The organism is Dyella silvae, assembly GCF_026421305.1.
GTDB classification, from domain to species: Bacteria; Pseudomonadota; Gammaproteobacteria; order Xanthomonadales; family Rhodanobacteraceae; genus Dyella; species Dyella silvae.
In genome coordinates this window covers 56068-113738 of sequence record NZ_JAPJBQ010000002.1, presented here as the reverse complement: position 1 = coordinate 113738, position 57671 = coordinate 56068, and the positions used below count along the sequence as shown (strand labels likewise).

General features: G+C 62.9%; 42 protein-coding genes (2 of these 42 only partly in view). 13 read left to right on the top strand and 29 right to left on the bottom strand.

Annotation, left to right across the window (positions count from 1 at the left end; genetic code table 11):
• Positions 1-231: the beginning of a quinone oxidoreductase family protein gene (locus OQE56_RS04710; RefSeq protein ID WP_267222088.1), read on the bottom strand. It extends 732 nt beyond the left edge of the window; 231 of the gene's 963 nt are visible here — the first part of the coding sequence; the start codon lies at positions 229-231; the stop codon falls past the left edge of the window.
• A 79-nt stretch (positions 232-310) separates the two neighbouring features.
• Positions 311-1633: an aspartyl/asparaginyl beta-hydroxylase domain-containing protein gene (locus tag OQE56_RS04705; RefSeq protein WP_267222086.1), complete on the bottom strand. Its 1323-nt coding sequence runs from the start codon at positions 1631-1633 to the stop codon at positions 311-313.
• A 157-nt stretch (positions 1634-1790) separates the two neighbouring features.
• Between OQE56_RS04705 and OQE56_RS04700 the strand changes: the two genes are divergently transcribed.
• Both OQE56_RS04700 and OQE56_RS04695 read left to right on the top strand, forming a co-directional pair.
• Positions 1791-3365 (top strand): tetratricopeptide repeat-containing sulfotransferase family protein, encoded by a 1575-nt coding sequence (locus tag OQE56_RS04700; RefSeq protein WP_267222084.1) that lies wholly within the window; start codon positions 1791-1793, stop codon positions 3363-3365.
• 29 nt (positions 3366-3394) lie between these two features.
• Complete coding sequence (locus OQE56_RS04695) at positions 3395-5014, top strand: tetratricopeptide repeat-containing sulfotransferase family protein (RefSeq protein WP_267222082.1); 1620 nt, start codon at positions 3395-3397, stop codon at positions 5012-5014.
• A 37-nt stretch (positions 5015-5051) separates the two neighbouring features.
• Here OQE56_RS04695 and OQE56_RS04690 read toward each other — a convergent pair whose 3' ends face one another.
• From OQE56_RS04690 to OQE56_RS04680, 3 genes are all read right to left on the bottom strand, one after another.
• A complete protein-coding gene (locus tag OQE56_RS04690; RefSeq protein ID WP_267223359.1) occupies positions 5052-6878 on the bottom strand; it encodes a tetratricopeptide repeat-containing sulfotransferase family protein in 1827 nt (608 codons plus the stop codon).
• Between the two features lie 64 nt (positions 6879-6942).
• A complete protein-coding gene (locus tag OQE56_RS04685; RefSeq protein WP_267222080.1) occupies positions 6943-9903 on the bottom strand; it encodes a TonB-dependent receptor domain-containing protein in 2961 nt (986 codons plus the stop codon).
• A gap of 346 nt (positions 9904-10249) precedes the next feature.
• Positions 10250-11041 (bottom strand): AMP nucleosidase, encoded by a 792-nt coding sequence (locus OQE56_RS04680; RefSeq protein WP_267222078.1) that lies wholly within the window; start codon positions 11039-11041, stop codon positions 10250-10252.
• Between the two features lie 416 nt (positions 11042-11457).
• On the opposite strand from OQE56_RS04680, the gene OQE56_RS04675 reads away from it, so the two are divergent.
• Both OQE56_RS04675 and OQE56_RS04670 read left to right on the top strand, forming a co-directional pair.
• The gene (locus tag OQE56_RS04675; RefSeq protein ID WP_267222077.1) at positions 11458-12402 is read left to right on the top strand and encodes a DegV family protein; all 945 of its coding nucleotides are present in this window, start codon (positions 11458-11460) and stop codon (positions 12400-12402) included.
• A gap of 29 nt (positions 12403-12431) precedes the next feature.
• Positions 12432-13076 carry a DUF4124 domain-containing protein gene (locus tag OQE56_RS04670; protein WP_267222075.1) on the top strand — a complete coding sequence of 215 codons (645 nt, stop codon included), beginning with the start codon at positions 12432-12434 and terminating at the stop codon, positions 13074-13076.
• Positions 13077-13168: 92 nt separating this feature from the next.
• Here OQE56_RS04670 and OQE56_RS04665 read toward each other — a convergent pair whose 3' ends face one another.
• Both OQE56_RS04665 and OQE56_RS04660 read right to left on the bottom strand, forming a co-directional pair.
• Positions 13169-17131 (bottom strand): ATP-binding protein, encoded by a 3963-nt coding sequence (locus OQE56_RS04665; protein WP_267222074.1) that lies wholly within the window; start codon positions 17129-17131, stop codon positions 13169-13171.
• 318 nt (positions 17132-17449) lie between these two features.
• Positions 17450-18232 carry an SDR family oxidoreductase gene (locus OQE56_RS04660; protein ID WP_267222072.1) on the bottom strand — a complete coding sequence of 261 codons (783 nt, stop codon included), beginning with the start codon at positions 18230-18232 and terminating at the stop codon, positions 17450-17452.
• 93 nt (positions 18233-18325) lie between these two features.
• Here OQE56_RS04660 and OQE56_RS04655 point away from each other — a divergent pair, with 93 nt between their 5' ends.
• A complete protein-coding gene (locus tag OQE56_RS04655; protein WP_267222071.1) occupies positions 18326-18544 on the top strand; it encodes a hypothetical protein in 219 nt (72 codons plus the stop codon).
• Between the two features lie 138 nt (positions 18545-18682).
• Here OQE56_RS04655 and sppA read toward each other — a convergent pair whose 3' ends face one another.
• Together sppA and OQE56_RS04645 are read right to left on the bottom strand one after the other, a co-directional pair.
• Positions 18683-20548, bottom strand: a complete 1866-nt coding sequence (sppA, locus tag OQE56_RS04650) for a signal peptide peptidase SppA (protein WP_267222068.1) — start codon at positions 20546-20548, stop codon at positions 18683-18685.
• 165 nt (positions 20549-20713) lie between these two features.
• Positions 20714-22078, bottom strand: coding sequence for an MATE family efflux transporter (locus tag OQE56_RS04645; RefSeq protein ID WP_267222066.1), 1365 nt, complete (start codon positions 22076-22078; stop codon positions 20714-20716).
• Between the two features lie 136 nt (positions 22079-22214).
• Between OQE56_RS04645 and OQE56_RS04640 the strand changes: the two genes are divergently transcribed.
• From OQE56_RS04640 to tal, 4 genes are all read left to right on the top strand, one after another.
• Positions 22215-23339 (top strand): DUF3667 domain-containing protein, encoded by a 1125-nt coding sequence (locus tag OQE56_RS04640; protein WP_267222064.1) that lies wholly within the window; start codon positions 22215-22217, stop codon positions 23337-23339.
• A 741-nt stretch (positions 23340-24080) separates the two neighbouring features.
• On the top strand, positions 24081-26249 hold the full coding sequence (locus OQE56_RS04635) for a primosomal protein N' (protein WP_267222062.1): 2169 nt from the start codon (positions 24081-24083) through the stop codon (positions 26247-26249).
• A 53-nt stretch (positions 26250-26302) separates the two neighbouring features.
• Complete coding sequence (locus tag OQE56_RS04630; protein WP_267222060.1) at positions 26303-27610, top strand: NAD(P)/FAD-dependent oxidoreductase; 1308 nt, start codon at positions 26303-26305, stop codon at positions 27608-27610.
• A 35-nt stretch (positions 27611-27645) separates the two neighbouring features.
• Positions 27646-28599, top strand: coding sequence for a transaldolase (gene tal / locus OQE56_RS04625; RefSeq protein WP_267222058.1), 954 nt, complete (start codon positions 27646-27648; stop codon positions 28597-28599).
• A gap of 1060 nt (positions 28600-29659) precedes the next feature.
• Here the strand turns inward: tal and OQE56_RS04620 are convergent.
• From OQE56_RS04620 to OQE56_RS04570, 11 genes are all read right to left on the bottom strand, one after another.
• Positions 29660-31300, bottom strand: a complete 1641-nt coding sequence (locus tag OQE56_RS04620; RefSeq protein WP_267222056.1) for an efflux transporter outer membrane subunit — start codon at positions 31298-31300, stop codon at positions 29660-29662.
• A 76-nt stretch (positions 31301-31376) separates the two neighbouring features.
• Positions 31377-32579 (bottom strand): efflux RND transporter periplasmic adaptor subunit, encoded by a 1203-nt coding sequence (locus tag OQE56_RS04615; RefSeq protein ID WP_267222054.1) that lies wholly within the window; start codon positions 32577-32579, stop codon positions 31377-31379.
• On the bottom strand, positions 32572-35775 hold the full coding sequence (locus OQE56_RS04610; RefSeq protein WP_267222052.1) for an efflux RND transporter permease subunit: 3204 nt from the start codon (positions 35773-35775) through the stop codon (positions 32572-32574). Before OQE56_RS04610 ends, OQE56_RS04615 begins: the two co-directional genes overlap by 8 nt.
• Before the next feature lie 113 nt (positions 35776-35888).
• Positions 35889-37319 carry a sensor histidine kinase gene (locus OQE56_RS04605; RefSeq protein WP_267222050.1) on the bottom strand — a complete coding sequence of 477 codons (1431 nt, stop codon included), beginning with the start codon at positions 37317-37319 and terminating at the stop codon, positions 35889-35891.
• Positions 37316-38014, bottom strand: coding sequence for a response regulator transcription factor (locus OQE56_RS04600; RefSeq protein ID WP_267222048.1), 699 nt, complete (start codon positions 38012-38014; stop codon positions 37316-37318). The genes OQE56_RS04605 and OQE56_RS04600 overlap by 4 nt, the downstream gene beginning before the upstream one ends.
• A gap of 109 nt (positions 38015-38123) precedes the next feature.
• A complete protein-coding gene (gene rpoH / locus OQE56_RS04595) occupies positions 38124-38981 on the bottom strand; it encodes an RNA polymerase sigma factor RpoH (protein ID WP_267222047.1) in 858 nt (285 codons plus the stop codon).
• Positions 38982-39167: 186 nt separating this feature from the next.
• Positions 39168-39869: a uracil-DNA glycosylase gene (gene ung / locus OQE56_RS04590; protein ID WP_267222045.1), complete on the bottom strand. Its 702-nt coding sequence runs from the start codon at positions 39867-39869 to the stop codon at positions 39168-39170.
• On the bottom strand, positions 39866-40708 hold the full coding sequence (locus tag OQE56_RS04585) for a response regulator (protein WP_267222043.1): 843 nt from the start codon (positions 40706-40708) through the stop codon (positions 39866-39868). Before OQE56_RS04585 ends, ung begins: the two co-directional genes overlap by 4 nt.
• A gap of 149 nt (positions 40709-40857) precedes the next feature.
• Positions 40858-41844, bottom strand: coding sequence for a permease-like cell division protein FtsX (gene ftsX, locus OQE56_RS04580; RefSeq protein WP_267222041.1), 987 nt, complete (start codon positions 41842-41844; stop codon positions 40858-40860).
• Entirely contained in the window at positions 41841-42518 is a 678-nt protein-coding gene (ftsE, locus tag OQE56_RS04575; protein ID WP_267222039.1) for a cell division ATP-binding protein FtsE, read from the bottom strand. The genes ftsX and ftsE overlap by 4 nt, the downstream gene beginning before the upstream one ends.
• A 122-nt stretch (positions 42519-42640) precedes the next feature.
• Entirely contained in the window at positions 42641-44362 is a 1722-nt protein-coding gene (locus OQE56_RS04570) for a DEAD/DEAH box helicase (RefSeq protein WP_267222037.1), read from the bottom strand.
• Between the two features lie 455 nt (positions 44363-44817).
• On the opposite strand from OQE56_RS04570, the gene trxA reads away from it, so the two are divergent.
• The 4 genes from trxA (at position 44818) to OQE56_RS04550 (ending at position 49488) form a co-directional block, all read left to right on the top strand.
• Positions 44818-45144: a thioredoxin TrxA gene (gene trxA, locus OQE56_RS04565; RefSeq protein ID WP_267222035.1), complete on the top strand. Its 327-nt coding sequence runs from the start codon at positions 44818-44820 to the stop codon at positions 45142-45144.
• Between the two features lie 154 nt (positions 45145-45298).
• Positions 45299-47065 (top strand): transcription termination factor Rho, encoded by a 1767-nt coding sequence (gene rho, locus OQE56_RS04560; protein ID WP_267222033.1) that lies wholly within the window; start codon positions 45299-45301, stop codon positions 47063-47065.
• A gap of 70 nt (positions 47066-47135) precedes the next feature.
• The gene (locus tag OQE56_RS04555) at positions 47136-48215 is read left to right on the top strand and encodes an acyltransferase family protein (RefSeq protein ID WP_267222031.1); all 1080 of its coding nucleotides are present in this window, start codon (positions 47136-47138) and stop codon (positions 48213-48215) included.
• A gap of 493 nt (positions 48216-48708) precedes the next feature.
• Entirely contained in the window at positions 48709-49488 is a 780-nt protein-coding gene (locus tag OQE56_RS04550; protein WP_267222029.1) for a hypothetical protein, read from the top strand.
• A 65-nt stretch (positions 49489-49553) separates the two neighbouring features.
• On the opposite strand, the gene OQE56_RS04545 is transcribed toward OQE56_RS04550, so the two are convergent.
• The 9 genes from OQE56_RS04545 to OQE56_RS04505 form a co-directional block, all read right to left on the bottom strand.
• Positions 49554-50135, bottom strand: coding sequence for an OmpA family protein (locus tag OQE56_RS04545; protein WP_267222027.1), 582 nt, complete (start codon positions 50133-50135; stop codon positions 49554-49556).
• Between the two features lie 237 nt (positions 50136-50372).
• Positions 50373-50618: a hypothetical protein gene (locus OQE56_RS04540; protein WP_267222026.1), complete on the bottom strand. Its 246-nt coding sequence runs from the start codon at positions 50616-50618 to the stop codon at positions 50373-50375.
• An 89-nt stretch (positions 50619-50707) separates the two neighbouring features.
• Complete coding sequence (locus tag OQE56_RS04535) at positions 50708-52384, bottom strand: methyl-accepting chemotaxis protein (protein WP_267222025.1); 1677 nt, start codon at positions 52382-52384, stop codon at positions 50708-50710.
• Positions 52385-52562: 178 nt separating this feature from the next.
• Entirely contained in the window at positions 52563-52958 is a 396-nt protein-coding gene (locus tag OQE56_RS04530; protein ID WP_267222023.1) for a GFA family protein, read from the bottom strand.
• Complete coding sequence (locus OQE56_RS04525) at positions 52955-53503, bottom strand: GNAT family N-acetyltransferase (protein WP_267222022.1); 549 nt, start codon at positions 53501-53503, stop codon at positions 52955-52957. Before OQE56_RS04525 ends, OQE56_RS04530 begins: the two co-directional genes overlap by 4 nt.
• Positions 53504-53621: 118 nt before the next feature.
• Positions 53622-54407: a GTPase RsgA gene (gene rsgA / locus OQE56_RS04520; protein WP_267222021.1), complete on the bottom strand. Its 786-nt coding sequence runs from the start codon at positions 54405-54407 to the stop codon at positions 53622-53624.
• A 407-nt stretch (positions 54408-54814) separates the two neighbouring features.
• Positions 54815-55786, bottom strand: coding sequence for an ATP-grasp domain-containing protein (locus OQE56_RS04515; protein ID WP_267222019.1), 972 nt, complete (start codon positions 55784-55786; stop codon positions 54815-54817).
• 7 nt (positions 55787-55793) lie between these two features.
• A complete protein-coding gene (locus OQE56_RS04510) occupies positions 55794-56504 on the bottom strand; it encodes a hypothetical protein (protein WP_267222018.1) in 711 nt (236 codons plus the stop codon).
• A 5-nt stretch (positions 56505-56509) separates the two neighbouring features.
• Positions 56510-57671: the 3' portion of a Kelch repeat-containing protein gene (locus OQE56_RS04505; protein ID WP_267222016.1), read on the bottom strand. It continues 605 nt past the right edge of the window; 1162 of the gene's 1767 nt are visible here — the last part of the coding sequence; its start codon lies off the right edge, out of view; its stop codon occupies positions 56510-56512.

Below are 57671 nucleotides of genomic sequence, written 5' to 3'. Positions count from 1 at the left end.
GCTGTCGCCTGCGATGGCACGCTCGACAACGCCAGCCCCTTCATAACCCAGCACCCAGGGCGCCGAGCCGCTGAGATGGTAGTTGCCATTGCGGCGGTAGACGTCGGCGAAATTCAGACCGACGCTCTTCATGCGCACCAGCACCTGGCCCGGTCCGGGCACCGGGTCCGGTTGTTCGGTCCAACGCAGCACGTCGGCGGATCCAAAGCGATCGAAAGTCAACGCATGCATGGGTTTGTCCTTAGAACCTGGATGACCAGACACATGACCGGAGGGGACGGCTAATCACCGCCCCTTGGCCACGACCGAATCAAGCGCCCGGTACCGGAACCTCGCTGGCGCGATTGAAGTCGCCAATCGCCTCGACCAGATCGGTAACAGCCGCGCGTTCCGCCTCGGTGAGGTCGGGGTTCCAGCTGTCGAGGATCATCACCACGCGCGTGGTATCGCTGCGATTCCACGCTTCATGCTCGAAGGTGTCATCGAACGTCACGCAACGCCCTTCCTGCCATTCGTGGATTTCGCCGCCGACGTTGATGGCGCAGTCCTTCGGCACGATCAGAGGCAGATGCGTCACCAGCCGCGTATTGGTCACGCCACGATGCGGCAGGATGTGCGTGCCTGGACGCAGCACGGAGAACAAGGTTTCCGGCGCGTGGTCGCGAATGCGCACCAGCGGAATCGTATCGAGCAAAGCCGAGGTGCGCGGGCAACGCGCGCAATTCTCGTCGAAGCGCTCGCCATGGCGATAGAAGAAGTACCCGTCCCATGCCGCGGGCTGTTGACCGGAGGAACGCAGGTGCCCCTTTAGTTCCTCTGCCGACTGATCGCCGAGGAACGGCAGCAACGGCTGGTTCTCTGCCAGTACCGCCAGCAGTTCCTCGCGAATCACATCCGTGGCCGCTTCAAGGTCGGCCTGCCACGGGAAACGACTCGTCGGGTAATAAGGCTGGCTGGGGATACCCGGGAAATAAAGGAACTTGGGCCGCTGCCGCGGATCGGGCAGACTGGCCGGCTGCTCATCCAGGTACATCGCCAGGCACTGCTCCACGCGTGCGAGTTCGGAGCGGCCATAACGCTGGCGCAAGGGCTCCAGTACCGCATCGAACGTTTGCCGACGTCCCGCTTCGATGACGCTGATCGCATGCTTTACCGCGTCCTGAAGTCCAGGCGCCGTGGTGTCATCACTCATCCAGCGCCCGTGCGCCTGGGCGGTGTTGACCGCTCCGAAATAGGCAAGCACGGCACCCTGCATGTCACCCAGTTGTTCGAGGGCCATGCCCAGGCGCAGACGGGCCACGAACATGCCGTGCTCCATCGCCACGCACCGGCGAAGGCTATCCACCGCACCCGGCAAGTCGCCCACCGCCATCTGCACCGTGCCCAACTGATGCAGGATGCCTGGATTGTGAGGCTCCAGCTGACTCGCCGTAATGAGCATGGCCAGGGCGCGTACCGCATCGCCTCGCACCAGATGGCGGCTGGCTAAAAACTGCAGCGCCTCGAGATGGTTGGGGTCCACTTGCAACAAGCGGGCGAAATACTGTTCGGCCTGCATCACATCGCCGTTCCGCAGCCCGTTGACGGCCAGCTCGCGCAAGGCCACGGCGCCCGCATCCATACCACTTGTCATTCGATCCCCGCCCTCATAAAACGTTACCCTCCCCGGGAATGCCGCGGGCTTTGCCGCGGCGCGTCTGGGCATAATAGTGCCGTTTCGAGCAGCCGCGGGCAGTTTCGGGCATTCGCAAAACCGTGCGCTGCCAAGAGGCGCCGGATCAGGGATATCAATGAACCAGAGATTGCAGGGGCTGAGCCCCGCTGCCACCCAACAGGTGATGATGGCCGGCCAGGCCCTCGACGCGGGGCGGGTGGACGAAGCGGACCGGCAATTGGCCGGTGTCCTGACCGCTTACCCGGATCACCCCGAAGTCCTGCGCATGAAGGCGGGCATCTACAGCCTGCGCGGCGAGCACCCCGACGCCATCCGGGTCATGCAGCGCGCCTTGGCGCAGCGGCCGCAGGATGCCGCCTACCACAACACCATGGGCTCGCTGCTGGGGTCCGCAGGCGAGTACGAGGCCGCCATTGCGGCCTTGCGGCGCACCTGCGAATTGCTGCCCAGTCTCGCACTGGGCTGGTACAACCTGGGCGTAGCGCTCACCAAATGCGTCCGCAACGAAGAGGCTGTAGAGGCCCTTCAGCGCGCCGTTTCACTGGCGCCTGACCAGGCTGGCGCACGCGCCTTGCTCGCGGACCTGCTGCGCACGCGCGGCAAGGTCGATGAAGCCGCCGCGGAATACCGCCGCCTGCTGGCCAGCTACCCGACGGCGGGCCTTGCATGGTGGGGGCTGGCCGATCTCAGAACGCAGAACTTTACCGACGACGACATCGCGCGCATGCGCGCCGCCTGGCAGCGCGCCGACGCCAGCGAACCTGACCGCGTGGCCATTGGCTTTGCGCTGGCCAAGGCGATGGATAACGCTGGCCGCTATGGCGAATCGCTGCAATGGCTGGAGCAGGCCAACACCGTCGCCAGGCGCACTTATGGCTGGGACGCGGCGATGTTTTCCAACAGCGTGTCGTCCATCAACGCGGCATTCGAACACGCGACCGCTGGCGCTGACGGGCAGCTGGGCCACGAGGTGATTTTCATCGTCAGCCTGCCGCGCTCCGGTTCCACCCTGGTCGAGCAGATTCTTGCCTCGCATCCCTCGGTGGAAGGTGCTGGCGAGTTGCCCGACATGCCCCAGGTGCTGGCCGAGGAGTCGCACCGCCGTGGGAAACCCTTCCCGCAGTGGGTTGGCGATATGCAGCCGGCCGACTGGCAACGCCTGGGCAAGCGCTATCTCGAACGTACCGCGCACTGGCGGCGCAAGCGCCCCGTGTTCACCGACAAACTGCCCAACAACTGGATCTACATCGGCGCCATTCGCGCGATGTTGCCTGGCGCGCGCGTGGTGGTGTGCCGCCGCGATCCGCTTGAGACATGTTTCTCGTGCTATCGCCAGCATCTGGATACCAGCAACGGCTATACGCGCACGTTCAACGATCTGGCCAGCTTCTGGCGCGATTTCGATGCCAGCGCGAAATATTGGTCGTCGCGGTTCCCATCGCATGTGATCGAGCATAGCTACGAAGCACTCGTCGCCGAGCCGGAAACGCAGATCCGCGAATTGCTCGATGCCTGCGGGCTGCCGTTCGATGACGCTTGCCTGCATTTCCACGAAAACACGCGCGACGTGCGTTCTCCCAGCGCCACCCAGGTGCGCCAACCCTTGCAGAGCAACACGGCGCGCACGGCCCGCTACGGCAACCTGCTCGATCCGTTGCGCAAGGCACTTGGCCTGCCGCTTTGGCAATGATGAGCGAACCGGCGAACGGCTCGTTGTCCATGTACGGTGACGTCCAGCAACTGCTGGCCGCCTACGCGCAACGCGCTGCCGATGGCGCCGCCGAGGCCGCCCGGCGGATGCTGGTAGACGCGCTGGCACAGGCGAGCGAAGACGACGTGCTGAGCTGCGGTCGCTCACTGGTACTCAGGGGTGACCTTACGGCTGCGATGGATGTCTTTGACGCAGGCGCCAACCGCATGCCCGACTCTGGCGATCTTCATGTCGGGTTGGCGGGTCTGCACTGGCAGATGCAGCAAACGGCGCAAGCTGAAAAGGTGCTGCAAGCGTGGTTGCAGCGGCACCCTGACCATGCGCCCGCTACATTCCTGCTCGCTCGCCTCTTGCGCGAACAGGGCCGCATGCAAGCGGCAGCCGATGCCGTGTGCCAGCTGTTCGCCCAGGGTGCACAGGATGCGGATACGGTGATCCAGGCCGTCGAGCTGCTTGACGACTACCTGCGTCCCGCCGACGCCGCTGCCATTTGCGAAGCGGCGATCGCTGCCGGGTCCAACGATCCACGCATCCATGCCTACGCGGGCATGCTCGCTATCCAGCTGGGCAACTTTGATCGGGTGCGGGAGCGTTACACCTATGCGCTCGGCCACGAGCCGCAGGCGATCGAGTGGAATATCCCCATCGGTTTGTCCGGCCTGCAACGCTACCGCGACGCCGGCCACCCGGATTTCGCGCTGTTCGAGGACGTGATCGGACGAAAGGACGTCAGCGACGGGACGCGCACAACGACGCTGTTTGCGCTTGGCAAGGCCTATGACGACATCGGTGACTTTGCAAAAGCCGCAAGCTACCTGCGCGAGGCGAATGCACGCGCACATGCCGGAAGCACCTGGTCGCGCAAACAGTGGAAGCGATTGATCGAGTCGCGCCTGGCGGCAGCGGCTTATTCCGAATCACTGCAGTCAACCACCGGCTGGACACCCGTGTTCATCGTCGGCGTTCCACGCTCGGGCACGACCCTGCTCGCCGAGTTGCTCGCTCGCCATCCGGGAGTCTGCAACCGGGGTGAGCTGGGCTGGCTGTCGGTGATAGCACAGCGGCTTTCCATGGCCAGCCACACCGATCGTTCGTCGCTTGAAGAAGCGGCCGGCCTCTATGCGGCGCAGCTCAGGCAAGACGATTCGCAGGCCCAGTGGTTTATCGACAAGCAACCACTCAACCTGCTGCACGTCGATCTGATCATGGCGCTGTGGCCCAACGCTCGCATCATCTATTGCCATCGCGATGCGCGCGACACCGCGCTCTCGCTTTGGTCGCAATCGTTCCACGATCGGGCGCACGACTACGCTTACGATTTCCAGGATATCGCCGCCGTGATTCAGGGCTGCCAGCGCTTGATGGCGCACTGGCAGGAACGCTACCCGGCGTCGATCCTTACCGTGCCCTACGAATCGCTGGTGGCCGCACCTGACGCGCACGTCGCCACGCTCGCTGAGTGGCTCGGTTTGCCGTCATCGCCACGCGACGCTCAGGCTCAACCGGATCGCGGTATCAGCACGGCCAGCGCATGGCAGGCGCGTCAACCGGTCTACACCCGCTCCGCCGGACGCTGGCACCACTACGCCCCGTATCTGCCCGATCTGCTGAAAATCCCGGAACACTGAGGCAGCCCGCATCGCAGGCTGCCATTCGGTCCGACGACTAGGACGCCACCTCGGTGGCATAACCCCAGTGCTGCAGCATGGGTTCCAGAATCGGCAACACCGGCTCGAAGTGCCGGCGATAGTTCTGCCAACGCCCAAGACCCTTTCGATTCACCGGCTCAATGACCTGCGAATAGCTGGGCGTTCCGATGAAGGCCTTGTTGCGAGCATGCTGATCGAAGCTCAGCATGGCAGACGCATCGTCAAGCTCCAGGAAGCTCGCGATGCGGGCGACCTGTTGCGGGAAGTTTGCCACCAGGTCTTCATAGCGCGACACCATCACCGCCGGCTTGAAATACTCGACCTCCGCCAACCAGTTCTGCATGGTTTCCACGTAGGCGTGTGCCAGCCGCTCAAGCGAGCCGCAAGCGGCTGCCAATGAACTGGCACGGAAGCTCTGCATGTAACAGCTGAGGATCACATCGCAGGGATGGCGCACAGCGAGAATGTACTTCGCTGCCGGGAACAAGCGATGGATCATCCCCAGCCACTGCATGTTCAAGGGATTCTTATCCACAAGACGCGTGTCCGGCCGGCGCTCAATGCGCTCTCCCACCATGGTGTGATACAGCTTGCGCAGCTCATCGCAGTCGTACTGCCGTAGCACGCTCAAGTCTTCCAGGATGCGTGGATCGTGCCTGCGCAGTACATCGGACAGCGTGTTGAAGAACGGATTCTCGTCCATCGACTGCAGACCCGGATGCGCGTCCAGCATCTGCTCCAGCAACGTCGTGCCTGATCGCGGAAAACCCACCACGAAGATGGGCGAATCTTTGGTATCCGGCGCGATCAGTTGAGGCCAGCGGTGATACTGCTCGGCCGATACGCGTGGCGCCGCCACGTGGAGTGCCGGCGCATCCGGCGTGAAGAACTCCGGCGAATCGAAATGTCTTTCAACCGCCTCCAGACGATGCGCGACCTTGAACGCCTGCATCGCCGCCTCAGCGTCGCCCGTCTTGTCGCAGACCGTGCCAAGCGCGAAAAAGTGCGCGTAATCGTCGTCGCCCTGCGGTCCGCAGCGTTCCAGGATGTCCCGCGCGCCTTTGGGGTCTTTCCTGCGCAGCATGAGCGTGGCCAGCAGGTGGTCCACCTCATTGCGCTGAACATCGGTGACGTCAGCCGTGTTTACTACGGACTCCGCCAGGGTCTGGGCATCGGCCAGCCGGTTGGAGCGCTCATAGGCGGTGGCCAGCAACACTTTGGCCTCGAGATGGCCAGGCTGGCGAACCGCAAAGTCCTCCAATAGCTCGGTTGCTTCGGGAACATCCCCCTTCAGCACAAGTACCTGAGCCAGATCCAGCTGAAGTGCGTCGTTATTGAGCGGCAACCAGCTGCGCCAGGGCTTGAGCATCTCGTCTGCACCACCGAGATCTTGGCAAGCGCAGCAGGCCCTGGCCGCCTGTATGCGTGCCCAGACCGACGATTTGTCCAGCGCCACCGCATCCAGCAGTGCATTCCGCGCCGCCAGGTAGTCGCGGCGTTCGAGCAACAGGAGCCCCTGGCGCACCCGCGAGATGGGGTTGCGCGGGTCCAGATGGATGGCTTTCAGATAGGCCTTTTCGGCTTCGCCGAGGTCGCCGACAGACGCAAGAACAACCCCATAGTTAAGCCAGTGCACGCTGTTAAGGGGATGGAGGCGCGCGAGATCGGCGAGGATCGCCATCGCTTCGGGCAGGCGCTGCTGTTGCTGCAAGCAGGTGGCGAGCAACACCAGCAGATTTTCGTCATCAGGGACTTCAGCCAAAGCCATTCGGCATTGCTGCTCCGCCTGGAGAACCTGGCCGGCCTGAATGGCCTCGACAATCGTAGAAAGTGTGTTGGTCATCATGAGCAAAAAAAGGGCCGCGTGAAGATCACGCGGCCCGTCAAGATTAACTTAAAACAGTAACTTAGAACTTGACCGTGACACGGGCGTAGTAGTAGCGGCCCATCAGGTCGAAGTCAGCCGGATCGGTATTGGCGTTCAACGTATTGTTCGCGTAGAGCAGCGGCGGCTGCTTGTCGAACACGTTGTTGATACCGAAGTCCACACGCGTGTTGATCGGAGCGATGTTGTAACCGACCGACATGTCGTTGTAGACGGTGGCGCCGTACTTCAGCTCCGTACCGGCCGGGGTGTTGGCACCCATCGGCTTCGTTGCATCCGGCGAACCAGCCGGCGCACCGTTCTGGAAGCGGCCGATGTAACGCATGCGCCACTGAGCACTCCAGTTGTCGAACTGGTAGTCCACGTAGCCCTGTGCACGCCAGCGCGGGAACAAGCAGCCACCGATCGCATCCGGGCAAGCTGCTTCCTGCGGCGAACCGTTCGGCAGGAAGTGACCGGCATTGTGATAGGTCACGCTACCCGGCTGGCCCGGGGCCGTCGTCTGGTTGAAGTGCTTCAGGTAGGTCGAGTTGACGCCCACGTTGAACTGACCGAACGAGAACTGCGGCAACTTGTAGTTGACCGACCAGTCGATACCGCTCGTGTCCAGACGGCCCAGGTTGCCCGTGGGTTCGACCGTGCTGATGCCGATCTGGCCAGCGGTCTGACCGCTCTGAACGCGGTGGATGAACTGGCAGTTCTCAACCAGGCCGGCGGCGCAGGTATCCAGCAACGTCTGCAGACCGATCTGGGTAATGGTGTTATCCAGATAGACGTGCCAGAAGTCCAACGTGGTGGACAGGCCCGGCACATACGACGGGCTATACACCAGACCCGTGTCGAACGACTTGCCGTGCTCCGGCTTGATCGGCAGCCCAGCCAGGTAAGCGCCCTGCGTCAGGGTCGTCGCCTGGTTCTGCGCCTTCACGTTGGTGTTCTTGAACGAGCCATCGGTCGGCACGCCCTGGCAAGCCAGAGCCAGCGACGAACCCGCCGGTGCACCGGTATAGCCATCGCACGGATCGTTGGTGAGGTACGGAGCGTCAGAACCGGACGCCAGCAACTCGGTCACCGCCGGCGCACGGAACACTTCTTCCATGGTGCCGCGGAGCAACAGGTCGTCGATCGGCTTGTACTCGAGCGCGAACTTGAAGTTGTTCGTGGTGCCGAACGGACCGACGTCGGAGTAGCGGTCACCGATGGTCAGGTTCAGCGACTGCACGCCCGTCATGCCAGCGAGAATCGGAATGAACGCTTCGGCGTACACGTCCTTGTTGGTGTAACCGCCCTGGAAGCCGGCCAGACACTGGCTACCCAGTACGCAGGAGCCGGTCTTCGGATTGACGATCAGCGAGGTGTCCGGAATGGAGCGGTTGTACTCCTTGCGCCACTCGTAACCCACGGCCAGCTGCACGGCACCGGCCGGCAGGCTGAACAGTTCGCCGCTCAGACCAGCGTGCCAGGTCTTCTCGATCAGGTACTGATTGCTCGAAGCAGTAACCAGCGCGGCGTGCAAGGCATCCTTGTTAGCCGGGGCGTTGATGTTGAACGGGTTGAACTGACAGGCAACCGCGCTGACGCCGCCCGGACACGTCGCCGTGCCGTCAGCATTCAGGGTGGACGGACCGGTGTACAGGAGCGTCTGATTGACCAGACCAGCGGTCGTGGTGTTGATGCTCTCGTGGCCGTAGTTCAGGCCGACGTCCCAGTTCCAGTTCTTTTCCCAAACCGTGAAGTCACCCTTGAAGCCGGTGTTCAACTGGGTGTCCGTGCGGCCGGTGAAGGCCTGGCGGAAACCAGCCGTGGTCAGGCGGGTACGGAACGAGGAGTTGCTCGAGGTGAGCGTCTGGTGGGTCGGGTTGAACGCGTTGGCGCCATTGATCGACGCACCCGTCGAGTCGGTGCCATAGACCGCCGGTGCCAACTGGAAGTTGGCCGAGGTCTTTTCATAGATGGCATCCATGTACGCGGTGACATGGTCGGTGAGATGGTAATCACCGAAGATGAAGGCACCCGTACGCTCCTGCGGGGTCATGATCAGGTTGACCGCGGCGTAGTTGTACTTGTCCGACTGCTGGAAGCAGTGGTAGTTGGCCGGGGTCAGCTTCGTGCTGTCACCGCCCGCATTGAGCGCCACGTAACCAGCGAACGAACCGGTGCCGCAATTGCCGTTCGGGAAGCCCGTAACGCCAGTCGGCAGCAACAGGAAGGTGTGGTCGGTCGAGGTCGAACCGCCGATCTTCACGCCCTTCGTGGTGAGCGTCAGCGCGTTCTTGGAGAAGTCGCGGTTAGCCGACTCGACACCATCCTGCTTGTTGTAGGTGATGCCGGCCATGATGTTGCCCTTATCGGACGTCTGGCCGAAGGTAAACGTATAGCCGCTCTGCTCACCGTCGTTGCGGTCGGACTGGCCGACCTGGGCGGAGAACGTAGCACCCTGGTAGTTCTTACGCAGGATGAAGTTGACAACACCGCCGATGGCGTCCGAACCGTAGGTGGCCGACGCACCGGTCGGCAGCACTTCGATGCGCTCGATGGCATCGACCGGAATGGCGTTCGGGTCCTTGCTGAGCAGACGCTGGCCGTCGACCAGGATCAGCGTGCGCTTGGAGCCCAGACCACGCAGGTTGATGGACGACGAACCCGTACCACCACCGTTGTTGATCTGCGGGTTGACGTTACCGCCGGTCATGGCCGGCAGCTGCTGGACGAGGTCGCCGAGCGTCTGCTTGCCGGTGGCCTGGATCTGGGCGCGGTCAATGGTAACAACCGGGCTGGACGTCTCGACGTCCACACGGCGGATCAGCGAGCCGGTCACGGTAACGGTTTCGAGCGTCTTGCTCTTGGCCTGATCCGGCGGCGGCGTAGTGGACTGCTGTGCGTCCTGTGCAAAAGCTGTGGTGCCGTAGGCGCTTGCTGCGAGCACACCCAGCGACAGAGCCAGGCGCACCGACGTGCACAGTTTATTTTCCCCAAACTTCATGAGAACACCCTCCCGATATTTATTTATGACTGGGTTTGAAAGTTTTTCCCCGCTTCAAACCCGCGCCCTAGCCAACAAAAGATGTAGGGGTAGGCCTGGGACCTACAGCGCAGCGCATTTATCACGCTTTACTTACAGATAGTCAATAAATTCTATACGGCAAGAAATTACATTTTCCGGGCTTTATCGCATTTTCTTGCGGATTATCTCGTTACCTGAAAACGCGTCCGCAGCCTCCGGTGCTTGCTGCGATGCAGTGACCTTCGTTGGAGTCCGGTGAAGCCGTGGTGAAAATGGCCTGACCCGGGGCCGAGTGGCCGGGCCAGGCCGCTGATTTGACGGGAGTTCAGTCCGACAGGGCGTCGTCTTCGAAACGCAAGTGCTTAACGCTGCGGCCCTTGCGGCGCACAAGCTTGAGCGCTTCTATACCAATGCGTATGTGGCGTTCAACAAATTGCGTCGTCACGCTCCTATCACTTAATTCCGTCTTAACGCCCTCCGGAATCATTGGCTGATCGGAGACCAGCAGCAGGGCTCCACACGGAATCTTGTTGGCAAAGCCGGCCGCGAAGATGGTCGCCGTCTCCATATCTATAGCCATGCAGCGGGTCCGGCGCAGATAGTCCTTGAAGCGCTCGTCATGTTCCCAGACCCGGCGGTTGGTGGTGTACACCGTGCCGGTCCAGTAGTCGTAGCCCAGGTCGCGGATCATGGTGGAAACGCCGCGCTGCAACTGGAACGCCGGCAGTGCCGGCACCTCTGGCAACAGATAGTCGTTGGAGGTGCCTTCGCCGCGAATGGCCGCGATGGGCAATACCAGGTCGCCGATGGCGTTCTTCTTCTTCAGACCGCCGCACTTGCCAAGAAACAGCGCGGCCTTGGGCTCGATGGCACTGAGCAAATCCATCACGGTAGCCGCGTTGGGGCTGCCCATGCCGAAGTTGATCAACGTGATGCCGTCGGCGGTGGCATTAGGCATGGGTCTGTCGCGCCCCTGCACTTCCACGCCATGCCATTCGGCGAACAGGTCGACGTAATGGCCAAAATTGGTCAGCAAAATATGCTGGCCGAACTGCTCCAGCGACGTGCCGGTATAGCGCGGCAGCCAGTTGGAGACGATCTCCTGCTTGTCCTTCATTGAGACCCCATGAGGTCGGCGCAACGGTGCTTCCGCTGCGCGTTACCGGCGACGCCACACCGGCAAGATGCCAAATCAGTGCGCGCATGTTAGCGGTTGCGGGCCGTTGCCGGTACCCGGGCGCTCCGCATTTTTTGTTCAAGGCACTTCGCTTTGCTATCCAAGAGGTCCGGCGTCCGCTGCCCTCTCGCAGGCTCGAGCGGAAGCACATCGGCATCGTGTACGAACCTCATCAAGGCACCCGATGGCGTTACCAGCCATCTCTTATATATGGACTGCTATTTGCCACGGCATTGGTTGCATCTGTAAGTACGCCATGGCGCAGATCGGGCCGGGCGCATGGCCCAGGGGGCAGGCTCGGCAGCCAAGGGCACGCGTGTTATGTTGGCCGCGAGTTTGAAATGGGGAGTAAAACGATGCGGATGGGACTGGCCATCGATGCGTCCTGCGATGTGTCGCAGGCGTTCTTGCAAAAGCACAACATCGCAGTCATGCCGATCACCGTCCGCATCGACGATGAGATCTTCCTGGACAACCGCAATCCAGTCGAGCTGCATCGCTTCCTCGACCGCAACCTCGGCAACCGCAGCCACTCGGCAGAGACCATACCTTGCTCGGTTGAAGATGTTCAGAAGCTGTTTCTGGAGAAGCTGGTGCTGGAGGAGGACTGCGTGTTCTGCCTCACCATCACCGCTACCCGCAGCGGCATCAACGAGAACGTCATCAAGGCGAGCTTCGCTGTATTGAAGAACTACCGGGAGGCGCGCGAGAAGTGCGGCCTCACCGGGCCGTTTCTGATGCGCGTCATCGACACCCGCAGCCTGTTCGCCGGCTCGGCCCCCGCCATCGTCGAGGCGGCCCGGCTGATCGAGGCCGGCGAAGCGCCGGCGGCCATCCGCGAACGCCTCACTTATGTCGCCAACAACTCGTATGGCTACATGCTGCCGCGCGATCTCTACTACCTTCGGGCCCGTGCCAAGAAGAAGGGCGACCGCAGCGTCGGTCTGGTCAGTGCCATGCTCGGCTCGGCGCTCGATATCAAGCCGCTGCTGCGTGGTTATCGTGGTGAAACCGGCCCGGTCGGCAAGGTACGAGGCTTCGAGCATGGCGCCGAAACGCTGTTCAACTATGTCGCCAAACGCGTGCACGCCGGCTTGCTGGTTCCCGCTGTCTGCGTAAGCTATGGCGGTGACGTCTCCGAGCTGTCCAAGCTGCCGGGGTACGATGGCCTGCGTTCCGCCTGCCAGGAATGCGGCGTCGAACTGATGGAAGCGCCCATGAGCATCACCGGCATGGTCAATGTGGGTGAAGGCGCGGTAACCCTGGGCTTTGCTGCCGAGGAGCATGTCGCCGAGTTCTGAGTGAGTCTGGCACTCACGGGAGGCTTCGCATGATCCGCCTGTGTATTCTCGCCTTGCTCTGCCTGATCTGCGTGCCGGCCCTCGCAGGCACTGCCTATCAGTGCACAGCCGCCAGCGGCCGGGTGTCGTACCAGGACAAGCCGTGTCCTGGAAACCAGCGCCAGCAAGTGCTTCAGCTCGACGATTCCGCGCCGGAGATGCAACCGCCTCCGCCAGCGCCACCGCCGCCGGTCAGCGCCGCGACGGCGCCCGAACCGCCCCTCCCTGCCCAGGTGGCCACCCCAGCCGAACCCTTGCCCGTGATGTATGCCTGCGTCCGCGCCACGGATGGCAAGACCTACCTGAGTGAAAACGGCGAGCCCGCGCCGTATCAGGTGCCGTTCGGGATTCTGGGCGCGGGCTCGCTGCCGCTGTCACAGGTTTACGGACCACCCAACAGCGCCGGAGCCTCGGCACCGGAACTCAACCGTGGCCGTGTTTCACCGGCACTGGTCGGCAACTACTTTGTGTGGGTGCAGGATCAATGCCACGAGCTCACGCCCAGCGAAACCTGCCGTGCACTGCGCGACGAATACGACGACAACGCAACCAAGCTTCGGCGCGCCTTCAAAAGCGACCAGCCGCCGCTGGAAAAACGCGAGCAAGAATTGCTCGCGCAGCTGCGGAACTGCTGAACCGGAGCCCGTCGGCGTGGCGCGCACACTGATCCTTCATCGTGTGCTTGAGGCATCGCCATCAACGACACCTCAACCTGGCTACGCCACGGCTAGCCTTCGACGTTGAGTCGGTCGACCAGGGCGCCGACGGTATCCAGGTGATGGACGATGACATCGCGGCGCCGTGCGGGCGTGGCGTTGGAGTCCGCCTCATCCAGAGGCAGGCCGCCAAGAAGCCGCAATGATCCCAGCAGACGATGCAGCAGCTCGCGCTGCTGCTGGACGTCGCCGGCTTGCAATGCTTTGTCCAGCGCCTTTACGTCCGCACGGCTGCTCTCGAGCAACTCCGTCAGCATGTCACGTACTTTCTCTCTGGTTCCGAACACGTCCGTGAGAAAGGCAAGCAGCTCGTGATCAGTCCCGTTCTGTTGACTGGCTTGCTGCTCCGTGTGATCGCCGCCAAGCAGTGCGTCGATCTTGGCCTTGAGGTCATCCAGTTGCATGGGCTTGGCAAGAAAGTCGTCCATGCCCGCATCGATACACTGATGTACATGCTCCGGCATCGCGCTGGCTGAAATGCCGACGATGGGCAGGTGGCGCATGCCATCGCCGCCATGCGCTTCCGACGCCCTGATGCGCTGTGCCAGCGCGTACCCGTCGAGCACAGGCATATGGCAATCCGTGACCAGCAGGTCGTAGTGCGAAGAAGTCAGGGCGTCCCAGGCCTTCTGGCCGTTATCCACGATGGTGTGCGCAAAGCCGAGGCGATCGAGCTGCCGTTCGATCACGGCCTGGTTTATCGGGTGATCCTCCGCCACGAGAATGCGCGCTCCCATGACCGGGGCTTTCGGAGCCGTGACGGCTTTCTTCGCCTCCGCCCGGACACCCAGCGCCGTGCAGCAAGCATCCACCGCGGAGCGCCAAAGGAGTGGGTTGCCGCATAGCAGGACGTTTCCATCATCGACGTACATGCCCTGATGATCACCCGAAGACACCACGCGTACGGCAGCCACCTGCGCCGAAACCAGTTCCGGTACCGAAAGGTCGGCGTCGATCAGGTAAATGTCGCCATCGCTTCCTGACAACTCCGCGAGATCTTCGACATCCACCTCGGTAACGTTGAAGCCCATGGCCGACACCGCATTGGACAGCTCCCTTTCGAGCATGGCATCGCGAGAGCAGACCAATGCTTTCTTGCCACTCACTTCCGGGATAGGCATGAGCTCCCGTACCGCGGGCAAGGTGACCTCGAAGTTGGCGTGGGTGCCGAGCCCAACCTTGCTATTCAACTGAACGGTGCCGCCCATCAAGTGGGCGAGACGCCGGCAAATGGTCAGCCCAAGCCCGGTGCCGCCATAACGGCGTGTCGTAGAAGCTTCTGCCTGAGTGAAGGGCTGGAACAGGCGGCTCAACTGCTCTTGGGATATGCCAATGCCCGTGTCGGTCACGGAGATCCTCAGGCTCTGGCCTTCGTTGGTTTCACCAAGCCGATCGATACGCAAGGCCACGTAACCTTGCTGGGTGAACTTCAACGCATTGCTCAACAGGTTATTGATGATCTGGCGAATGCGGTTGGCATCTCCCATGTACTCCGCGGCCAGCCGCCAATCGAGACTCAGGTGAAGCCGAATGCCCTTCTCCCTGGCACGCGCTGCCAGAATACCCATGACGCCATCGGCCAATGCACGCAGGTCGAAAGCTGCGGGCGCCAGACTCAGGCGCTCGGCTTCAATCCTCGAGAAATCCAGAATGTCGTCCAGGATCTGCAGCAACGACTCCGCCGAGTCCTGCACCATGCCCACCATGCGAGCCTGCTCCCCATCGAGCGGCATCTTCGAGAGCAGCTCAATCAGGCCGAGCACGCCGGCCATCGGCGTGCGGATTTCGTGGCTCATCATGGCCAGGAACGCGCTCTTGGCCCTTACGGCCGCCTCGGCCGCGGCTTTCGCATCGGTCAATGCCTGCGCCTGCTCTTTCTCGTCGGTAGCGTCCTTGCAGTAGGCGCTCCAGGTGAGACCACCATCGGGTGTTGGCCGAGGCTCGCCACCGAGCGCACGAATCCATCGGATCTTTCCGTCGACCACAATGCGGAACTCGACCGACTCCGAAACCTTCTCGTTTATAGATTTGGCGACGGCCGCCTGGACCGCTGGCAGGTCTTCGTCGACAGCACTATCAAAGGGGCTCGCGTGGCCGGACAGGATGTCTTCGCGAGGGACACCAAACAACTTGAACGCCTGCCCGCTGACATGGTCGTAAGTTCGTGAACCATCGGGCGAAATGCGGTACGTGAGAATGACCCCTGGCAAGCTATCGTTGATATCGATGAGCCGGCGTTCGGACGCACGTGCACGCGATTCCGCATTACGCAACCGCCTGTAGGCAAGGCCGATGGCAGCGACCACTAGCGCGCCGATCGCCAACCCGCCGAACACCCATCGCCACGGCGCGCCATATTGATACTCAACGCGCAGCCAACGGCTGCGAATGGCCTGCCGATCGCTGTCCTTGACGTTGACCAGCACTTTGTCGATCAATGCGGCGAGTCGTGCATGATCGGGGATCACCCCAAAAGCAATGTCCTGATCCACGCCCACGGATGCAATGACACGCAGACTACCCGCATGACGGTCGCGAATAAGCGCGTCGATAGCGGGAAGCGTGCCTACATAGGCCGCCACTTCGCCGGACTCCAGCTTATCCAGTCCTGCCTCATTGCTCGTGACGGGCACGAGCTCACTCCTGGGAAGCAGCAACTTGAGGCTGTTCTTGAGACCGGCCTCATCGCGCATGGCCACTTTCTTGCCAGCCAGATCTCCCTGCCCCGCAATGATGGGCCCGTTGGTCCTGGCAACGATCACTTCAGGAAAATGTTCGTAGGGCCGACTGAAAACCATGTCCGCCGTATTGAAATCGGTCGGCATGACGGCGGCGACAAGATCGACTTCCTTGGCCCGCACGCGGCGTTGCAGTTCATCCCAGTCGCGCGCGGGAACAAGCTCAATCCGCAGGCCAAGCTCCTTCTTGAGCAACGCAACATAGTCGGCCGCAAGGCCGTCCAGCTTCCTATCCTTGTCTATGAAGCTATAGGGGAACCGGTCGGTTTCGAAACCCAGTCGAAGCGGCCCCAGGCTAGAAAGCCAGCGTTTATCGCTTTCCGTAAGTGCGCGAATGTCCGGCACTGGCGCTCCGTCTTTGGCAGGGATCCACCAACGAGAGCGCAGAACCGCCAGTTCATCCGGTACGACGGTCATCTCGGCCTTGTGCAGTAACTCCGCAAGCATCGCCTTGTCTTTAGGCACGGCAAGCGAAACCGGGATAGGTTCGATGCCGGCAATGGGGGAGAGCAGACTCAGATCATTATGTTCGCGCTCAGACAAGAGCCAGCGGGTGCGAGCCGCTCCACCAATGTAGGCATCCGCAATACCTGAGGCCACCATATCCAAGGCCTGCTGCCCATTGTCGCCATAGACAAAGGTGGCGCCGGGAAACCGCGCTTTATACCTCGCAATAAACGGCGTGAACCCGCGCTCGATGGCAATGCGTGCGCGGGTCAGGTCATTCTCATCACGTATGACCTGATCACCTTTGCGGGCTACCAGTACAAATTCCGCGGCGGTGTAGGGGCGCAAATAGATGAATCGGTTGTTGGCACCCGTTCGCTGCGCAACCAGGAGGTCAAACGGACCCGATGTGCTTCCATCGCCATAGGCGACATCCTGCCAGTCGGAGAACGGGCGGAACTGCGGCCTCAAACCCAGGCGGCCCAGCAGCAACTTGGTGTAATCCACGCCCAGGCCCTGAGGCACACCAGCGACCCAACTTTCTGCCGGGAGATGGTCGCCGGTATAGATCCCGACTTCGACGACCGGATGCGCGACGACCCAGTCCTGCTCCGTTTGAGTCAGCGCAACGCTGGACCCGCCTGCGGCCTGCGCCACACCTGCCAACGGCATAACGGCCAGGAGCACGGCAACACAGAACACCAGGATCCGCCTCACCAACCCCACACGCAAAGACGTATGACCGGACTTTCCAGCATAAGCATCCCAGCTGGTGGCGTGATCATTCATAGGGAGCCCCAGAACCGCGATCCAAAATGGAGAATCTAGAAACCGCCGCCTACCCGTTCTATAAGAATCCTCTGAGATTCCACGGGGAGCTTCCCTAACCCGTCGCGAATGAGCAGCCGGTCACCGTTCGCGGTTCAACGACGCATAGTTCTCGCCAACCTGCGCGAAAAAAGCGTGAAGCCGAAGGGTGAGGGGAAACGGACCATTAAGTGCGCGTACGCAGGCTGCGCCCATCGGGCGAATCAGCCTCCCGGCACCACACATCCGCGCAGTGACTCAGCACGATGCAGGCCTTTGGGATGACGGCTGCGCGACGGGTCAGAAACCGTAATTCAGAAACCCGCCATCAACGGCCAACACCTGACCCGTGATGTAGCTCGCCGCCGGCAGGCACAGAAATGCGATGGCCGCAGCCACCTCCTCCGGCTCACCGATGCGGCGCAGCGGTGTGCGGTCGAGTACTTCGTCGAGGTACTCGTCGTTGGCCAACGCCGGCTCCGAACGCTGCGTGCGGATGTACCAAGGCGCCACTGCGTTGACCCGGATGCCGTCGGCCGCCCATTCCACCGCAAGATTGCGGGTGAGCTGATGCAGCGCTGCTTTGGTCATGCCATAGGGCGAACCGGTGCGTACATGGGTGACGCCGGACACGGAGCCCACATTCACGATCGCCGCGTTGGCGTGCTGCACCAGCTGCGGGTGCGCCAACCGGCACATCTCGAACGCCGAGAAAAGGTTCTGTTCGAAAATCGCGCGGTACTCGTCCTCGCGATAGTTCAATGTCGGTGCCGGCTGGTTGCCGCCCGCATTGTTGATCAGCAAGGAAAGCGGCGCCCCGAGATCGGCCACCCAGTCAAAAACGGCCAGCCGTTCTTCCTGCTCGCTCAGGTCGGCACCGAAAGCCAGCACATCAATACCCGGAAAATCGTCGAGCAGCTCGACGCGCACCTGCTCCAGGTAGTCGGCATCGCGTGCCACCAGCAGCAAATTGGCGCCAAGGCCGGCGAGCTCGCGCGCGGCGGCGTAGCCTATCCCCTTGCTGGCACCGGTGATCAATGCGGTATGGCCTTGAAGCTGCCAGGCGTCAATGCGTGCGTTCATGCCCGGAGCTTAGAACCAGTGCGCTATCGACGCCAAGCTTGCCCGTTACGATGCCACACGAAACACTGTTGCTGCCCTATACAAGGATTGCCCATGAAACGGCTGATTCCACTGCTGTGCCTGTTCGCCCTGACCGCCTGCTCCGGCAAACCGCCCGCACCGGCCTCGACACCCGCAGCCGCCAGCACCGCCCGGGTGGCCACACCCTGGGACGACCTGAAGAAGGACGAACAGCGCGCCCGCGATGTGCAGAAAACGGTTGACGAACAGGCGGAAAAACAACGGCAGCAGATCGACGACGCCAGCCATTGATCGACGGCGGAGAAAGTACGGCCAGCGCCTGGCAAATAGACGGCTGAAATCGAGGAGTGAGTTAAGAGGAGTGAGAAACGAGAGAAAGCAAAGCTGCAGCTCTTCTCTCACTTCTCACTCCTGTCTGTTCTCGCGCTTTCAGCGCGGCGAGCAGAAGCAATACGCGTAGACGTTGGTCCGGCCCGACTGCGCATTGCGCAGCAGCTTCCATTCCGGCGCCATCGCGTCGATATGCGCCACCCAGGTTGGCAAACGTACGCCGTAGGCCTGACCCATCTGCACCATGGCGTTTTCGTTGATGCCGATCAGGAACTGCTCAAAACCACCGAGCGGCTCTTCCACGTAACGCACGGGGTACTGCTTGCCCAGCTTCGCACGCTGCGCGGCGTCGGCCACTGCTTCGCCAAGACCGCCGACCTGGTCCACCAGTCCACGCTCCAGCGCTTGCTGACCTGTCCACACGCGGCCCTGCGCAATGGCGTCGACGGCGTCGTAGGGCTTGCCACGTGCCTTGGCCACCTGCCCCACGAAATCGCGATAGCCCTTCTCGATGGTCGCCTGGATCACCGTACCGACCTTAGGATCCAGCGGACGCGTGATGTCGAAGCCGCCGGCCAGCGGGCTGGTGCCCACGCCATCGCTCTTCACGCCCAGTTTGTCCAGCGTACCCGGCACGGTGAGCACCATGCCAAAGATGCCGATGGAGCCGGTGATGGTGTTGGGCTCGGCATAGATGCGATCGGCATTCATCGAGATCCAGTAACCACCACTGGCCGCGACATTACCCATCGACACCACGACAGGGATACCTGCCTCGCGCGTCAGCGCCACTTCGCGACGGATCTGCTCGGCCGCGTAGACTTCGCCGCCCGGCGAGTTGACGCGCAACACCAGCGCCTTGGTGCGTTTGTCTTCACGTGCCGAGCGAATCAACGCCGCCGTGGAATCGCCACCCACCTCACCCTGCGGCTGCTTGCCGCCGGAGATCTCGCCCTCGGCCACCACCACCGATACGCCCGGCGTGAGCGAATTGGTGGTGTCGGGCAGGTTGGCGCTGTAGCGGTCAAACGACACCTGGCGGAAGCCTTCGCCCTTCTTGCCGGCAGGCACGCCTTCCTTGCGCATCATCGCTTCCAGCTCGGACGGCGTGGCAACGCCGTCGACCAGATGCTGCTGCAGCGAGAGCTGTCCCAGGTCGCCGCGTGCACCGGCGATTTTCTCGGGCAACGTGTTGATGTCGGCACGCAGTGTCGCCGGATCGAGCTTGCGCAGCTTCGCAACCTCGTCGATGTAGATGTCCCACAGCCCGCCCATCCAGAAGCTGTCGGCTTCCTTCGCCTCGGGCGACGCATGGTCGAGGATGTACGGCTCGGCCGCGCTCTTGAACTGACCGACGCGGAACAGGTGCACGTCCACACCGAGCTTGTCGAGCAGATCCTTGTAGAACAGGCGGTAGTTGGCGAGGCCGGTGATCATCACGCCGCCCTGCGGATCGATCAGGATGCGATCGGCATGCGCCGCCAGGTAGTACTGCCCCTGATCCAATTCGGGCGCCCACACGATGACCGGTTTACCAGCCGCGCGGAAGCGATCGAGCGCCGCACCCACTTCGCGCAGCGCGGCAAAGCCGCCGCCATGCATCTCGCCCGGTTCGAGCAGGATGCGGGTGATACGGGTGTCCTTGGCGGCACCGTCGATGGTCGCCACCAGGTCGCGCAGCTGCACCTGCTTGGGCGGATTGCCTGCCAGCTGTGCCAGCGCGCGCTGCATCGCGTCGATGCTGTACTGCTCGACCAGATCGCCCTTGGGCTTGATCACCAGCACGCTGTCATTCTGGATGACGTGCTGGGCACGACTGCCCAGGTAACCGCCCAGTGCCAGCAGCAAAAAGATAAGGAGGAACAGGAAAAAGATCAGGTTGATGATGACCAGCCTGACCACATTGATGCCGCGTCCAAATGCGCAGAGAAATGCCCAGAAACCGGTGGGGCGGGGCTGCGTCATGCGTAGGTTCCTCAAAGTGTCCGTGACAGCGTAGCGTTTCGAGCGGCGAACGTCATGGGGCAGAAGTGTGAGGTAAAGGCGCCGGCGGCGTCATCGCCGGCCGCCAATAACCCATGCCCTGTGGATCGCGACGCGAGACGAAGCCCGGACTGGGCTCCCCATGGCTCACTTCGGCCGCCACCCCTCCCGCCAGGCCGTGCGCCAGAAGCGCGCGAACAGCAGCACGGCCGCCATGGTCAGCCCGGCGATCAGCCCCATCCACATGCCACGCGCACCCAGGCCGTGGGGAAACGCCAGCCACCACCCCACGGGCATACCGACACCCCAGTAGGCGAACAGCGTAATGACCATCGGCACGCGGGTGTCCTTGAGGCCACGCAGCGCGCCATTGGAGGTGACCTGGATGCCGTCGGAGAACTGGAAGAAACCCGCCAGCATCATCAACTGCGCGGCCAGCGCGATCACCGCCGCGTCATGCGTGTACAACCGGGCAATCAGGTGCGGCATGCACAGCATGACGCCCGACGACACCGTCTGCACGCACAGTGCCAGCGCTACGCCGCAGAAGCCTGCATAGCGCACGCCACGCGCGTCACCGCGGCCCACCGCATTGCCCACGCGCACGGTGATGGCCATCGACATGCCCAACGGGATCATGAAGGCAATCGTGGCGACGCTCAGCGCCACCTGATGGCTGGCCACCACCGTCTCTCCCAGCGTCGCGATGACCAGCGCCACGGCCACGAACAAACCACCCTCGGCCAGCAGCGTGACCGCCATGGGACCGCCGATCTTCAGCAACTCGAGCAGCATCCCGGGCTTCGGCCAGGCGATGCCTTCGCGCAAACCAAGATCACGGTAGGCAGGATGTTTGGCGACATACCACCCAAAGCCGAGCATCTCCAGCCACAACACGGTGGCGGTGGCGATACCACTGCCCAGCGAGCCCAATGCCGGCAGGCCAAACTTGCCGTACATCAGCACATAACCCAGCGGCGCCAGCACCAGCAGGCCACCGAAACTGAAATACATCGACGGCCGCGTCATCGACAGGCCTTCGGACAGACCGCGCAATGCGAAGTAGCTGGTCAGCGCAGGTGCCGCCCAACTGATGGCGTGCAGGAAATGCGTCACATCGGTGCGCAACGTCGGCACGACGCCGATCCAGTCGAGCAAGGGCGTGGCGTTCCGAACCAGGAACCACATGACGATGCCCATGGCCCACGCCAGCCACAGCGCCTGCACGAACACCGCGCCCACTTCGTGGCGGCGGCCGGCGCCATCGAGCTGCGCCACCGACGGCGGCACCGCCATCATCATGCCGAGGCCAGCCACCAGAGCGAGCGCCCAGATACTCACCGCCGTGGTCACTGCGGCCTGCACGTGCGCGCTCAGGTGACCGGCCAATACGGCGTCGACAAAGTTCGGACCCACCGCGGCCAGCTGCGCGGCGATCAAAGGAAGGGCGAGGCGCACGGTGGCGCCAACCTCGTGCGCCACCCTGGCGCGATCGGGGCGGAAAGACTGCATAAATGAGCTCCTGTGCCCGACATTCTAGCCCAGGAGCACCGTGAGCCCCGGGCATGCCGCATCAGCGCGCGCTGGCAGAAGCTGCTGGCTTCATCCGCTTGTGCCAAGATCGCAGGCTTGCCATCGGGGGTAGGACATGAAGAAGGAACTGGTGTCGTTCGAGGGCGTGCATTGCGCCAATTGCAGTACACCGATGCAGGGCGAGTTCTGCCACGAGTGCGGACAATCCATCCACACCGTGCTCCGCCCCATGCACCACATGGTGGAAGACACGCTGGACATGGTGCTGCATGTGGACGGCCGCGTGATCCACACGATTCCGCCGCTGTTCCTGCGCCCCGGCTTCCTCACGCTGGAATATTTCTCGGGACGCCGCCAGCGCTATGTAGCGCCGTTCCGTCTGATGTTTGTATTTTCCCTGCTTGCATTCTTCGTGTGCCACCTGGTGGTGAACAGCCTGGATATCGTGCGCGTCCACGCCGAAGCCAGCGCCGGTACCGGCGATTTCGCCAAGGACCTCACGCCCCAGGCCGTGCGCACGCATTTCGAGCAGGTGCGCCAGGATTTGCAGAAAGCCGCGGGGCAAACCGGCGAGAGCGGCAAAACCTTCAACAAACTCGTGAATATCGAGCGAGACCACGCCAACCACCGGCTGATGCAGCTGGGCGGCCAACCGATACCGGTACCCGCCGACGAGCTCAGCAGCTTCCAGGGCCACTCGACCCCGGTGAATGTGAGCTGGCTTCCTGCATCCATCAACTACAGCCTTAACCGTTCGGTGGCGCGGGCAATGTCGAATATCGGCGCGATATCGATGGGCGGCGAACAAGGCGCTGAGGCAGAGGAGCGCGTGCTCGCCTCGATCTTCCACGTCTTGCCGCAAACCATGTTTGTGCTGATGCCGCTGTTCGCTCTGCTGTTGAAGTTCACCTATTTCTTCAAGCGCCGGCTGTACATGGAGCACCTTATCGTGGCGCTGCACAGCCACGCCTTTCTGTTCCTGTCCCTGCTGCTTGGCATGGTGCTCTACCTGCTGCGCGGGCTGGTGGCACCCCATGTGGCCTGGCTGGGCACATCGATCACCCTATTGGTCTGGGCGCTGGGCGCCTGGGCGCTGGCCTACCTGCTGCTGATGCAGAAGCGCGTTTACCGCCAGGGCTGGTTCATGACCACGATGAAGTACCTGTTCGTGGGCTGGGTCTACACGGTGATGGCCACGTTCGCGGTCGTATTCGCCGCGCTGCTGGGTGTCACGAACTGACGGACAGACCTGACACTATTTTGTGATGCAAATCACACACAAACCGCACAGCCGCGCCGGTTCGCGCGGCCTCCGCCAAGGGTCGCAGCGGGGTTTTACACAGCGTCACATGGCTGTCAAGGCAAGTCGCATGCCTATGGCAGTTGTATGAATGCCAACCGGGCAATAAATTTAAGTCACTGAATTTAAAGCACATTTCTTCGTGGCTAAAACTTGAACAGCGCGTACTGAACGCCGTATTCATGCGCTTTTGGGGGCTCCCTCAACGGAACATCCACAGACTTATCCACAGGTGCTGTGGATAACGGCAAAAGCCCCCTGCCGTTAGTCACTTAGGTCCGATTCTTCGAGGCGGGGGCAACAAGCGATCGCAAGCCGTCGCTGTGAGGCCATTCCACCCCGCCGGGCTCCGGCGGAGCGTCCGGCTGGCGAAGTGGAACAGGCCAGTTACACTTCGCCGCCAAGAGGTATAGAGCCTGTCCTTATGGTCCAACGACGCCGCGCCGGGAGCTGTTTGCTCGCAGGGCAAGGAAGAGAGAGGGAGTGTATGTCGATACACGACCGAGCGATGACGCCGCCATGCGGGCAAACAGGCCCGGCCCTTCGGGTTGCTCAGCAGTGGCCGCCAGACGGCAGCCCGCGGCTTGCCCATGCCACCAGCATGGGCGGCGCCACGGTCTACCGCCTGGCGGCCACTGCTGAGCAACGCGGCATCGTTGGACCATAAGGACAGGCTCTTACATGCCCGCCGTCTTACGCGTCGCCCTCCCGGTACCCCTGCCGACCCTGTTCGACTATCTGCCGCCCGCGACGGGCCAGGCAGAGGTGGGCAGTCGCGTGCTGGTGCCTTTCGGCAAGGGCAAGGCGGTCGGGGTGGTGGTCGAGGCCGGCGTTGAGGCGGCCGTGGGCAACGCGCGCCTCAAGCGCGTTCTGCGCGTGTTGGACGACGCCCCTCTGCTCGACAGCGAACTCATGGCCACGCTCGCTCGTGCCGCCGATTACTGGCTGGGGGCGCCTGGCGAGGCGTATGCCAATGCCCTGCCGCTGGCGCTGCGGGAAGACCGCCCCCTCCCCGATCTGCACGCCGAGGCCTGGGCGCTCACCGCCGCCGGCCGCAGCGCGCTCGACGCCGGCAGCCGCCGGGGTGGCAGCCGCACCTTATTGGAAGCGCTGGCGCGTGGCCCTCACACGGCAGAACTGCTGCACGAGATGCTGCCTGGCTGGCGCGATGCCGCACGGCGACTCGATCAGGCTGGCCTGATTGAACGCACCCATGCTGAGTCTGCCGCGCCACCCACCGTCACGTCCGCGCCTTCACTGAGTGGCGAGCAGCAACAGGCGGTAGCCACCATCGGCGAAGCGCTGGGCGGCTTTCAGCCCTTCCTGCTGGATGGCGTCACCGGCAGCGGCAAGACCGAGGTCTATCTCGCTCTGATTGAGCAAGTGATTGCCCAGGGCAAACAAGCGCTGCTGCTGGTGCCGGAGATCGGACTCGCTCCGCAAACCGTGCGCCGCCTGCGCGATCGCCTCGGCGTCGCGGTACAGGTGCTGCATTCCAATCTCGCTGAAGGCGATCGTGCCCGCGCATGGCTGCGCGCCCGTACGGGTGAGGCGAAGGTGATCCTCGGTACGCGCTCGGCGATCTTTACGCCGCTGCCGCATGCGGGGTTGATCGTGGTGGATGAAGAGCACGACAGCGCCTACAAGCAGCAGGAAGGCTTCCGCTATCACGCCCGGGATCTCGCACTGTTGCGTGCCCGCGCGTTGAATGTGCCGGTGGTGCTGGGTTCGGCCACGCCCTCGCTGGAGTCGCTGGCCAACGTACAGGCCGGCCGCTATCGCGCGCTGCATCTGCGTGCGCGCCCCGGCGCCATCCGTGCGCCACAGGTGCAGATTGTGGACATGCGTGCGCAACGCCTTGATCACGGGCTTTCGCCAGCGTTGCTCGCCGCTGTCGCCGACACCGTCGCGCGAGGCGAGCAGGCCCTGGTGTTCCGTAATCGCCGTGGTTACGCCCCGGTCTTGCTCTGCTACAGCTGCGGCTGGCACGCCGAGTGCCCCCGCTGCGAGCATCCGATGACCTTGCATGCCGGCCGGCGTCAGCTGATCTGCCATCACTGCGACTACACCTCGCGCATTCCTCCGCAGTGCCCGTCGTGTAACGCACCGGACCTCAAGCCCCAGGGCCAGGGCACGGAACGTCTGGAAGAAGCGCTGACTGCGCAATTCCCCGACGTACCCGTGCTGCGCATCGATCGCGAAACCACGCGGCGGCGCGATGCTTTCGAGCAATTGCTGGAAGGCCTGCATCAGGATCGTCCCGCCATCCTCGTCGGCACACAGATGCTGGCCAAGGGCCACGATCTGCCCAACCTCACGCTGGTCGCCATCGTCGGTGTCGATGAGGGGCTGCACAGCGTCGATTTCCGCGCGAGCGAGCGACTGGCTCAATTGGTCGTGCAAGTGGCCGGACGGGCGGGACGCGCGAGCAAGCCCGGCCGCGTGCTGCTGCAGACACATCACCCCGAGCATCCCCTGCTGCGCCAGTTGCTGGCGCAGGGTTACGCCGCGGCAGCGAACACGTTGCTCGAGGAACGGCGCAGCGTGCAGCTTCCTCCCTACGGGCACCAGATATTGCTGCGGGCCGATGCACACCAGCGCGAGCACGTCGACGGCTTTCTCTCCGAGGCCGCTGCCGCACTGGCCGGCGCGCCGTTGCAGCTCGCCGGCCCGATGCCCGCACCCATGCCACTGCGCGCAGGCCGCCATCGCGGTCAGTTGTTGATCGAGGCCAGCACACGCAGCGCCCTGCACACCGCACTCCGGCCCTGGTATCGCATGCTGTCGACGCTGCCTTCGGCGCGTCGGGTGCGCTGGTCGCTGGACGTCGATCCCATCGATCTGTACTGACGACGGAACGACGGTGCGACCTCTAACGATTTTTCACTTCGCAGAGGCTTTCCATGGAAGACAGCGCACTCGCTCCCGATCAACATCCTCATGTCGTGATTCTCGGCGGCGGCTTCGGCGGTCTCGCCGTGGCACGCGGGTTGGCCCACAGCAACGCCCGCATCACGCTGATCGACCGGCGCAACCATCACTTGTTCCAGCCGCTGCTCTACCAGGTCGCTACCGCCGGATTATCGGCGCCCTCGATTGCGGCGCCGTTGCGGCAGATCCTCCGCGGGCAAGCCAACGCCACCGTGTTGCTGGATGAAGCAACGAGCATCGACGTTGCGCAGCGACGCGTCACGCTTGCGAATGGTGAACTCAAGTACGACGTACTGATCGTCGCCACCGGCGCCACGCACGCCTATTTCGGTCATGACGACTGGGCGAGCTACGCGCCGGGGCTCAAGACGCTGGACGACGCTTTCACCATCCGGCGCCGCGTGCTCCTCGCCTTCGAACATGCCGAACGTGAAGACGATCCCGCCCGGCGGCAAGCATGGCTCAATTTCGTGATCGTCGGCGGTGGCGCCACCGGCGTCGAGCTCGCGGGCACACTGGCCGAAATCGCGCGCCACACGCTGCCCCGCGAATTTCGCCGCGCCGATCCGCGCAAGGCCAACGTGCTCCTGGTGGAAGCGGGGCCACGCCTTCTGCCGGCGTTCGCGCCGGAGCTTTCCGAAAAGGCGCGCCGGCAGCTGGACAAACTCGGTGTCGAAGTACGTACGGGCACTGCCGTCACTGCCATCGATCGCGATGGCGTCATGCTCGGCGAGACACCCTACCCTGCGCACACCGTGCTATGGGCTGCCGGCGTCGCCGCCTCACCGCTCGGCCGCAGCCTCGACGCGCCGGTGGATCGTGCCGGACGCGTACAGGTCGAACCGGATCTCAGCCTGCCGGGGCACCCCGAGGTCTTCGTGATCGGCGACCTCGCCAGCGTGACGCAGGCCGATGGCAGACCCGTGCCGGGCGTCGCGCCTGCCGCCAAGCAGATGGGCCGCTACGTCGCCGCGACCCTTGAGGCTCGCTGGCAAGGCCGCGCCGCCCCGCCGCCCTTCCGCTATCGCGACGACGGCACGCTGGCCACGATCGGGCGCATGGCGGCCGTGGCCCAGTTCGGCCGTCTGAAACTCTCCGGCCTGCTCGCCTGGTGGGTCTGGCTGATCGCGCACATCGCCTTCCTGATCGGCTTCCGCAACCGTCTGGTGGTGATGCTGGACTGGGCCTGGGCGTATTGGACCTATGCACGCCATGCCCGCATCGTCACTGGCACCGATGAACCCGCCCGCCGAGGCCCACCCTCGCCCGGCGAGCAATAGCTTAAAATCAGCCCTTTCTTTGCCCGGATACGCCTGTGTCTTCTCAACTCGAACAGCTGCGCCAGTACACCACCGTGGTCGCCGATACGGGCGACATCGAAGCCATCGCCCGCTGGCGCCCGGTCGACGCCACCACCAACCCGTCGCTGTTGCTGAAGGCCATCGAGAATCCGACCTTCGCGCCGGTGATCGAACATTCCGTCGCATGGGCCAAGAGCAAGAGCAACTCGCGAGAGCAGCAGCTGGTGGATGCCAGCGACCACCTCGCCGTTGCCGTGGGCCGCAAGATCGTCGAACTGGTGCCGGGCCGCGTATCTACCGAAGTGGATGCGCGCCTGTCGTTCGACGTGAACGCCTCCATCGCCAAGGCCGAGCGTCTCGTGCAACTGTACGAAGACGGTGGCGTGAAGCGCGACCGCATCCTGATCAAGCTCGCTTCGACGTGGGAAGGCATTCGCGCTGCAGAGCAGCTGGAAAAGCGCGGCATCAACTGCAACCTCACCCTGCTCTTCTCCTTCGAGCAGGCGGTGGCGTGCGCCGAAGCCGGCGTGTTTCTGATCTCGCCGTTCGTCGGCCGCATCATGGACTGGTACGTCGCCAACACGTCCACCAAGACTTACGCGCCGGACGACGACCCGGGCGTGCAGTCGGTGCGCCGCATCTATGCCTGGTACAAAGAGCACGGTTTTCCGACCGTGGTCATGGGCGCCAGCTTCCGCAACATCGGCCAGATCCAGGCCCTTGCCGGCTGCGACCGTCTCACGATCAGCCCCGATCTGCTTGAAAAGCTGGATCAGGACAGCTCGCCGCTGCCGCGAGTGCTCAACGATAGCGGTGCTACGAAGGCCAAGCCGACGCCGATCACCGAAGCGGAATTTCGCTGGGGCCACAACGAAGATGCGATGGCTACCGACAAGTTGGCGGATGGCATTCGCAAGTTTGCGGTCGATCAGCGCAAGCTGGAAAAGTTGCTGACGGAAAAGTTGTAAGAGGGAAATTGGCCGCTTGCGAAAGCGGCCTCTCAGCACGGCCACGTCTCCGTTCTACTCCCTCTCCCCTCCGGGGAGAGGGTTGGGGTGAGGGGTGGGTGCTCGCGGTAACGTCAGTTTTTCCTCACCGTCATCCCCGCGAAGGCGGGAAGAGCCCCATAACAGCCGAAGGCTGGTCATCCAGTGACTTTGCTCCTGGCCTTCGGTTGCCACGATCCCGCGATCTGGCCGCCTACGCGGCGGGCGTTTCGACCTCCTGCCGGAGGCCGAGTCACTTTTCTTTTGCTGGCCCAAAAGAAAAGTAACCCAAAGAAAATGGCCTGAAGAGCTGGCAGCATTGCGCAGGGATAAGCCCGAACGCGCGAGGCGCGTTGTTGCTTGGCAACCTCCGCCGCCACACAGCGGGTACTTCCAGGCGCTTCGCAACGCGCCATCGCGGAGAGGGCTTAAAGCAGGTATCGCTACGCTTCCCGACCGCTGAGGCAAGGTAAAGAGGACGCTACGCTTCCCGACCGGTGTGGAGAACTCGCCGCGTAACAGCAGGACTCTTCTGCATGAACGCAGGAACATCGAGCCTTAGTGGTGCGATGTGCAGCGCAGCTGCACGAGCCGTCGGCTTTGCGCTTTTGATCTTCCGGGTCCCCGTGTGAGGCGGCGGGCGGGTGGAGGAACAGCCCGAAGGGTGGCCGGCATGGATGCCGGCCAGTTTGGCGTCAGGGCAGGATGCCCTGTCGACAAACCCCGTAACCCGACCGCGCACCTGGAGGGCCGAAGGCCCGGAAGGCGCCTCATCCGGGGTGCCGTTTCTTTTGGCTACTTTTCTTTGGGCAAGCAAAGAAAAGTGACCCGGCCTCCGGCAGGAGGTCGGAAGCCCGCCGCAGGCGAGCCAGATCGCAGTAGCGCGACAACCGTGTAAGAGCCAAAGTCACTGGATCCCAGCTTTCGCTGGGATGACGGTGAGGGGATTCAACCGCGCCGCGAGCACCCACCCCTCACCCCAACCCTCTCCCCGAAGGGGAGAGGGAGAGAAGCAAAAAGCGAAAAGCGCGTCGCGCGCTCCTCACTTCATGCCATGCGCCTTGGCATCCTCTGCCAAGTGCTGCGCTGAAATATCTTCAGCCTGCCAACCACCACCCAACGCCCGCACCAGCTGCACACTCGCCCGCAGCTGATTGGTCTGCAACGACAACAAACCCAGATGCGCATTCAGCGCATCCACCTGCGCCGTCACCACATCGAGATAGCTGTTAGCACCCTGCTTGTACAGCGCCAGCGCCAACCTGAGCGTGCGATCCGACGCCGTGGTGGCGTCCTGTTGATCCACCAGCGCATTGCCGTAGTTGCTGAGCAACGACTGGTTATCCTCCACCTGCTGGAACGCCGTGAGCACCGTGCCACGGTAACGCGCGCTGGCCTCGTCGAATGCCGCATGCGCCGACGCCACTTCCGCACGGCGACGACCGCCGTCGAACACACTCATCAACAGGCTCGGCCCCAGCGCCCACACTTCACTCGGCGCGGTCAGCAGGTTGCCCCACTTGCCGCTGGCGAAGCCACCGCCGGCACTGAGCGTGAGCGACGGAAAGAACGCCGCGCGTGCAACACCGATCTGCGCATTGGCTTCCGCTGTGCGGCGTTCCGCTGCTGCGATGTCGGGGCGGCGCTCCAGCAAGGTCGACGGCAGCCCCACTGGGATCACCGGCAAATTCGGCAGATCGATCCTGGGATCCAGCGTGAAGCTGGAAGCGGGCTGGCCGACGAGTACCGCGATGGCGTGCAGCAGCAGATCGCGTTGTGCCTTGGTCTGCGACAACTGGGAACGCGTGGCAGACAACTGGGTCTGCGCACGATCCACATCCAGGCCCGACACCGCACCGCCTTCGTGCAAGGTCTTGGTCAGCTGCAGCGCGCGCTGGTAGGCATCCACCGTCTTCTGCAACAGGTCGATCTGACGGTCCACACCCAGCAGTTGCAGGTAGCTGTCTGCCAGCGAAGCTTCCAGGCTCAGCTGCACCGATGCCAGATCCGCAGCAGAGGCCTGCATGGAAGCGCGGCCTGCCGCCACGTTGTCGTGCACGCGGCCCCACAGATCCACTTCGTACGACGCCTGCCCGGTGACCGAATACAAGTTGTAGTACTCAGGCGACGTTGCACCGTGCAGCGGAGCATTCAACGATTGACGATTGCGTTGTGCGCCTACACCGGCTGTTACCTGGGGAAACAGGTCAGCACGCACCTGCGCGAGATAGTCACGCGATTGCTCGTAGCTGGCGAATGCGGCGGCAAGATCCGCGTTGTGCTCGATCAGTTGTTGCTCGAGCCCATTCAGACGCTCATCGCCATACAGCTTCCACCACCCCTCGCGCGGCAACTGGTCGGACGGCTGCGCGGTGGTCCATGGGCCCGCGGGCTGATAGTGCTCAGCCACCGGCGCTTCCGGCGGCTTGTACGCAGGCGCCAACGAGCAGGCACCCAACAGCGTGGCCGCAATAACCGCAGCGAGGCTTCTAGAGCCCGCTTGTAACCTCCCCGTAGCCCGCGTTGAGTTGGTGTGGCTGCCAGGGAGTGGTGCGTGGCGAAGCACCTGACTGGCTGTCAGGTCGAGCCGCGCGCCGCTTCCTGGCGGCCACACCAGCTCAACCCTTCGGGCCGGGTCTATTTGCCCGCCAGCCTGCGTCATCGCTCGGTCGTGTATCGACATACACTCCCTCACTCTGTCCTTGTCTGGCGGGCAAATAGATCCCGGCGCGGGCCACGGGGAGGTCACAAGCGGGCTCTCAAGCTTTGTCATGGGGCTTCCCCGCCGGCTGCGGGTTCTTCGCGATGCGCACTTCATCGCCATTGGCGAGGCCATCGGGTGGATTGATGATGACGCGGTCAGTCGGCGCCAAACCCGAGCCGAGTTCGATCGACTTGCCGTAATCGCGGCGAATGGTGACGGTTTTGAAATGCACGCGATCGCCGGCGTCCAGCGTGGCGACATGCAGCCCCTTGTCGTCAAAGATCAGTGCTTCCGCCGGAACGCGCATGCCCAGCGTATCCGATGCGATGCTGAAGCTGATGCTGGCATAGCTGCTCGGCAACAGACGGCCGTCGGGGTTGTCGACAATCAGCTGTACCAGCGTCGTGCCAGACGTTGGCGAAATGGCACGCGCATCCGCTTCCACCTTGGCCGTGAAGGTCTTGCCCGGATACTCCGGCACCGTCAGTGTGGCCGTGTCGCCACGATGGATACTCGGCGCGTACACCTGCGGCACGCGCACGTAAGCACGCAGTTTGCTGGTGTCGGACACGGCGAACATCGGCGCACCCACCCCGTTGCTGTCGGCCGTAACGAGCGCGCCTACGTCGGTGTTACGCGCCGTCACGCGGCCGTCGAACGGCGCCACGATACGTGCGTACGACTTCAGTGCCATCAGGCGCTGCACATTCGCTTGCGCGGCGTTGGCCTGGGCCTGTTTGGCCGCGTAGTCGCCGTTGTACTGATCCACCGACTGTTGGGACACCGAATCGGGATCCGTCTGATGCAACACCTGCCAGCGCTTGGCTGTGGTCGCTGCCAGCGCCGCATTGGCCCTGGCGCTGGCGAGATCGGCCTGCGCCTGCAGCAGCTGCTGATCGAGATCCGGGGTGTCGATCACGGCGAGCAGATCGCCTGCCTTTACCGGCGCGCCGATGTCTTTCTCCCACGACTTCAGATATCCGCTGGTGCGTGCGTAAATCGGCGCATTGGTGAATGCGTCCAACTGGGCGGGCAACTCCAGCGGTGCCTTGCCGTTGGCAGACTCCGGCTCGGAAATGACGACCGTGGGAATGGCCTGCTCATCGGTCCATTGACGCAGGCTGCGCGCCTCGGCAACGCGGATGGCAATGCCTGCCACAACAACGGAGCCAAGCACCACGGCGGCGATGACAGCGGCCAGGCGCAGGCGTTGCGGCGATGGCGTCGACTCAGGAAGTACGGTCATATGCTCAGACATGGGCAAGTTCTCCGGCATGGCCAGCCGACTCAGGCGTGTGCTTGTGCCGCGCATGCATAATGGAAAAAACGACAGGAACGAAAATCAGCGTCGCCGTCGTGGCAAACAGCAGGCCACCGATAACCGCGCGGCCCAGCGGCGCGTTCTGCTCGCCGCCGTCACCCAGGCCAAGCGCCATCGGCACCATACCGATGATCATGGCCAACGCCGTCATCAGCACCGGACGGAAACGTACGAAGCCCGCTTCGCGTGCTGCCAGTACAGGATCACCGTGGAATGCCAGGCGCTCGCGGCAGAAGCTGACCACCAGCACCGAGTTGGCCGTGGCCACACCCATGCACATGATCGCGCCCGTCAACGCCGGCACCGACAGCGAGGTGTGGGTGACAAACAACATCCACACGATGCCCGCGAGCGCCGCCGGCAACGCGGTGATGATCACGAACGGGTCAGTCCACGACTGGAAGTTCACCACGATCAGCAGATAAACCAGCACGCCGGAGCCAAGCAGACCGAACAGTAGGCCGTAGTAGGAGTCGTGCATGGTCTGCACCTGACCCAGTAGCGCCACGGTGGCGCCCTTGGGCTTGTCCTTCTCCGTATCGCTGAGCACCTGACGGATGTCGTTGGCCACCGCACCGAGGTCACGGCCCTGCGTGGTGGCAAAAACCTCCACCATCGACTGAATGTTGTACTGGCTAACGATGGTATTGCGATGGGTGCGCGTCAGATCCGCGAGCGCGCCAAGTACTTGCGCACTGCCGCCACTCTTGGAAGTAATCGGCAGGTTGCTCAGCTGCGCCAACGTTTCGAGCCGGTACTGCGGCACCTGCGCCGAGATGGGATACGTCACGTTGTTGTCGGGATTGAGCCAGTAGGTCGGTGCCACCTGGGCCGTACCCGAAAGATCGGCAATGAGGCTGCTCGTGACGTCGCCTTCGGTCAGGCCCAGCAATTGCGCCCGCGTGCGGTCCACGTCGATACGGAACGCCGGCTGCGCTTGCGACTGCTGCAGGCGTGCATCGGCCACGCCCGGAATCTGGCGGATCTTGTTCAGCAGCTCGTTGGCATAGGCAAAGTTCTGGTCGAGATGGAAGCCGCGAACCTGCAGGTCGATCGGCGCCGGCGAACCGAAGTTAAGAATCTGACTGACGATGTCGGCCGGCGGGAACGAGAAGGTGGAACCGGGGAACTGACGCGGCAGCTTTTCGCGCAGGGCCTTCACGTAGTCCGCGCTGGGGTGATGGCCTTCCTTGAGCGAGATCTGGATATCGCCATCCTGCTCGCCCACCTCGCCCGTGTTGTTGTAGATGGTGTTGATCGAGCTGGCGTACTGACCGATGTTGTCGACCACCGCCTCCAGTTCATCGGGCGGAATGACCTGGCGGATGGCCTTCTCGATGTCGGCAAACTCGCCTGCCGTCACCTCGACGCGTGTGCCCACCGGTGCACGGACGTGCACCAGGATCTGGCCGCCATCCACGTCGGGGAAGAAGTTGCGCCCAAGCGTCGGCAACAGCAGGAACGACGCCACCACAAAGCCGAGAAATCCCATGACGAAGACTTTGCGATGCTGCATGGCGAGGTTGAGCAAGCCACTGTAGCCGGCACGAAAGATCTCGAAGCGATCCACGAAGCCACGCTGAAAGCGGCCTAGCGCGGATGTCGGCGGCGGAAGCGGTAGGTGCTGCCCGTGCTCGTCCACGGTCGGCGGGTGCTCGTGCAGCAGGTACTTCGCCATCGTCAGCACGAGCGTGCGCGACAGGATGAAGGAGAAGATCATCGCAAAGATCACTGCCTCCGCCATCGGCACAAACAAATAGCGTGCGACACCCGGCAGGAAGAACATCGGCACGAACACGATACAGATGCAGCACAGCGACACGAACGCCGGCACGATGATCTGCGCCGAACCATCGACGATCGCCGTGATGACATCCTTGCCCTGCTCCAGATGCCAGTTGATGTTCTCGATGGTCACCGTCGCTTCGTCCACCAGGATGCCCACGGCAAGCGCGAGGCCACCCAGCGTCATGATGTTGAGCGTCTGCCCGATCGCCGACAGCGTGAACACCGAGCCAAGCACTGCGAGCGGAATCGACGTGGTGATGATCAGCGTCGAACGCCAGCTACCCAGGAACAGCAGGATCATCAGACTGGTGAGCGCGGCAGCAATGATGCCTTCGCGCACCACGCCATCAATCGATGCACGCACGAACAGCGATTGGTCGCCAATCGGCGTCACGGTCAGGTTTTCCGGCAACGCGTCCTTCATCTGCGCAAGCTTGTCGCGCGCACCCGCCACAATGGCGAGCGTGGAGGTGGAGCCGTTCTTCAGCACCGACAGCAGCGTTGAACGCACGCCATCGACATGCACGATATTGGTTTGCGGCGGGTTGCCATCGCGCACATGGGCCACGTCACGAACGTAGATGGTGGTGCCGTTGTCCATCTTGACCGGCAGGTCTTCCAGCTCCTGCACGTGCGTCGCTGCGTTGTTCAGCTCCATCACGTATTCGTATTTGCCAATCTTCTGCGTGCCGATCGGGCTGATCTGCTGCTGATTGGCTAATGCGTTCGCCACGTCTTGCGTGGACAGCCCACGCGCCTGCAGCGCCGCCGGATCCACATCCAGCTGTATCTGACGGGTCTTGCCGCCGAACGGATAAGGAATGGCCGCACCCGGCACCGTCACCAGCTGCGGGCGCAGCAGGTTGAGGCCCAGATCGCCCAGCTGCTGCTCGCTCAGACCCTTGCCAGAGAGCGCGAGCTGCAGAATCGGTACCGTGGATGCGTTGTAGTTCACGATCAACGGCGGCGTGGCGCCTGCAGGCATCTGCTTGAGCAGCGTCTGCGCGACCGCCGTCACCTGGGCATTCGCCACCGCGATGTTCACGCCCGGCTGGAAGAAGATCTTGGTGATGCCCATGCCGTTGATCGACTCCGACTCGATGTGCTCGACGTCGTTGACGGTCGTGGTGAGCACACGCTCGAAGGGCGTGTTCATGCGTCCGGCCATTTGGTCGGGCGTCATGCCGGTGAACTGCCAGGCCACCGCAATCACCGGGATGTTGATCTCCGGAAAAATGTCGGTGGGCGTACGTAAGGCTGACATCACGCCAAAGATGAAAATGGCGAGAGCGAGAACAATAAACGTGTAGGGCCGCGTGAGCGCGATCCGGACGATGCCAAGCATGCGGGGGATTTCCGTGCGCGAATGATGCGTCGCGACAAATTTTCGCATGCACCACTTGCGCGCGGATCATCCGCACGCATGAAGATAATTTCATGTTGCCGCTAACGCGATCCTCAGACGATCGCGGGCGTGACTTCTGGCACAGAGCGCGACAGGCAAGTACCGGGCTTCTCACCCGGCGCGAGCGCATAGCAATACAACGTGAGACGCGCGCCACTACTGGCTTCGCCGATATCGAGTGCGTATCCGTGTAACCGCACGATGGCGCTGACGATGCTCAGCCCCAGACCCGAACCTGCGGTGGTTCGGCTGTTATCACCACGATAGAAACGGCGCGTCACCGCCTCGCGTTCATCGGTGGGGATCCCCGGCCCACTATCGACGATGTCGATGCGCGGCCCGCGCTTATCCATGCTCGCGCGCAGGCTGACCTTGCCACCCGCTGGCGTGAACTTGATGGCATTGCCGACCAGATTGGCCAACGCTTCGAACAAAAGATGGGCATCGGCGCGGATGGGCGACAACGGCTGCACGTCCAGCTCAAACGGCTGGCCGCGATCTTCCGCCACCGGCGCATAGAACTCATGCACCTGGCGCAGCACCTGGCCGACGTCGACTTCATCGAAGCAGGCCGCCCGGTTGCGATCTTCCAGCTCCGATACACGAAGCAATGCACGGAAGCGCGTGAGCACCTCGTCGATATCGACCAGACAGGCCTCTACCAGCGCCTCTTCGGGCTGACCTTCCAACTGATGTTGCGTGCGATAGAGACGCGCACGCAGACGGGTCAGCGGTGTACGCAGGTCATGCGCGATGTTGTCGCACACGCCCTTCACCTCATTCATCAGCCGCTCGATCTCGCCCAGCATGGTGTTCACGATGCCCGCCAGCTGATCGACTTCGTCACCGCGCCGGCTTACAGGCAAGCGTTTGGAAAGATCGCCCTGGCGAATCGGCTCAGTCGCTTTCTGCAACGCGCGAATACGTTTCTCCGGTCCGCGGCGCAACAGGAAGCCGCCCAGCAGACCGGGAATGATGGTGAGCGAAATGCCCCATAGCAGGGCGCGGCGGATGATCGCGCCAATACCGTCAACGGTGCTGATGTCCTTTGCAATGACGAGGATGTCGCCATTAGGCAGCTTCGTCGCGAGACCGCGTGCACGTACACGCTCGGCATCGCGATCCGGACGCGGCAGACCATGCTGCAGCAGATGGATCTGACCATCCTGCGGCAGTGACATCGGCAGGCGGTCGATGTTGCCCGCCACCGGACGATGTTCCTTGTCGAACAAACCCACTGACATGATGCCGTGCGGATCGATGGCCGACGCCGCCTCCACCGTCGCTGCCAGACGATCAGGTTCTGTCGACGCCATGTAGTGCATGCGCTGCTGCAACATCTGGTCGATGACCTTGTTGAGGTAATTCGTGGTTTCCCACTGAATCACCCCCACCAGCACCGAACCCCACAGAGTAAACAGCGCACCGTAGATAAGGATCAGCCGCGACGTGGCCGAGTGCCATGCGTTAGGACGTCCGCTCATGACACCACCGTGGCTGCTTCGCTGGCGGCCGCCAGCATGTAACCGGTGCCGCGCACGGTATGGATAAGCGCGGTCTGGCCGCCGCCATCGATCTTGCGGCGCAAGCGCGCGATATGCACGTCGATCACATTGGTGCCCGGATCGAAATGAAAGCCCCACACTGTCTCGAAGATCATCGTGCGGGTCACTACCTGGCCGGAGTTACGCATCAGGAATTCGAGCAGGCGATATTCGGTGGGCAGCAACGTCAACGGCTGGCCATTGCGATAAGCCACATGGCTCACCAGATCCAGCTCGAGATCGGCCACACGCAGGCGCTGCGCGCCTTGTGGTTGACGGCGGCGCAGCAGCACTTCCGCGCGCGCGGCCATTTCGTCGGGCGCAAATGGTTTGGTCAGGTAATCGTCGCCGCCGGCGCGTAAGCCGCGCACGCGTTCGTCCACATCGCTCAACGCACTGATCATTAGCACCGGCGTGTCGACGTTGGCCCGGCGCATTTCCGCCACGACGTCGATGCCATCCATGCCCGGCAACATACGATCCAGCGTCACCAGGTCGTAGTCGCGCTGCGTCGCGTGCGCGAGACCGTCGCGGCCATTGGCCACCCAATCGGCCACCATGCCGTGCACACTAAGCTCGGCGACGATTTCTCGCGCCGTAGCTTCGTCGTCTTCGATAACAAGCACTCGGGGCATGACGGAAAGGCTGTGGAGATCCGGACCCAAGGATACGGAGGCAGCCTTGTCTCCGCATAGCCAAACGGCCCCTGGAGGGGCCGTTGGCATGTTACGCCGATCGGAAAGATTACGCGGCGAAGAGGCCGCGCATCTTCTTCATGGCATTGGCCTCGACCTGACGAATGCGTTCGGCGGAGACGCCGTACTCATCGGCCAGATCCTGCAACGTAGCCTTTTCTTCGTTCAACCAGCGGCGCTGGATAATGTCGCGCGAGCGCTCGTCCAGGTTCCGCAGCGCAGCCGACAGCGTGTCGAGCTGGTTGTCCGCCTGGTCGGCGTCAGCCACGTTCTCGTACGGGTCGGCGCCTTCGTCGATCAGGAACGCTTCGGGCGCCGGCTTGGCATCATCCTCGGCATCGGCCGGGGCTTCGAAGCCAATGTCACGGCCCGACAGACGCGACTCCATCTCGCGCACGGTCGCTTCCGGCACGCCCAGGTCCTTCGCCACGGTGCGCACTTCTTCGGCGTTCATCCAGCCCAGGCGCTTCTTGCTCTTGCGCAGGTTGAAGAACAGCTTGCGCTGCGCCTTGGTCGTGGCGACTTTGACGATGCGCCAGTTGCGCAGGATGAACTCGTGCATTTCGGCACGAATCCAATGCACCGCGAAGCTGACCAGACGCACACCCTGATCCGGGTCGAAACGCTTGACGGCCTTCATCAGGCCAATGTTGCCTTCCTGGATCAGGTCGGCCATCTGCAGGCCGTAGCCGCTATAACCGCGGGCCACGTGCACGACGAAACGCAGATGGGACATCACCAGCTGGCGGGCAGACTCCAGGTCTTCTTTTTCGTTGTAGCGGCGCGACAACGACTGCTCTTCGTCCTGGGTCAGCACAGGGATCCGATGGACCGCCGAAATATAGGCATCCAGACTGCCGACGACACTCGGCACCGGCAGGTTGGCGGTCACCAAAGCTTGAGACATGTGCGGAACCTCCTGAATAGGGGATCAGATTAGCACTCGCATAGGGAGAGTGCTAAAGGCCCCGAAAGGTTCCGGGACCTTTGATGAACTGAATAGTACAGGAATTTAGGGCCTCTGTCCAGCGAGGTACCCCAGGGGAGGTCGCACTATGCCGTCGCGGCGGTTCAGGGGTCGTGAAAAGCCTGTTCAACCGAGCTCGGCGCGCATCGGCAGGGACCAGTCGATGGGGGTAACCCCACGGCTTTCCAGGTAGCGATTGGCGGCCGAGAAGTGCCCGCAGCCAATGAAACCCCGGTGCGCTGACAAAGGAGATGGGTGCACGGATCGCAAAACACAATGTCGCTGGCTGTCGATGAGCTGACCCTTCTTCTGGGCGTAGGACCCCCAGAGCATGAAGATCAGCCCTTCTCGCTCGCGGTTAAGCGCATCGATGGCGGCGTCCGTGAACCCCTCCCAGCCCTTGCCCTGGTGGGAGGCCGCCATGCTCTGCTGCACGGTGAGCACGGCATTGAGCAGCAGCACGCCCCGGTCGGCCCATGGGGTCAGGCAACCGTGGTCGGGTGCCCGAAGTCCCAGATCCCGGTGAATCTCTTTGAAGATGTTTTGCAGCGAAGGCGGGGCCGGGACGCCGGGGCGCACCGAAAAGCACAGACCATGGGCCTGGTTAGGACCGTGGTAGGGGTCTTGTCCCAGGATCACCACCCGCACGTCATCAAACGGCGTGTGATCGAACGCGGAAAAGATCTCCGGCCCGGGCGGATAGACCACTTTGCCCGCCTGTTTTTCCGCACGCAGGAATTCGCCGAGAGCCTGCATGTCCGGCCGCATCAGGTAATCCCCAATGCGCGCCTTCCATGACGGCTCAAGCTTGATCTTGTCCTCGGTCATGCTGCCTCGTCGTGTTCGCGCAGATGCTGCGACACGCGCAACTGGAACAGCAGCTTCGTCATCAGCAGTTTTTCTTCGATCGGCTTTTCGACCAGATCGTTGGCACCGGCGCGCAGCAGCGCAGCCTGGTTGGCCGGATTCTCGTCGCCGGTCATCACCAGCACAGGCAAACGACCCTTGCCGTAACTGTATTCGCGACGAATCCGCTCCAGCAGATCGCCACCGGTGAGTTCGCCTTTGAGGCTGACGTCGGTGAGCACGATGTCCGCACCCACCTTGCCCTGATCCTTCGCCTTGTCGAGCAACACCAGCGCGTCCTCGACGCTGACCACGTGATGCACGGTGAGACCGTGTTTTTCCAGGATACGGCGAGTGGCCAGCGCGACCACGCGACTGTCTTCCACGTACAGCACTTCGCCCTCGGCCGACTCCGCCGGGCGCACATAGCCACGAATGAACTCCGCAAGCGCCTGGAATCCCAGTGACTTGTCGAAGTAATCGGTAACGTGCTCGCCCAGCGTGCGGCTGTGCAAGCGCCCGTCGACATCGCCGGACACCACCACGACGGGAACGTATGCCTGCGCCGCGGATTCGCGCACGTGGCGCGCGAGCTCCAACCCATCCATATCGGGCAGGCGCAACGCGATGGTGATGAAATCGAACGCGCCGGTTTCCAGCAGCTCCTTGGCTTCTGCACCGCTGCCCGCGCCAATCGCTTCTGCCTCAGGCAGCTCGGCCTTCAGCACCCGCGTGATCAACTGGCGCACCACTTTGGAGCCGTCCACCACGAGTACTTTGGGCGCCGTTCCTACCACTCGACTGCTGAAACTCGTACTCATCCCCAGTTACCCACGTGTTGGCCGGCGCTCCCTTCCGGCGGCGCATCCGGTGCAACCTGCCCGCACCGTGTTTCCCATGGCCGGCAGCTTGCACCAGCCATCCCACCCTGTCATGACACTCACTAGCGGGACGTGAGCCGGCGCACGGTTCACGCGGCCTTGCGCAGCTGCCAGGCACTGACCAGGCGCGCGCCCAGCCAACCCAGGAAGGCCGCCGCCACCGGCACCGAGGCCAACAACCAGGGAGGGAGCACATCGATCTGCAACTTACCGGCGTAAGCCTGACCCAGTTTGGCCACCGGTTCGGCCAACGCCAGTTCCACCAGCACCGCAAAACCCGCCGCCAGCACCCCGGCGAACAGCCCGTACCAGATGCCTGCATAAAGATAAGGACGACGGACAAACGCCCGGCTGGCGCCGACCAGCATCAGCACGCCAATTTCTTCGCTGCGGCTGGCGATGTCCACGCGCACGGTGTTGCCCACCACCAGCAGCACCGCCACGGCGAGCAGCCCAGCCAGAATTAACACCGCACGCTCACCTACCCCGAGCAAGGCCTCCAGCCGCTGGCGCCAGGTGCCGCTGTCCTGCACCTGATCCACACCTTGCAGGCCGCGCATGTCGGCCACCAGGCGATCGACACCGTCCGCATTCACGTCGGTCCTGGGCAGCACTTCGAGCACAAAGGGCAGCGGGTTGGCGTCCAGCGTATGCAGCGCGCCAGAGAAGCCCTGCATCTTGGCCAGCTCGTCCATGCCCTGGTCGGGCGTCTTCACTTTGACCGATGCCACGTCGGCGCGATCGCGCAGCTTCTTGGCCATCAGGTCAGCCGAGGAACCGCTCTGCCCCGGCTGCAGGAACACGCTGACGGTCTGGTTCTGACCGAGCGCCTCGCCCATCTTCTGCACATTGCCCAGCAACAGATAGAAGGTGAGCGGGAGCGCCAACGCGATAGCCATGACGGCCACGGTGAGCAAGGTGCCGACCGGGCGCGACATCAGGCGGCGCAAGCTGGCTGCTGCGCTCCAGCCATGGTGTTCACGCCAGCTCGCCACCGGCCTGGCTTTGGTGCGAATGCCGCGCGACTGGTCGGAGAGCAGCGGGCTTTCCATCGGAAACTCGGGCTGCGTGCTCATAGCACCTCCTGGGCGGCCACGTCAGCGACCAGCCGACCGTGGTCGAGCACGATCACGCGCTTCTTCATTTTCTTGATCAACGGCAGATCGTGACTGGCGATCAGCACGGTTGTCCCGACACTCTGAAATTCGGCGAAGAGACTCATGATCTCCACCGCCAGCGTGGGATCGAGATTGCCGGTGGGTTCGTCGGCGATCAGCAGCATCGGCTTGGCCACAATGGCGCGGGCAATACCCACGCGCTGCTGCTCGCCGGCAGACAGCGTGGCCGGCAACTGCCGCTCATAGGAAAGCAGACCCACTTTCTCCAGCGCCGCCCGCACGCGCTTGGCCCGCTCGTTGGGTGCCATGCCGCCGATCATCAGCGGCAGCTCGACGTTGGCAAACACGGTGCGATCCATCAGCAGGCGATGGTCCTGGAAGACCATGCCTAACCGGCGGCGCAATTTGGGAATGCCGCCGCGGCCGATCTTGGCCATGTTCTGGCCCTCAAGCGTGATCACGCCATGCGAAGGGCGCTCGATCAGGCCGAGCAGCTTGAGCAAGGTGCTCTTGCCGGCACCCGAATGGCCCGTCACGAAGGCCATCTCGCCCGCAGCTACCTCGAAGGAGAGTTGCGAAAGGGCCTCGTGGCCACCTTCATAGCGTTTGCTGACTTGGTCGAAGCGGATCACCGCGTGTCCCCGATCCTGGATACGCCCAAGGATAAGGGATGCACGCGTGAAGGTCAGGCGCTTTGTACAGTCAGACTGTCGTGGATTCAGCCCACGACAGCCTTAGGTAAGTGCGCGGCCACTCAGCGGCCGGTGAAGAAGCGGCTCAGCCGACGGAAGAAGCCCACCTTCTGGGGCGCTGTCGGCTCCGTTGGCTTGCCCGACTTGATCGCCACCTGACGGGACGGACGCGAGTGATTGTTCTCCGCGCCACCACGCTCGCGCGACGAACGATGATCGCCACGCGGTGCACGATTGTTGTCGCCGGAGCTATTGGCGGCGGCGTCCATGGCCGGTGCATCACCCTCGCGGCGACGGTTGCGGCCGCCGCGGCGACGACGACGCTTGCGCGCCACGCCATCAGCCAACTCACCCGGTGCCGGTTCGGAAGCCGGCGCGACAACCGTCGATGCGGCAGCCACTTCCTCGGCCCCGGCCTCAGCGCGCGGCTTGCGCGGTTCACGCGGCTTGTCGCTGCGCGGGCGGTCGCCGTCGCGGCCACGGCCGCCACGGTCGCGCGGACCACGGCGCGAAGACCCTTCCTTCTCACGCGACTCGACCTTGTCGCCGAACGCGGCGCTGTCGGCGGCCACATCGGCCATGTACTGGGCGTCCTGCTCGCGCGGCTTCGGCATCACCAGCATCTCCGGCTCGATGTTCGCCACCGGAATGCGCTGGCTGATATACGTTTCGATATCCGGCAACGACATGGCATAGAGATCGCAGGCAAAGCTGATCGCATCGCCTTCGGCGCCGAGGCGCGCGGTACGGCCGATGCGGTGCACGTAGTCTTCGGCGTCCTGCGGCAGGTCGTAGTTGAACACGTGGCTCACCGCCGGAATGTGCAGGCCGCGCGCAGCGACATCGGTGCACACCAGCATGTCTAGCTGGCCTTCCTGGAAACGCTGCAGCAGCTTCTGACGCTTCAGCTGCGGCACGTCGCCAGACAGCGCGCCCACGCGATAGCCCTGACGCTTAACGCGGTCGGTGATGCGCTCGGCGGCGGCCTTGGTGTTAACGAAGATGATGCTGCGCGTGGGGCTGGTGCGCTCAAGCAAGTTGAGCAGCAGCGGCATCTTTTCTTCCTTCGCGGGGAAGTAGACGACCTGACGCACGCGGTCGGCGGTGACATTTTCCGTCTCCACCACCAGCTTCTCGGCGTTGTGCATGTGCTCGTAGGCCAGCTCCAGCACGCGATGGCTGAGCGTCGCGGAGAACAGCAGCACCTGGCGCTGCTCGCGCGCCGGCAGACGGCGGAAGATGAAGCGCACATCCTTGATGAAGCCGAGATCGAACATGCGGTCCGCCTCGTCGATCACCATCACTTCGACGGCGTCGAGGCTGAACACGTGCTGCTTGAAGTAATCCAGCAGGCGGCCCGGCGTGGCGATGATGATGTCGCAACCATCCTTGAGCTGCTGGCGCTGCTTGTCGTAGTCGACGCCGCCGTAAATCAGCGCGGTGCGCAGGCCAGTGTGGCGGCCAATGGACTTGGCGTCTTTCTCGATCTGGATCGCCAGCTCACGCGTCGGTGCGATGACGAGGGCGCGCGGATCGCTGTCCTTGCGCTCGGCTACCGCCGGCGTGGTCAGCAGGCGATTCATCAGGGCGACGAGGAAGGCGCAGGTCTTGCCGGTGCCGGTCTGAGCCTGGCCAGCGACATCGCGGCCCGTCAGCGCCATGGGCAGGGTCAGTGCCTGGATCGGCGTGCAGCGGGTGAAGCCTGCGTCGTCGAGGCCTTTCTGCAGCAGTGGGTGGAGATCGAAATTGGTGAAGAACGTGTCGGTGAGTACGGTTTGGGACATTGTTTGAATGATGAATATCGATAGAGGCAGCGCCAGAGGCGGCCGCCTGGCTCCTTGCTGATGAGACGCTACAAGGAACGGGTGGATGGTCGGCGCGGCCGGAGCGCGTGCCGGCAGGCGGAACCCCGAGGGTCTCGCGTGCGGATGACACGTTGCCGTGGCTAGCGCCGGAGGGAGCGGCGGTATTCGACAGCTCCGCTGGCATAGGTCAAAGGACTATGGGCGCTAACACCCTGTTCCTCAAGGAAAACCCTTTCACCTATGTCAACGGAACCGTCCGTAGCCGCCCTTGAATCGCTTGAATCGCGCCCCGAGTTACGCTGGAATGGAGGCCTGCCGCAACGGCACCAGCCTTCCTTATACGGTACGACCCCGCGCATCATGGGCGCCCCAGTGTAGCCGATGCTGGGCGCGCGGTCGTGAAACCCTTTACCCGCCTACCTTCGGAGAACCCGGTGAGCGATCTGATTACCCATGTGAGCGACGATGCCTTCGAGCAAGAAGTGCTGAAGTCCGATACCCCGGTGCTGCTGGATTTCTGGGCTGAATGGTGTGGCCCGTGCAAGGCCATCGCACCGATCCTCGACGAACTGGCCCAGCAGTATCAGGGCAAGCTGCGCATCGCCAAGATCAATATCGACCACAACCAGAAGACGCCCCGCACTTACGGCGTCCGTGGCATTCCCACGCTGATGGTGTTCAAGAACGGCAAGGTCGAAGCCACCCAGATCGGCGCCGTAAGCAAGGGCCAGCTGGCCCAGATGATCGACAAGACCATCTAAGAACTTTTCTGAATTTTGCCCACTGCGGCGCTTTACTGCGCCGCAGATCGGGTGCTAGATTTCGTGTGTCCGTCGGGACTGTCCTGTCCCCCGCGCCGTCCGCGCAACACACCTTCCCTCCTGTTCATCAACGGCGCCCCGCAGAGGTTTGCCCGTGTCTGATATCGAAAGCAAAGAAACGAACGACGCCAAAGGCGCCGAAGCCAAACCTGTGGCAGAAACCCGCACTCGCGCTCCGCGCCGGTCCGCCGCCGCTGCTGCCGCAGCCGCCGAGGCGAAGGCCGAGAAGCAAGCGCAGTTCGACATGCCGCCACTGCCGCCCGTCGAACGCGTCGAACGCGCAGAACGCGCCGCCCCGCCGGCTGAGCCGCCGGCCCCGGCCGCTGCACCTTCCGCCGACTTCACGCCGTCCGGCGATGGCGGCCAGCGCCCGCAGCAGGAAGCCCGCGAGGGTGGCCAGCAGGGTGGCGGCAACCAGGGCCAGGGTGGCTTCAACAACCGCAATGACCGTGACGGCCGTGGCCGTCGGCGCCGCCACGAACGCAATCAGCAGCGCGGCCCGGGTGGCGGCGGTGGTGGTGGTGGTCAGCAGCACCAGCGCAGCAACAATGGCTTGCCGGTGGACGACGACTACGCCGATGCCGGCAGCAATGATCGCCTGATCAATCTCACTGAGCTCAAGCGCAAGAACGCGTTCCAGCTGCTGGAATTCGCCGAATCGCTCGGTATCCAGGAAGGCGTCGCCCGCGCCCGCAAGCAGGACGTGATCTTCTCGATCCTGAAGGCGCACGCCCGCTCCGGCGGCGGCATCTGGGCCGAAGGCGTGCTGGAAATTCTGCAGGACGGCTTCGGCTTCCTGCGCTCGGCCGACGAGTCCTACCTGGCCGGCCCGGACGATATCTACGTCTCGCCCAGCCAGATCCGCCGCTTCAACCTGCGCACCGGCGATTACATCACCGGACGCGTGCGCCATCCGAAGGAAGGCGAGCGTTACTTCGCCATGCTCAAGGTCGACGACATCAACGGCGATCCGCCGGAGGCGTCGAAGAACAAGATGCTGTTCGAGAACCTGACGCCGCTGTTCCCGCGCAAGGCATTCAAGCTCGAGCGCGGCAACGGCTCCACCGAAGACATCACCGGCCGCATTCTGGACCTGGTGGCGCCTGTGGGTCGTGGCCAGCGCGGTCTCATCGTCTCCCAGCCGAAGTCCGGTAAGACGATGATGCTGCAGAACGTCGCGCAGGCCATTCAGTACAACCACCCGGACGTCCATCTGATCATGCTGTTGATCGATGAGCGCCCGGAAGAAGTGACGGAAATCGCCCGTACCGTGCGTGCGGAAGTGATCTCCTCCACCTTCGACGAGCCGGCCGTGCGCCACGTGCAGGTTGCCGAAATGGTGATCGAGCGCGCCAAGCGCCTGGTCGAGCACAAGAAGGACGTCGTCATCCTGCTCGACTCCATCACGCGTCTCGCCCGCGCCTACAACACCGTGGTGCCGAGCTCCGGCAAGGTGCTCACCGGTGGTGTGGACGCCAACGCGCTGCAGCGCCCGAAGCGCTTCTTTGGTGCGGCTCGTAACGTGGAAGAAGGCGGCAGCCTGACCATCATCGCCACCGCGCTGACCGACACCGGCAGCAAGATGGACGAGGTGATCTACGAAGAGTTCAAGGGCACCGGCAACATGGAAGTGCACCTGAGCCGCCGTATCTCCGAAAAGCGCGTGTACCCGGCGATCGACATCAATCGCTCCGGCACTCGCCGCGAGGATCTGCTGATCGAGCCAGACCTGCTCTCCAAGATCTGGATCCTGCGCAAGCTGCTGCATCCGATGGACGAGCTGGCAGCGATGGAGTTCATGCTCGACAAGATGAAGAACACCAAGTCCAACGACGAGTTCTTCAATTCCATGAAGCGCTGAAAGAACGGGCCGGTCTTACCGGCCCTTTTCTTATGCCCATCCTTATCCAGGCCAGCGGCAAGAGGTTTGCTTGAAAGCCCCACAGGGACGTCTATCGATTGCTACGGACGCCTTGCCTCCGTCCGGCATGCACAGCAACAACTACGATGGTTTGCGCCTTGTGGCGTCCCTGATGGTGCTGATCTCCCATCAGTTCGTGCTGCTCGGTATGTCCGAGCCCGCGCTCGGCGGATTGACGCTCGGCAGCATCGCGGTAGCCATGTTCTTTGTGATGAGCGGCTACCTGGTGACGGAAAGCTGGTATCACGACCCGCATCTCATGCGTTTCGCCATGCGCCGTTTTCTGCGCATCTGGCCCGCACTGGCGGTCGCCACCCTGTTCGTTGCGCTTGCCTGCGCCGCCGTTACCTCGCTGCCCTTGCACGATTATCTGGGCCGCGATGTGCGCCGATTCATTACCTTCAATCTGCAGCTGCGCCCCATTTACGGGTTACCGGGCGTGTTCACCAGTACATCGCCTGACTCCGCGCTTTCGGCGGTCAATGGCAGCTGGTGGACTATTCCTGTCGAAGCCAAATGCTATGCCTACGTCGCCGTACTCGGCGCCATCGGCATGCGGCGGCGAGTGTTCTCTCTGCTTGCGCTGGCCGCCGTTGCCATCATGTACGTGCGGACGTTGCCGGGCCATCCGATGGCCAACGGCTTCGACAACCTTTGCTATTTCTACAGCGCGTTTTTCTTTATCGGCGTGTGCGCGCGACAGTTCCCCGATGAAATCCGCCGGTATCGCTGGTTGCTGCTTGGTGCAGGCGTGGTTTGCGTCGTTATCGGCGTGCTGACGCGCCAGGCTCCGCTTATCGCCTGGGCCATCATGTCGCCCTTCACCCTGTGGTTTGGTGCCAAAAGTACGCCGGGCCTCCGCTCCGCGGCCCGGTTCGGGGACCTCTCCTATGGCATCTATCTGTATGCGTACTTCGTGCAGCAGCTGACCGTACGCGTTTGGCCAGCCACACCCACTTACGTCACGACCACCGCCGTCGCGCTGGCCGGCACGGTGCTGCTCGGCTGGTGTTCCTGGCATACCGTTGAGGCACCCGCACTGGCCCTCAAGAGCCGTCTCCGCCGGTGGTTTCCTGACGCCACGCCTTGATGTCAGGCACCAGACCTACGCGCGATGAAGCGGTAACGCCCTGTCTCGCTCGTATCACCAAGGCCGCCTTTGGGCGGCCTTGGTCGTTTGGTGGCGCGGCGACGACTTGCCGATGGGTTTCGCCGCCGCCACGCACCCGTTCACCGGTAACACCGGGTGGCCCGATAGCGCCATCTGACAGGTTCTAGCCCGTTTGGCGTATTCCCAGCCGCCTGCGAAGCATCCACATTCGCCGCACCGCCCGGTGTTACTCAGCACAGGTCCACCCAACGCCGCGGGCGACCCCGCTGCGTTGCGCGCGTGACCTGATTCGTCGACGACCGGACCGGACCATGTCATGCGCCGCCACACCTGCTTACCGGCATATCCACGGCATGCCGTTGGCGCACCTGAACACTCCTGTCTTGCACAGCCGGCCACGACACGCACGGTGCGGTTGCTTCGCGCGTGCGCCACTCCATGCCAAGCGGGGCATCGCTCCGAAGGAGATCTCATGAAAACTTCTACTCTTTGCCTGGCTGTAGCGTTTGCGCTGTCGTGCGCAGGCGCCGTCATGGCCGCCGACGACAGCAACAAAGTCACCGTCGTGCGCGATTACACCGATATCGTCGCACCCTCCGATCAGGCCGCGTACGAGGCAGGCATCAAGAGCTTCAACCAGTGCCTGAGCCAGCACGGCTTCAAATACAGCTGGCACGCGTGGACGCATGAAACAGGCGATACCTACGCCTACTCCTATGTCACCGATCCGCTACCGTGGTCCGCCTTCGATGCCATGCGCACTGCGGGCAAAGCCTGCGACAGTTCTCTTCGTAACGACATCAACCCGCATCTGAAGAGCGAAACCAGCGCCTTCTTCAAAGCGCTTCCGGAGTTGAGCCATCTGGCCAAGGGCACAACGCTCAACCAGCCCTACCTCGAAGTGATCTATTTCAAGCTCAAGCCAGGCCACGAAGCCCATGCGACTTTCCTCGACATCGCGAAGAAAATCACGGCCGGTGCCGAGAAAACCAAATGGCCAAACAACTTCGCCGTAGGCGAGGTGCTCGATGCAGGTCAGGGCTCAGCTGACTTCGTCGTACTGCTGCCCGCCAAAACCTGGGCAGATCTGGGCAAAGACCCCGACACCCCGCTATGGACCATGATGGAGAACGCCTATGGAAAGGCGGACGCCCAGGCCATGCGCAAATCGCTCAATGACACGATCCAGGAACAAAGCTCGCATATCGACAGTTACAGCGCTGATCTCACCTATAAAGCCAGCAGCAAGTAACACCCACGCCAAACACAGAGGGCGCCGCCAGGCGCCCTCTGTCGTTACGGATCACCCTCTGCCGCTCACGTGCTGCCAGCGAAATCCGTCACCAGCGCTACACGCCGATTGGCCTGTCCCTTGTCGCCATGCGCACCGGGCACCACCTGGCGATTCTTCACTTCGCCATAGCTCACGGCACGTACCTGATTGGCGTTGAGCCCGCCGGTATTGATCAGGTAATCACGCACTGCTTCGGCACGCTGCATCGCCAGACGCTTGTTGTGCGCCGCACTGCCCGATGGATCGGTAAAACCTTCGGCGGTAATCACCGCATCGGCATGGTGCTCGCGCATGACCTTGGCGTAATCGTCGAGACGTTTCTTGTCTTCATCGCGCAAGGTGGATTGGTTTGTATCGAAATGCGCGATCGTATCGACGCTGATGCGTCCTGCCATCTGCGTGATCTGCGTGTCGTACTGTGCGAACTTCTGATGCATTTCCTGCGTTATCGCGTCGATCTCCTGTTGCTGCTTCTGATCGTTGCTGCGTAACTCCGAAATGGCCGCGTCAAAATCAGTCTGCTTGACGTAACCCGTGCAGCCGCCGAGCGCGACGACCAGTACACCGACGAACCCATAACCGATTCGAGAGCTCACCCTTGCCATGACGTGTCTCCTCTCGTGGGTGATGCGCGCACACCCGCCGCCGTCGACGGCATACGTGGTCGCAACAAAGGAGTATCCATGTCACATGTCAAGCAAACGCATAATTGGCGCTAGTGGTTTGCGACGATCAGACGTCCAATTCCAGTGCACACGCCGCGATAACAAAACGGCACATGAACGCGGCATCGTGCCGGATGGCGTCTTGGTGACATCCGGGCCACCTGATAAGCGAGCCGTTCAAAAGCGACTGCGTACCTTGCGAAAACGGCGTTCCTGAACGAGCCACATGGCCACGCCGTAGCCTGCGCCCGCACACAGCCACAGGAAGGCTGACTGTGCCGTCGTCAGGCGCGGATGCGGAATCAGAAAGGTCATGATGAGAAACATGGGCAGGCCGTAACACACCACGCCGCTCAACAGCACATACCGAAGCATGCCCTGTCCGCGCGTTCTCGCCCATCGATCAAATTCCTTCGCCTGCATGCATGCTCCCTGGCCTTTGCATTCTTAATGGCGGTTCTCGCATGGAACGCGCGAGCGCTCCATGCGTTGAATGCCATCAAAGAAAACCCTCAGAACTCCGTCCAGTCGTCACCGGCGGTCACCAGCCCGGCCTGAGCCCGGTGGCGCGGGGCCGCAGGCACAGCTACCGGCGCCATCCGTTTCGCGGGCTCCGCCATCGGCACCGTGCTTGCGGGCGTTTTGGCGGCAACCACGTCACCCTGCACGGTGAAATAGGACACCTGATTCATCAGCACCTGCGAAAGATCCAGCGTGTTTCGGCTCGCCGCGCTGGCCTCTTCCACCAGTGCCGCGTTCTGCTGGGTGACTTCGTCCAACGTGACGACCGCGTTGTTGACCTGACCGATGCCGGCGGATTGTTCTTCGGAGGCCGCTGCAATCACTTCGATGATGGTGCTTACCTCGCGCACATCGCCGGCGATGTCGTTGAGCGCGCTACCCGTCCGCTGCACCAGCTCGGCGCCTTCAGACACCTTGTCCGTGGTGTCCTTGATCAACACCTTGATGTCCTTCGCCGCCACGCTGCTGCGCTGGGCGAGGTTACGCACCTCCGTCGCCACCACGGCGAAGCCGCGGCCTTGTTCGCCCGCGCGTGCGGCTTCCACCGCGGCGTTGAGCGCGAGCAGATTGGTCTGGAAGGCAATCTCATCGATCATGCCGACAATATCGCCGACCTGCTTGTTGGCATCGGTAATCGCCTGCATGGCGCCCACCGCGGAACCCGCCACCGCGCGACCTTCTTCGGCACGCTTGCGCATGCGTTGCGCCATTTCGCGGGCCTGGCCTGCGCCTTCGGCGTTCTGCTTCACGGTAGCCGACAGTTCCTCCATCGACGCGGCCGTTTCTTCCAGTGAACTGGCCTGCTCCTGCGTACGCTGCGACAGGTCGTCGTTGCCCTGCGACAGATCGCGTGCCGCCGCGGTCACCTGCTCTGCCACATCGCGCACCTGCGTGACGATGCTGGTGAGTTGGCGATCCATGTCATCCAGAGAACGCAGTGTGTCGCTGAATTCGTCGTTTCCAGTGATGTCGGTGGCGTTGTTGAGCTTGCCTTCCTGAATAGCTCCCGCCAATGCGCGTGCCTTGTCCAAAGGACGCGTCACGGCGCGTACCAGCACCACGGCTACCCCGAGCAGCACCAACACACCAAGCAGCAGCACTGCCAGCGCTATCTGCCAGGTGTGCGCGTAGCGCAGAGCAGCCGCTTCAGCGGAGCCTTTAGCCTGTTTCTCGTTGATGGCAATGAGCTGGTCGATGGCCTTGGTCTCGCTGCTCATACCATCAGCCGTCTTGGCGATGTGCAGCGCACGGCCTTCCTGCGTCTTGCCCGCGTCGAGCAACTCGGCTTCCTCGGTGACCAACGGCTGGGTGCTTGTGAGGATCTGCTCGAACTGTTGCGCCAACGCGCGCTCGGCATCCGAAGAAATCATGCCGGGGTAATAGCGATGCCAGACCTCTTCGAGGCGTGCTTTGTCGTCCGTGATTTTCTTGACTGCCGTCCGCTGGCTTGGGTCGATGATGGAACGGTTTAAGGCCAGCCGGTCATCAATGATGGCAGTGCGGATGTCGCTGACCGCCACAATGGCCTGCACATTGGAGCGATACATGTCATCGACCAGCAGGTACGTGGCACGCACGCCAAACAAACCGACCAGACCAACGGCAACAGCGATGGCCAGGGCGATACCCATGGCCGCGACGATTTTCAGACGAACAGTAAAACGCATGATCAAAATGCCCCGAGAGAAGGGTCGAATCCCCCCCGGCAGGGGTATCGGCGCTCATTCGCCTTCCTTGATGCGCAAAAATTTACGCACCTGTGCGGCGGATCCCAGGTTCATTTGTCGCGTCAACCATGAGACTGCGGGGCTCGCGTGCCCCGACGTTAAAACCGGCCGGCCGGCATCATCGTTCGTGCTCCATATCGTCGGGCAGCAGCACCCACGAATGCATGCATTCTTCGAACACCGAGATGGACGGCGCCGGAAACGCCGGATTGGCAAACGCGCCCACAGGCACGCCAATCAAGCCTTCTACGGTATCCAGCCGGTAATAGAGCGTGGCGCCGCACACCGGGCAGAAATAGAAGGTCGCCGAACCACCGGTATCACCCACGCGCACATACTGCGTCGCGTTGCCGCGTATCACCACGCCAGCTTCGCGAAAGCGCGCCTGCACGCCAAAGGCGCTGCCGGTGCGGCGCTGACAGGCATGGCAGTGGCAGATGGAGATGCGCAGCGGCTCCTCCGTCGTGCGCAACATCAACTGCCGACAACTGCAGGTGGCAACGCGCTGAGTCATGCGGCGCCCTCCAGATCATCGGCATGCAACACGAGACTGAATCCAAACACGGGTAACGCGCCCTGCATGAAATCCAGATCGAGCGCACGCTGAAATCCCAGACGCTCGTACATGCGCCAGGCCAGACGCATGGCCTCGGTAGTATGCAGCACCACACGCGCACGCTGCTGATCCCTGGCGAGCTGAATGCATGCTTCGGTCAACGCCTTGCCCACACCCATACCCCGCGCGGACGGATGGACGCCCAACAGACGAATGCCCGACGCATCTGTCACCGACGTCGCCGCGCCGCCGGACCCGTAGTGCGCCATGTCACCGAAGTAGACCACGCCACCCAGCAACTGCCCTTCGCTATGGAGCGCCACCAGCACACGCGTCGACGGCTTGCTCGCAAAGTCGCCGATGTTCGCCAGCATCTCGTAATAGCGCGGCTGCTCGGCCTGCGTGGGGAACCCCGGCAACCCGCTGTACACCTCGACCATTAACTGGCCAAGGGCGTGAAACTCTTCCGGGCGACCATCGCGCACGATCAGCGGGGTATTCATGGACCAATCCCGAGGAACGACGCCGGCACTATAGGCAACTTCCCGAACCCAGTCATGCCCACCCACTCCCACAACGCGCGCCGGATTCCACCGTATCCGGGCGACCTTCGACGGTGACTTAAACCAAGGCTTCGATCGCGCCGGACACTTCGCCCTGATTCCACTCGGGTGCACTGAAGCAAAGCTCGCGCATCTCCGCGGTATCGATCACCCATGCGCCCGAACTGGCAGGCACCATGCCGCGCGCGGCGGCGTGCTGCAGCTCGAGGTCATCCGTCACGTGGTTTACCAGCGTGGACTTGCCCGTCCCTGACGGACCTGCGAACGCCACCGTTTGACCGGGCGCCAGCCATGGCGACAGCGGCGACGCCGCATCGTGTGTCCCCAGATTCACAGCTATCACGGCGATACCTGGCATCCGGCTCGCCACCAGGGCCACATCGGCATCCACTGCTGCGCTCTGGTCCGCCTTGGTCAGTACGATCACCGGCGTGACACCGGCATCGAGCGCGAGCGTGAGATAGCGCCCGAGACGCGGCAAGCGGAAGTCATCGTTGCATGACGACACGACAAACAACGTATCGATATTCGCCGCCATCACCTGGCGCCGGCAATCACTACCCTCGATGACGCGTGCGATCAGCGACCGACGCTCCACCAGGCGCAGTACCCGCTGTGCATCGTGCTCGACCAGCACCCAGTCGCCTAAGGCCACCTCTGTGTCGATAAGGTGGTGAGGCAACACAACCGAGACGTAACCGCGCGAGGAAAGCACCGAAAGGCCATGGCGATGCACAGCGATGACACGCGCGGGATAACCGGCTTCAAAATCGGCAAGGGTCAGATGCTGTGCGTACTCAAGCCGCCAGCCGAGCTGGTACAGCGAAAACGTCTGAAAAGACATGGAAACACCCTGAGAGCATGGGGAGCGACGGCCGCCAGATCGGAGCCGAACGAATCGCCAGAGTGCGAAGCAGAAAGATGAAGCGCGCCAGCGAAGAGCTGGCAAGACGATCAGACGCGCGTCGACCCGGCGGAGGCTGCTGCTACAACAATCATTGTTCTATTCCTCCTGTGGCCGGGTTGATGGGACGCGCAGAGTAGCCATGCATGGAAGCATGTGCAAGTACTTATTTTCGTTAGATCTGACGCATACGCGATCATTCAATGAGCCATCGATACGACGAGGGGCGTGAATCCGGAGAAGGCTGTTTTCCCACCAAGATGATTCCTCGCTCCTTTGACGGAGTCACCGTGGCTCGACGGGAGCCAGGCATCGGGAGTATCGAAAGACGACGAGGCGTACTGTCCTCACGCGTGTACGGGATCGGCCACCTTCGTGCCCAAGGCCGCAAACCCGCCGACGCTCCCCTGCATGAGCACATGGGCTATCGCATCGCTGATCGGCTGTCCCGTGGACTCTTCGTAGTACGAGAATCCCGGCGATGGATTCGCTTCAAAGCAATACCACGCCCCTTCCGGCGTGCGGCGCAGATCGATGCCGGTCACCGCCAGGCCCAGTGACGCCGCCAGCTGTCGGCATCGATCTGCGATATCACCAGGTATGTCGCACGCATGCAGGCTCACATCAGCCAACTGACGATGCGGGTAACGGTAGTCGTGCGCCTCTGACCGTATTTCACAGCCGAACACTGCCTGCCCCACGACATGCACGCGATAGTCAGTGCCATCGATGCATTGCTGGAACTGTGTGGGACATGCCGATACGTCGTGCAAGCGGTCGCGATGTTCGTCGCCCAATCGGGTCACGATGCTCCTCATGCCGGAAACCGACTTGTAGATCACCTGGCGATGGCGCTCCCAGAAGCCGGCGATGGCATCCGGGTCGGTAGTGACCAGCGTATCCGGCACCGCGAAGCCCGCCTTGCGGATCAAATCCAGCTGATAGGGCTTGGCATGATTTGACGACATGGCAGAGGGCCGATTCACCACCAGCGCCGGGGTCAGCTCTATCCACGATGTCAACGCGTTGTCGAACGCGAAGGCCCGCTGATGCCGCCGGCCGCCGGGCTTCGCACCCTGCATGGCGTGCATGCGCAGCGTGTCGTAAGGGCGAACATAGACGGCCGTCACCGCCGACAGATCCAGCACCTGGCCACCGGTGTGGAGGCTTCCACGGATCCCGTCATCGAGCGACAGCACTATCCGGTCCTGCAAGACGCGCTGCTGATCGAGAAAGACCATCGGCGCGCCGGCACGCAAAAGCGCGCTACGTACCTGAGCGAGCGGGCCATCCGATGCAATGCCCCATAGCAGGATCATAGGTCGTCTACGCCTGCGCCAGACACGCATCGAAGTGATCGCGCACGGCTTGCGCCAGCCTTGCATCCGACATGTCAGGCAACGAGCTCGCGGAATGAAAGCATGGCGCGCTTCGTTCCGCATGGAAGCGCACGGTGAGCAGCGGTGTGTTGGCAAAGGCGGCAAGGCGCTTTGCCGCCGCTTCGTAGCGAACGTCCGGCGCACCAAGGCACTGCGGCCCCACCACGTTGACCTCCCACGGTGCACTGGTCGTTACGTGTGCTTCCACCACGCGACGGCGAGGGGCGGGAACCTGGCAATGCACAACGTCGGTGTCGAGCCCTGCGAGTCTCGCCATGTGCACCCACTGCAACGGCCGCCAATCTGGTCCGCATAGTGAGGTTCCTGCGGGCCGGTTGAGCACGGGGCACGTCAGGCTCGATAGCCAGGAGAACAGGAACGCGTGCATTTCCGCCGCCGCATAAGCGCGGTCGTCCACGGCGACATGGGCCAACTCGTCGGGCAGTATGGCCAGACGCCGCACCACGACACCGTCGATCGCGCTTTCAGGCAACACGTGCCCCGCCACCACGGCACGGGAGGCGGCGCGGTCGCACAGGTGGTATCGCCACCCGCGCGTGGAGAGATCCTCGCAGGTCAGCAGCGCGGCGTCCGGCGCCCACGCTGCCACCAGATCGCGGGCCACCCGATCATGATGGCTGCCAACGATCACCAACATGCCGCCTACCTCTTGCTGCCCTTGCCTTTGGGGCCGGTGTCCTTCGTGCTCTTGCTCGCAGTCTTCGACGCTGGCTTCGCCGCAGGCGCCGGCACTTCGGCGGCAAGCGCGCTTTCTCCGGGCTGTGGCCGCTCTTCGCCTCGGATGAACGTGCGAAGTTCCGTCATCTGCGCCTGCAACTGATCGGTGCGCTCGATGATCATCTGGATGATCTGCATCCACTGCGGATCGCCGGCATTGGGAAGGAAGGGATCGCCTTCGTTGTCTTTGAACTTGGGCAGATCCGCCACGATGGATTTCTGGATCACGTCCACCTCAACCTTGACGTTCTCCTTGATCTCCTTGATCTCCCATTTCAGCTCCTTCCACAGCTTGTGGCTTACCGATACCGAGATGCACTGCTCGATGCCATTGGCCACCACGCAGAGTATCGACGGACCCAGCTCGATGTCCGAGGGCACGTCGAACTTGGCCGAATGCACGACATTGCCCGTGGCAACCGCCATGGTCGAGAAATCGTGGGTACGGCAATAACGCACGTGGCCGGTCGACGAGTTGGTGATGCGCACCAATGGGAAGTTCGTTGCCATGGTGGCGTCGTCGCCATAGCTGTTCGCCTGCGACAGGCCATTCAGCTGCCTTCCCTGCACCGTGTAGCTGAAACCGGGCTTGAGATTGCTCGGGCAACTGGTGATCTGTGGCGCCCACGACGGATCGGGCGTGCCGTCCGCCTGGTACACGCGAATGTCGTTGCTGCGCGTTGACAGCAGCACTTCGCCGGTGGGCAACAACAGCATGCGCGCGTACCACGTCTCTACCGTACCGCCGCCATTGGGTGGATCGGGCACCGGGTTGAGCGATGTGCCGTCGAACTCGTAGCAATGGCATGGCCCGGCCCAGCCGTCTGACTTGACCGGCCCCGCCAGGCACAGCACGTGGCCGTTTGGCAGCAGCGCCGCTGGCGCGTCGAAAGCCTGAAATGGCCGCCCCATGCTGTCGCTGGGAAAATCAGGCCCCGCCGTCCACGTGCCCTGCTGATCCGCAACCGGTGGCATGGTGTAGATGGCCGTATGCCCCGAAGCGCCGATGGCAAATACACGTCCATCGGTCATGAGAATGGCCGGGCCAATCTCGTTCGACGAGCCGATGGACGATTGAACCAGATCG

Excerpts from the sequence above, each read along its gene's own strand:
- OQE56_RS04705 (WP_267222086.1), bottom strand. The coding sequence starts at position 1,633 with ATGACAAGTGGTATGGATGCGGGCGCCGTGGCCTTGCGCGAGCTGGCC.
- OQE56_RS04700 (WP_267222084.1), top strand. The coding sequence starts at position 1,791 with ATGAACCAGAGATTGCAGGGGCTGAGCCCCGCTGCCACCCAACAGGTG.
- OQE56_RS04695 (WP_267222082.1), top strand. The coding sequence starts at position 3,395 with ATGTACGGTGACGTCCAGCAACTGCTGGCCGCCTACGCGCAACGCGCT.
- OQE56_RS04690 (WP_267223359.1), bottom strand. The coding sequence starts at position 6,878 with ATGACCAACACACTTTCTACGATTGTCGAGGCCATTCAGGCCGGCCAG.
- OQE56_RS04685 (WP_267222080.1), bottom strand. The coding sequence starts at position 9,903 with ATGAAGTTTGGGGAAAATAAACTGTGCACGTCGGTGCGCCTGGCTCTG.
- OQE56_RS04680 (WP_267222078.1), bottom strand. The coding sequence starts at position 11,041 with ATGAAGGACAAGCAGGAGATCGTCTCCAACTGGCTGCCGCGCTATACC.
- OQE56_RS04675 (WP_267222077.1), top strand. The coding sequence starts at position 11,458 with ATGCGGATGGGACTGGCCATCGATGCGTCCTGCGATGTGTCGCAGGCG.
- OQE56_RS04670 (WP_267222075.1), top strand. The coding sequence starts at position 12,432 with ATGATCCGCCTGTGTATTCTCGCCTTGCTCTGCCTGATCTGCGTGCCG.
- OQE56_RS04665 (WP_267222074.1), bottom strand. The coding sequence starts at position 17,131 with ATGAATGATCACGCCACCAGCTGGGATGCTTATGCTGGAAAGTCCGGT.
- OQE56_RS04660 (WP_267222072.1), bottom strand. The coding sequence starts at position 18,232 with ATGAACGCACGCATTGACGCCTGGCAGCTTCAAGGCCATACCGCATTG.
- OQE56_RS04655 (WP_267222071.1), top strand. The coding sequence starts at position 18,326 with ATGAAACGGCTGATTCCACTGCTGTGCCTGTTCGCCCTGACCGCCTGC.
- sppA (WP_267222068.1), bottom strand. The coding sequence starts at position 20,548 with ATGACGCAGCCCCGCCCCACCGGTTTCTGGGCATTTCTCTGCGCATTT.
- OQE56_RS04645 (WP_267222066.1), bottom strand. The coding sequence starts at position 22,078 with ATGCAGTCTTTCCGCCCCGATCGCGCCAGGGTGGCGCACGAGGTTGGC.
- OQE56_RS04640 (WP_267222064.1), top strand. The coding sequence starts at position 22,215 with ATGAAGAAGGAACTGGTGTCGTTCGAGGGCGTGCATTGCGCCAATTGC.
- OQE56_RS04635 (WP_267222062.1), top strand. The coding sequence starts at position 24,081 with ATGCCCGCCGTCTTACGCGTCGCCCTCCCGGTACCCCTGCCGACCCTG.
- OQE56_RS04630 (WP_267222060.1), top strand. The coding sequence starts at position 26,303 with ATGGAAGACAGCGCACTCGCTCCCGATCAACATCCTCATGTCGTGATT.
- OQE56_RS04620 (WP_267222056.1), bottom strand. The coding sequence starts at position 31,300 with ATGTCGATACACGACCGAGCGATGACGCAGGCTGGCGGGCAAATAGAC.
- OQE56_RS04615 (WP_267222054.1), bottom strand. The coding sequence starts at position 32,579 with ATGTCTGAGCATATGACCGTACTTCCTGAGTCGACGCCATCGCCGCAA.
- OQE56_RS04610 (WP_267222052.1), bottom strand. The coding sequence starts at position 35,775 with ATGCTTGGCATCGTCCGGATCGCGCTCACGCGGCCCTACACGTTTATT.
- OQE56_RS04605 (WP_267222050.1), bottom strand. The coding sequence starts at position 37,319 with ATGAGCGGACGTCCTAACGCATGGCACTCGGCCACGTCGCGGCTGATC.
- OQE56_RS04600 (WP_267222048.1), bottom strand. The coding sequence starts at position 38,014 with ATGCCCCGAGTGCTTGTTATCGAAGACGACGAAGCTACGGCGCGAGAA.
- rpoH (WP_267222047.1), bottom strand. The coding sequence starts at position 38,981 with ATGTCTCAAGCTTTGGTGACCGCCAACCTGCCGGTGCCGAGTGTCGTC.
- ung (WP_267222045.1), bottom strand. The coding sequence starts at position 39,869 with ATGACCGAGGACAAGATCAAGCTTGAGCCGTCATGGAAGGCGCGCATT.
- OQE56_RS04585 (WP_267222043.1), bottom strand. The coding sequence starts at position 40,708 with ATGAGTACGAGTTTCAGCAGTCGAGTGGTAGGAACGGCGCCCAAAGTA.
- ftsX (WP_267222041.1), bottom strand. The coding sequence starts at position 41,844 with ATGAGCACGCAGCCCGAGTTTCCGATGGAAAGCCCGCTGCTCTCCGAC.
- OQE56_RS04570 (WP_267222037.1), bottom strand. The coding sequence starts at position 44,362 with ATGTCCCAAACCGTACTCACCGACACGTTCTTCACCAATTTCGATCTC.
- OQE56_RS04550 (WP_267222029.1), top strand. The coding sequence starts at position 48,709 with ATGAAAACTTCTACTCTTTGCCTGGCTGTAGCGTTTGCGCTGTCGTGC.
- OQE56_RS04545 (WP_267222027.1), bottom strand. The coding sequence starts at position 50,135 with ATGGCAAGGGTGAGCTCTCGAATCGGTTATGGGTTCGTCGGTGTACTG.
- OQE56_RS04540 (WP_267222026.1), bottom strand. The coding sequence starts at position 50,618 with ATGCAGGCGAAGGAATTTGATCGATGGGCGAGAACGCGCGGACAGGGC.
- OQE56_RS04535 (WP_267222025.1), bottom strand. The coding sequence starts at position 52,384 with ATGCGTTTTACTGTTCGTCTGAAAATCGTCGCGGCCATGGGTATCGCC.
- OQE56_RS04530 (WP_267222023.1), bottom strand. The coding sequence starts at position 52,958 with ATGACTCAGCGCGTTGCCACCTGCAGTTGTCGGCAGTTGATGTTGCGC.
- OQE56_RS04525 (WP_267222022.1), bottom strand. The coding sequence starts at position 53,503 with ATGAATACCCCGCTGATCGTGCGCGATGGTCGCCCGGAAGAGTTTCAC.
- rsgA (WP_267222021.1), bottom strand. The coding sequence starts at position 54,407 with ATGTCTTTTCAGACGTTTTCGCTGTACCAGCTCGGCTGGCGGCTTGAG.
- OQE56_RS04515 (WP_267222019.1), bottom strand. The coding sequence starts at position 55,786 with ATGATCCTGCTATGGGGCATTGCATCGGATGGCCCGCTCGCTCAGGTA.
- OQE56_RS04510 (WP_267222018.1), bottom strand. The coding sequence starts at position 56,504 with ATGTTGGTGATCGTTGGCAGCCATCATGATCGGGTGGCCCGCGATCTG.